The organism is Desulfolithobacter sp., assembly GCF_054025815.1.
Genome location: NZ_JBPMMS010000036.1, coordinates 1 through 56,746, shown reverse-complemented (window position 1 = coordinate 56,746; position 56,746 = coordinate 1). Strand labels below are relative to the sequence as shown.

Below are 56,746 nucleotides of genomic sequence, written 5' to 3'. Positions count from 1 at the left end.
CCTGATGGCAGTCTCCCATTATCTCGAAGCCCTGGATTATCAGCGCAAGGCCAATCAGGCCCTGGCCATCATTTCCGGCAAAAACCCCCATATCCAGAACCTGTCCGTGGGTGGTGTCACCGCGGCGATAAACCCGGACAATGAAGCCACCCTCAATGTGGAGCGTCTTTACTGGGTAAAACAGCTGGTCGAGGAGGTCCGCGGGTTCATTCAGAACGTTTATCTTCCCGATGTCATCGCAGTTGGAGCCCTCTACAAGGATTGGCTCCAGTACGGCGCAGGGGTGACCAATTATCTTGCTGTACCCGACATGGTGCTTGACACCAAAGGAACGAAGTTTGATCTTCCCGGCGGGACGATCATGGGGGGTGACCTGAAAAGCGTTAAATCGATCACAAGTTTCAACGATCCCTATTTCCGCGACAACGTGGTCGAGTGTATTGCCCGTTCCTGGTATGATGGCGACTGGACCAGGCATCCTTATGAGGAGGAAACTGTTCCTAAATACACTGATTTTCAGGACGATGGAAAGTACACCTGGCTCAAGGCTCCGCGCTTTCAGGGAGAACCCATGCAGGTCGGGCCTCTGGCTCAGGTCCTGGTTGGCTATGCCCAGGGGCATGAGCTGACAACAAAATATGTTGATGATGCCCTGTCCAGGGTCAGCTCTCTTGCTGGAGTAAGCGTGGATGTCTCCGTGCTTCACTCCACACCGGGACGTCACCTTGCCCGGGCCGTGCGGGCCGCCATGCTGGCCGACCTGGCGCTCAAGCACTGGCAACTGCTGGTGGATAATATCGGCAGCGGCGACCTTGAAATCTTCAACAAGCCCGTCTTTCCCAAGGGAGAACAGCAGGGCTTCGGTTTCCACGAGGCACCGCGCGGCGCCCTGTCGCATTGGATCGTCATCCGGGACGGCAAGATTAAAAACTATCAGTGCGTGGTGCCCTCCACCTGGAACGCCGGCCCCCGGGACGAGAAGGGCAAGCCTGGGCCTTACGAGGCATCGCTGGTGGGTAACCCCATGGCCGATCCGGAAATGCCCCTTGAGGTCCTGCGTACAGTGCACTCCTTTGATCCCTGTATCGCCTGCGCGGTACACATGCTGGATCCGGAAGGCAGGGAGTTTTGCAAGGTAAAGGCCCTGTGAGGACGGCTGGGGGGAAAGATCTGCAATCTCTGATTTACAGGAGGGAGTTATGCAGTACGAAAGAAAATACACCTGGTCCATCCTGCTGAGGCTTTACCATTGGGCCTTTGCCCTGTCTATACTGGTGCTCAGCGTGACCGGGTTTTATATCCATTATCCGTGGACCAATACCTGGCTTGAAGGCACGACCACTTTTCCGGTTGCCACCATGCGTTATATCCATTTTATTGCGGCGTTCGTTTTTACAGGGGCGGTGCTGGCCCGCCTCTACCTGCTTGTTTTCGGTAACCGGCAGGAGCGATTCTGGGATTTTCTTCCAGTTACTCCAAGAAATATCCGTAATTTCATTGCAACACTCAAGGCCTACAGCTATCTGTCAGACAGCCACGAAGACCGGCTTGGGCATAATGCCCTGGCCGGCAGTGCTTATGGGCTGACTCTCCTGGCAGCTCTGGCAATGGTTCTGACCGGGTTCTATATGCTCTACCCCGAATCTGCCTCCTGGCAGCAGGTCGGACAGTTTTTCGGCCCGCAACAGACGGCCAGGTTTGTCCATTATCTGCTTACATGGTATTTCATGATCTTTGCGCTGATCCATGTTTATCTTTGTGTCTGGAACGATCTTGTATCCAAAGACGGCTTGATCTCCTCTATTTTCAACGGTTACAAGTTCAGGCATTCCAAATAATGACTCTTTTTCCGGAGGCCGCCTTTGCGCGGCCTCCGGCCCTCTTCTTGTTTTATGCAACTTCAGAAAATAGGTATCCTGGGGATCGGCAACCTGCTTCTCCGGGACGAAGGCTTTGGGGTGCACTTTGTCGAGAAGTTCAACCATCTCTACAGGGTACCGAAGAACGTCCAGGTCCTGGACGGTGGCACAGCCGGTATTATGCTGGCCCCCTTTATCGAAAATGTGGATGTGCTTTATGTCGTCGATACGGTCAGTCTTGATGATGAACCGGGCTCCATTCACCGTTTTACCGACCAGGATGTCCGCTCCGGAAATATCCAGACCAGGATGTCACCCCATCAGGTCGGTCTGCTTGAAATTCTTTCGCTCTGTGAATTGCGGGGCAAATCACCTGAACGAGTGGAAATGATAACCGTAGTTCCAGAGGATCTGTCCACGGGTATCGGTCTGTCCCCCAGACTGGAGCCCAGGATAGGCGAGGTCCTGGTTATTATCATCAAGTGTCTCGCCACCCATGGGGTGGTGCTGGAAGAAAAGGAGCCGGGGGCCCGTGCATGAGTTTTCTCTGGCCCAGGGCCTGATGAGTCAGCTCGGTGGGCTGGTCGATGCCCACGGGGCGAAACGGATCCGCACGGTCCGGGTCTCAATCGGTGTTTCCGCCGGCATCGTTGTCGATTCCTTTGTTTTTGGTTTCGATGCCCTCAAGGCTGACTGGGAACCGGCCCGGGATGCTACTCTGGAGATAACCAGGAGCGAGGGAACGGACCTGGTCCTCACCCAGGTGGAGATGGAGTGATAAGCCGGTCGTTTAATTGCTAAACAGCCAAAAGTACAGGAAAGGAAAAATGTGTGATTCATGCGGATGCCATGGCGGCGATGAAACAACGGGCACAGTGGTTGATGTCCATCAAAGCCTGCTTGCGGCAAACCGGGAGCAGGCGGCCCGAAACAGATACCACATCGAGGCCATGGGCGCTGTGGCCATCAACATGATCTCAAGTCCAGGTTCCGGCAAGACCACCCTGCTTGAGCATACCATCATGACGCTGAGGGACCGGCTCCGTATCGGGGTGATCGAAGGAGACATCGAGACCGAACGTGATGCGGACCGGATTCGAAAAAAAGGCGTGCCGGTGGTGCAGCTGACCACAGGAGGAGCCTGTCACCTGGATGCGCCGCTGGTTCACAAAGGACTGCATGCGCTGGAAAAACAGGTGGATTCGGGCGCATTAGACCTGATTTTCATTGAAAACGTGGGCAATCTGGTCTGTCCGGCAACCTTTGACCTGGGTGAACATGAGCGTGTCATTCTTGTCTCGGTGCCGGAAGGCTCGGATAAACCTGCCAAGTATCCGACCACCTTCACAGGGGCTGATGTCTTTGTGATCACCAAGACAGACCTTTTGCCCTATTTTGATTTCTCCGTGGAAGAGGCCCGCCGGGAGGCACTGCGTTTGAAGCCTGGTCTGCAGATCTTTGAGTTGGCGGCGCCGACCGGCCAGGGAATGGCAGAGTGGACAGCCTATCTGGAGAGCCTGGTCGCCGCCAGGCGATAACGACAGGACAGGAGAAAAGAGGCGCGGTTCCTGTAGCTGTGTTCGTCTGTTTGCACATGGACGAAAGGCACAGGAGTTCCGTGACAGGGCAATTATTTGTTCTTGCGCCAGTTGGGGTGGGTAATACCGAACTTGTTGATCTTGTAGTTCAGGGCCCGGGGGCTGATCCCCAGCCGTTTGGCGGCGTTTTTCTGCACCCAGAGATTTTCTTCCAGGGCCTTGATGATCATGTCCTTTTCGTGTACCTCCAGGGGCTCACAGGTGATTGTCCTGCTGAGACTGTTTTTCTGCAGCTCCGGAATCTGTATGGCGTCGGGATGGATAAGATCACTGTCTTCAAGGATTACCGCCCGCTCGATAGTGTTGGCCAGCTGGCGGATATTGCCAGGCCAGCGATAGCTCTTGATCAGGGCCAGGGCGTCGGGGGAAAAACCCTTGATCTTTTTTTTCAGTGACTGACAAGCCTTGTCCAGGAGGATTCTGGCCAGTGGCTCGATGCACTGGGGACGTTCCCGCAGGGAAGGCAGCTGGACCGGCAGGACATTGATCCTGTAATAGAGGTCTTCCCTGAATTTTCCAGCGCTGATCTGTTCGCTGAGGTTTTTGTTGGTGGCGGCGATGACCCGGACATCGACGTTGATGGTTTTGTTGCCTCCCACTCGTTCAAAGGATTTCTCCTCCAGGACACGTAGCAGTTTGCTTTGAATGTCCATGGAGATCTCACCAATTTCGTCGAGGAAGATGGTGCCGCCGTTGGCCTGTTCGAATCGGCCTATCCTCTGCTTGTCTGCCCCGGTGAACGACCCCTTTTCGTGGCCAAACAGTTCGCTTTCAAGGAGTGTCTCGGGAATATTGGCACAGTTTATTTTTATAAAGGGTTTGTGGCGGCGGGGACTGTTGTAATGGATGGAGCCGGAAAGAAAACTCTTTCCTGTACCGGTTTCTCCTGTGATCAGGATGGTGGAGTCTGTGGCGGCGAATTTTTTCAGGCTGGTGATGACCTTTTTGAACGAGGGGCTCTCGGCAATGATTCTGTCAAAATCGTAGACCACGTCCTGCTTGCGCCGCAGGTAATCTATCTCGTTTTGCAGTTCCCGCTGACGGATGGCCCTGGTCGCGGCGAGCTGTACCTTTTCCGGAAAAAAAGGGGGAGCAAGAAAATCGAAGGCTCCTTCCTTGATCGCTTTGACGATCAGGTCGGCACTCTCAAGCTTGCAGGTGACAATGATCGGGGTGTATGTTGCGTCTTCAAGAGTTTCTTGGAGCGGCTTCAAGGTAGCGTCCGTATGGACCCCGTTTCTGGGTTCGATGTTGAGGAAGATAAGGTCGAATTGTTTCTTTTTTCTTTCCTGCTGGAACGATCCCGGCGAGGAATGAAAGGTTATCTCGGCCATGTCCTTCAGGGCGTCGCTTATTGCCTGACGGGCCTCGGGTATGGATTCGTAGGCTAATACCGTGTATTTCGCTTCGGGCATGGGGATGGTGGAGCATTCCTGGTGGCTTTCGAAAATGTTATCTCTGTATCTTTTTTGTAATTATATGGTGTTTGACGACAAAAGCAAAGCCTTGAAAGAGTTTTTTTGTGGAACATGCCGGGGTTAGTAAGCTTTTAAGTGACTTTCCCGCTTGCTCCGAATCTGTATCGGCCTTCCGGCCGATCATCTGTCGGGCCGAGAGATTGTTTTTGAGTCGGAAATAGGATGGAGCCCCATGGAGTCGAGCTTTCCAGGAAACAATGCCGCGGCGTGCGGCAAGGATATTGCCCTGATGCGACTTGCGATTGCCCAGGCCGGAGAAGCTGCGGTCCTGGGCGAAGTTCCGGTGGGCGCGGTACTTGTTGGCAGAGAGGGAAAAGTCCTGGCTGCCGCTGGTAACAACTGTGTCCAGGCTCATGATCCAGCCGGGCACGCGGAAATGCGGGCCCTGCGTCAGGCTGCAGAGAAGGTCGGCAATTACCGGTTACCCGGAACCACAATGGTGGTCACCCTGGAACCGTGTGCCATGTGTGCGGCGGCCCTGGTCCATGCACGGGTGGAGCGGGTGGTTTTTGGCGCCTATGATCCCAAAGCCGGCGCCCTGGTCTCGAAATACAGAATCGGCAGTGACGGATTGCTCAACCATTGTTTCGTTATCACCGGCGGAGTTCTTGGCAAAGAGTGCGGCCTGCTTCTCAAAAATTTTTTCCGTTCTCGTCGATAACGGTATTTTTCTGTTGTCAAAAAAAGGAACACCGGATAAAAGAGGGTCGCAGGAAAGCAGGGTGGAAAAAGAGAGACATTTTTTTTGTATTCTGCTTCAGCATCTCTTAAGCGGAGAGGTGACCGAGTGGCTTAAGGTGCACGCCTGGAACGCGTGTGTACGAAAGTACCGTGAGTTCGAATCTCACCCTCTCCGCCATTGATACTGTGCATCTCGGGTTGCCTTTTGGCTGTCGGGGGATTATAATACATCACACAGGCCATCGACCTGTATTTCATATCAGACCTGGGTGTGATAGCCGGGTCCTGCGCAACAAAGACTCACGAACTCCGTCAGGTCCGGGAGGAAGCAGCGGTAGTGAATCTCTTTGTGTGTTGCAGGGTTGCCCGGCTATCCTTTTTTCAGCTTTCCGGTTTCTGTTTATCCTCGTATGAGGTATCGTATGGCCAGCAGAAAAACAGGATGTTGCCCCACCTTCTCCATCTGAATCAGGTTTCTGAAAGCTGCCAGTGTCCTATCTTGTCCTTGCCAGAAAATCCAGACCACAATGTTTCGCCGAGGTTGTAGGGCAGCGTTCCGTTGTCCGGACACTGCAGAACGCTCTGGCCCAGAATCGAGTAGCCCATGCGCTCATTTTCAGTGGTGTTCGCGGAACCGGTAAAACCACCTTGGCCAGGATCATGGCCAAAGCCCTCAACTGCGAACAGGGTCCTGCACCCGAACCCTGCAACACCTGCCGCTCCTGCCGGGAGATAATGGCCGGATCCTCGGTGGACCTGCATGAAGTGGACGGTGCTTCCAACCGTGGTATTCAGGAAATCCGGGAACTCAAGGAAAACATCCGCTTTATGCCGACGGGTTCCCGCTTCAAGATTATTATTATCGACGAAGTACACATGCTCACCACCGAGGCCTTCAACGCACTGTTGAAAACCCTGGAGGAGCCACCGGAACATGTCTACTTCATGTTCGCCACCACCGAACTGCACAAGGTGCCGGTCACCATTTTATCCCGATGTCAGCGCTACGAGCTGCAGCGGGTCAGTCCCGAAGAGCTGTCTTCCCATTTCAAACGCCTTGCCGATCAGGAAGGGGTCCGGATTGAGCCTCAGGCTCTACGGCTGATTGTCCGGGAATCCGGTGGGTCGGTACGGGACGGGCTTAGTCTGCTGGATCAGGTTTTTTCGTACTGCGGCGAGGAGGTTCGGGATAAAGATGTGGTCGAGATTCTGGGTCTGGTCAGTCATGAGGTCATTGGCGAGCTGGGGCAGGCCCTGCTGGCGGGTGATCTGGCCACGGCCCTGGAACGTCTTGACCAGGTGTACACCTACGGTATGGACGTCAAGCGATTCATCAACGATCTGCTCGACTGGTTTCGGGCCCTGCTCATCTGCCGGGTCAGCAGGGAACCCGACCGCCAGCTCGATCTGCCGGTTGAGGAGCTTGAACAGCTTCGCCGATGTGCGGTCCGGCACAGTGCGGAAACCGTATCTTCCATGTTTGATCTTCTTCTTGACAGCCTTGAAAAAGTGACCTTTTCCGCCCGGCCGCGGCTGGCCCTGGAGATGGCGTTTATTCGGGCGGTACAGGCTCCCGAGGTGGTTTCCGTGGCTACCCTGCTTGAGCGACTTGACCAGGCCCTGCAGGGGATAGAGCTGGAGCCGGTGGCCAGGGAGCATCGGCCGGAGAGACCAACTGTCCCTCCTCCTGTGAGCCAGGTGTCGATTCCATCCAGCATGGATACGGAAGCCACGCTTCCAGATTTGCCCTCTGATACCGCTGTCCGGCAGGGATCTGATCCGGCTCTGCGGGACGAATCTGTTTCTCCACAGCCGGACCGCATGGAGAAAGTCCCGGTTCATGGCCAGCCAGACAAAATGGCAAAGTCCCGCCCCGATCCAGCAGAAGATTCTGTTCTTCCCGTCACAGGGGGGGTGCCGGAAAGTGGCCGTCAGCAGGATCGGCGCAAGGATGTGCGCCGGCACTGGGAAGGTTTCATCGGATATGTCCGGGAACGTAAACAGTGGATGGCCGCAGTGTTGCAACGGGCCGAAGGAGCCCGGTTCGAAGAAGATCGACTGGTGATTCAATACGCCGAATCGGTGGATTGCGCCATGTTGAAAAAAAGGGAAAATCTAACCCTGCTCACCGAGTTCGCCATGGACTTTTTCCAGGATACCTTCCGGGTGGTCTTTCATGTTCCGGAAGGAGACTGTGGCGTGGACGGAGAGAACGGAATCGGTCCCCAGCAGGAACGTCAGGCCCTGGCCAGCGATCCCCTGGTCCTGGCGGCAGTGGAGATTTTCAACGGCCAGGTGGGAGATATCCGGGTGGGTCCCCGGTTCCGCAAGCCGTTGGATTCCAGCGCCAGGGAGGGAGGAGATGCTTCGGTGTAAGGTCTGGGTGTAATGTGGTGCCGGAAAAAAGTTGCAGGGAAAAATATCGTGGAGGATGTGGAAATGGATATCAGTGAACTGATGCAGCAGGCACGGCATTTTCAGGAAAAAATGGCCCAGGTTCAGGAAGAGCTGGCCACCAGGACGGTGACCGGTACCGCTGGCGGCGGCATGGTGACGGTCACGGTCAACGGCAAGGGGGATGTGCTTGGAATGTCCATCGAGCCGGAAGTCATCAACCCTGACGATCCGCAGATGCTGCAGGATCTCATCATTGCAGCTGTCAACGATGGTCTGCGCAAGGCCAAGGAGCTGGGACAGGGCGAAATGAGCAAACTGACCGGTGGCATGCGCATTCCCGGCCTGTTTTGAGCTGTCATGCAGGCTGTACCGCCGGCCCTTGAGAGGCTGATAAACGATTTTCAGAAGCTGCCCGGCATTGGTCACAAGACCGCCACCCGCCTGGCTCTCTATCTGTTGCGACGACCCGCTGCCGAAGCCCGGGGCTTGGCCGAGTCACTGGCCATGCTTCACAGTTCCATCCAGCTCTGTTCCAGATGTTTTGCCTTTTCCGAAACCAATCCCTGTGCCATCTGCGGTGACCCGCGCCGTAACGAAAGGATCGTTTGCGTGGTCGAGGAGCCCGGCGATCTGATGGTTATTGAAAAGACAGGTGTCTTCCGTGGCCTGTACCATATTCTCCATGGTGTTTTGTCACCCATGGATGGTATCGGGCCCGACGAGCTGAAGATCAAGGAACTCCTGGAGCGTGTCCGTCATGGAGGTATTGATGAGATCCTGCTCGCCACCAGCTCAACAGTGCCTGGTGAGGCCACGGCATCCTATCTTATGGAAATCCTGCACCAGGCTCCGGTCAGTGTGACGCGGCTGGCCTGCGGTATTCCCATGGGCATGGATATCAAGTATGCCGATGAGCACACCCTGGCCAGGGCCATCGAGACCCGCCAGCGCATGGGAGAGTGACCCCTCCTTTTTTCATTTTTCGGGTTCTTCATTTTTTTGTTTTCCGGCCCTTCGGATGATTGCGCAGGACAGGGGATATATGGTAGGGTGGGGCCGGCCGCGAGAGCGTATCAGAAGCCGTTTGCAGACACAGAAGGTTATCGACTTTTTTGTTAATGTATCATGTTTTTTGTAAAGGAGAGAGTTGACCATGGAACGTACCTTTGTCATGATTAAACCCGACGCAGTGCAGCGGGGTCTTGTTGGCGAAATTATTCACCGTTTTGAGCGTCGCGGCCTTAAAATCGTGGCCATGAAATTCATGCATGTATCCGAGGAGCTCGCGGCCAGGCACTATGCGGCCCATAAGGAAAAACCTTTTTACCGGGATCTGATCGATTACATCACCTCCGGGCCGGTGGTGGCCATCGTTCTGGAAGGAACCGGAGCTATCGCCACGGCCAGGACCACCATGGGCGCGACCAACCCTTCCCAGGCGGCTCCCGGGACCATCCGCGCTGATTTTTCCCTGGAAATCGGACGCAATATCGTCCACGGTTCCGACGGTGAGGAAAGCGCTGCCGCCGAAATCGGACTCTGGTTCGGTGATGATATTCCTGGTTGGGAGAGAAATACCGATAAATGGATATTTGAATAATTTTTCTGATTTCCCGGGCACAGGATGTGTGAAAGGGACCTGGGGCGGGGGCGTTTTTCCTCCCGCTCCTGGTCCCTTTTTTGGTTGCGGATGAGGATCACTCTCCCGTGGACAGCTTCCTGTATCAGTGGAGAATGTTCAGGGCCTGTTCGATGGTATTGATAAGGTCTTCTTCTGTTACCGGTTTGAGAACGTAGGAACAGGGACCGGTCTTTTTGGCCCGCTCAAGAGTGGCATGATCGGCATAGGCTGTGAGAAAGACAACAGGTACATTCAGGTGAGCCCTGATGATGGTCGCAGCTTCTATGCCGTCCATGTCGCCCGCCAGGTTGATGTCCATCAGGATCAGGTCTGGTTTTTCGGTCTGCGCCCGGGTTACCGCGTCTCTGCCTGTCGCCACCATCGCTACGACCTCGTAGCCGTTACGGGTCGTTATCTCCCCCAGCAGCAAGGCGATAATCCCATCATCTTCAACTATAAGTATTTTTTTTCCTGTCATGGACAGTGGTCCTCGCTCTCTACCCATCCCCGGCCCGATCTTTGGCCTCGATGCGAAGCGTTTGACGATATCAGGTCAGCGGTGTCCGGGGCTTTGTGGACGGTTTGGTTATCGTTTTTTGGGGAAGTTGATCGTGGTCATGGTGCCATTGCCGGTTTGGATATGCATTTGTCCGCCAAGCTGATGGGTGGCCAGGATATGCACGAGTTTCATTCCAAGGCTTTTGCTTTTGGTATGGTTAAGTTCCCTGGGCAGGCCGACCCCGTTGTCGCTGACACACAGGGTGTATTCTTCTTCTGATTCAGTGAAGCTGATCCAGACCGTTGGCCGGACTTCTTTATTGGCCTGGAGATAATCTTCTGGAAAAGCGTATTTCAGTACGTTGGAGATCAGCTCGCTGATGATCATGCCGCAGGGAATGGCTGTATCCACCCGCAGAAAAATTTTCCCGGCAAGGATATTTTTGTTAATCAACGGTGTGTTGCGCGACAGCCTGAACAGGTTGGTGATCAGTCGTTCGGTGTAGGTTTTGATATCGATCTGGTTGAAGTTGTCCGACTGGTAGAGCTGGGTGTGGATCAGGGCCATGGCCATGATACGCTCCCTGATTTCCTGAAAGGCCTGGCGGGCGCTTTGGCTGGAATCTATCATGGATTCCTGCATGGTTATCAGGTGGATGAGAGCCTGGAGGTTGTTTTTTACCCGGTGGTGTATTTCGCTGAGCAGGGTTTCTTTTTCGGCAAGTGAGTCCTGGAGTTGATCCATGGTTTCTTTTTGCCGCTGTTCCAACTCTTTTTCCCGGGTGACGATTCTGCCGCAGCCCACGGTGCCGATCATTTCTCCGTCCTCGTCCCGTATCGGGGCTTTGTAGACATCAAGGAACATGAACTTTCCGCGCACATTGCCAAATTCATCAAAACGTCCGGCCCGGCCGCTGGCCATGACCATGGCATCGGAATCCTGACAGATTTCTCCAAAGGTGTGCCAGTCGGTCCGTTCCGGTCTGGCGGCCCGCTCCCGAAGAGCAAAGAAGATGTCTGTCTTGCCGATGGGTTCCTCCGTATCTTTAGCCTGAAGCAGTTTGTCACAGATGGCCTTGTTGGCAAAAATGAACCGGCGATTCAAGTCCTTGGCCCAGAGCAGGTCAGGCATGTTGTCGGCCATGAGTCGAAACATGGAATAAAATTTCCGGTAGCGTTTTTCACTCTCCTGCAGTTTCAGTTCAGTGTCTTTGAGGACAGTGATGTCGGTCGCGATTTCCAGGCGAACCGTGCGTCCGTCAGGCCATCTGATTTGTTGGTTCCGGCATTGGTACCAGCGGTTGCTTTTGGTGTCGTGGTGTTCGTAGAGGCCGATCTCTTCAGAGTTATCGCTATGGTCGCGCAGCATCTTGCCGGTTGAATTGTCTGGCTGGTCTGCCGGTCGCCAGGGCGGGTTGTCTCCAGATGCTTCCTGCATGATTTTGTACCCGTACCGGTTGAGAAAAACAATTTCTTCGGTCTCCGAATCAGCGGCAAGAACCACGGCGTCCAGTGCATCCATGACGGTATTGAACTTTTTCATTTCTTCGCGTCGCATTCTTTCGGCCTGATGGCGCTCCAGAGCATGCGCCAGAAGCCTGGCTGCGGTTTTCAGGTATCGGGTTTCATTATCCGTCCACTGTCGTGGCTTGACGCATGCGTCAAAACCGATGAATCCGGCAAATTCACTGCTGGTCATGATTGGAATGAGAAGGATGGAGCTGATCTGCTGGGGCTCGAGAATATCACGCTCCGGGCCATGAATGTCGGAAATGTGCTCGCAGACAATATCGCCGGCCGACAGGATCCGGAAGTATCGCGGAGTTGTCTCGGCCAGATCCAGGTTCTGCAGCATTGGATTTTCCAGCTCAGATCTGATCCCTTCCGCACACCATTCGGCTATCTGGCTACAGAGTATTGTGCCATTGGCTGTAACTTTGTTGAGAAAAATGTAGCAGCGGCTGGAGCTGGATGCAGGGCCAATGAGATCGATAACTTCCTGCCAGGGAATTTTTTTTCTCGCCGCAAGGAGTTTTTCCGCAACCTTGTTGATTGCTTCGAGAAAGAAGGATGTTTGCCCGCAATCATTTTGTGGCCGGGATATTTTTTGATTGTCCATGAGTGTGAATAGTTCAGTGCTGTTCTGGTCGTATCCGGTGGTGAGCCTGAGATAGTTCAGGGCGTTGACGCCCTTTTTTCATTGAAGTCAGCGGATCGGCGATTCGGCAAAAAGTCGAGTCTTGCAACTGACAGGGGTGGTCCATAAGGCATTGCGGTAAAACCATGTCCACTGTTGCGTGACATTGTAGATTATCAGGGGTGTCGTTGATTTTCAATGAAAAGGCTTGCGAGGTAGGCAATACAGTGGCAGTCAGCATGCTGTTGCACGTGGCCGAGGCTCTTGATGCTTCAAGGTGGCATGGGCTTGTGAGCAGAGATGTTGTATTGTCGACATTTTTGTAGTGACAATTGTGTCGTATTGTGCTAATTGGGTATAAGTATCAAGTATTATCTTTTGCCAATTCAGCATGGCTTCCGTCTGTTTTTTTACATATCTTTCTTGTATTAAAAGATATTATATGTATGTCGCCAGTGACGAGGTGACGTCTCGGTGCCAGGTTGTCGCAATTTCTTTCTGTGCATAATATGCAATCGTTGCGAAAAGTGCGCTCTATGTTGATTTTGGTTCTTGTGGCAGCTGTGGTCTAAATACTGACCATCGGACCAGGTGTTGATAGGAGGATGAGGTATGGATGCTGCGACCCTTGGCGGTAGTTCCGCGTTGATCCAGGGCCACTCTGCGGAAGCTCTGCATGTGCTCTGCACCTTGATATTTGTCTTTTGCGGTTTGAAGGCCCTGTTCCATAACGAGCTCAAGAAAGTGCTGATCTATTCTTTTGTTGGACTTGTTGTGGACATTCGTTCTCTGCTTACCCTGGACTCTTCCCTGGCCCTGGCCTCCTTTTTCTATCATGTCTTCAACTTCATCCTGGTCACCGGAATGATGCTTCTGGTGGCGTCTCTTTTACGCAGACAGGCCGGCAGTGGTTTTCTGAAGGATATGCGCGGCATTGGCCGCGTTGTTCCGCTGACAGCGATACCGCTTGGAGCCGGGTTGTTCGCAATGATGGGATTGCCGCCGTTTTCCACCTTTTTCAGCAAGGTTCTCATGGTCTATGCCTTTGTTGATTCCGGAAAAATTGTCAGTTCGGTACTGCTGGCAGCCGGAGAGATTCTCTATTTCCTGGTTTTTCTTCGTGTGATCAGGGTGATTTTTTTCGAGAGGTACAGGGAGCGAGGGCATCTGCCGGAGGAGGCGTCCAAAAACGATCTGAAATGGCCGTATGTTCTGCTGGCTCTGTCTGTCGTGGGTGGCTTTCTCCCCCAGGTTGCGGTTCTTCCCTTTTTCTGGCTCGCCGGCGCTCTTGGTTCTCCGGTGTCCGGGAACCCCGTAATGGCTATCAGCTGGAACCTGCCGGTGCTGATTTTGGTTGCAGGTGCCGGGGCTGTCTGGTTTGTCGGGAGGAAGTCAAACAGAATCGCCGGGTTGCTGTCGGCAGGGGTGTGTCTGCTGGCGATGACGGTTATGTGCACCACCGATGCTGGTCCATATGGGACAGGATTTGCCTATCTTGTCCTCTTCATGGGAGCTCTGCAGTTTACCTATTCAGTCAGTTACATGGAGCATTCCCACTCCCAGTTCCGGTTTTATGTTTTTTTCCTGTTGATGGTTTCCGGATTGCTCGGTGTCAGCTTGAGCCAGGATCTTTTCAGCATGTTCTTTTTCTGGGAAATCATGAGTGGATGGATCATGTATCTTGCCCTGGCCCATGAGGGAGACTCGTTTTCTGTCCAGGAGGCCGGCAAGTATTTCACGTTCAACTATTTTGGGGCGGCATTGCTCACCGTCGCAGTGACCATAATGTACAAGGAAATTGGAACGTGGGATTTTGCAGTCATGGCAGGCATGTTTCAGTACACGGAAACTACAGCCGTCGCTGTTGGTCTGCTGACTCTGGGATTTCTCATGAAGGCTGCGCAGCTTCCTTTCCGCATTGACTACCAGATGCATCCCAAACCAGCTCCCACGCCGATCAGCGGATACATATCATCTACGGTTCTTAAGAGCGGGCCGTTCATGATGGTCAAGATTTTCTTCATTGCCGCGGCTGGCGTCACAGTGACCAACTTCCTGTCCCTTGGACTTGTCCAGCATATAAGCGGCTGGATCGGTGCCCTGACCATCGTTCTTGCCGCTTCTTTTGCCATGTTGACCAACAGCATGAAAAGACTGTTGATCTTTCACACGGTCAGTCAGCTTGGTTACGTGGTCGTGGGCTGCTCCCTGATGACCTCGCTCGGGCTGGCCGGGGGATTGCTTCATTTTGTCAATCATATGTTTTTCAAGAATCTTCTCTTTCTCTGTGCAGGTGCGGTGTTTATCGCTACAGGCACGGACAAGATGGACAAGCTGGGGGGGCTGGCCAGGAAGATGCCTGTTACCTTTTTTTGCTTCATGGTCGGGGTGCTGGCGATTTCCGGTGTGCCGATGTTCAGCGGATTTGTGTCAAAGTGGATGATCTATCATGCTGTCATGGACTCCGGCTTCATCGGAATAGCGATACTCTCCCTCTTCGGGTCCGTCCTGACCCTGGCTTCTTTCATCAAGTTCATGCATTCGGCCTATCTGGGACAGATTCAGGACACTGTTCAGGACGCGAAAGAAGCCTCCTGGTTCATGCTTGTGCCCATGATGATTCTTGCGGGTTTAAGTGTCGTGCTCGGTATTTTTCCCGGCCTTGCGCTTGAATTCATCAACCTGATACTCGTCCAGTTCAGTATGGAGCCACTTGTTACAGGCCTGTCCCTGATTGATCATGGCGTAGGCGGGATCAATATGCTGTATGTAGCGATAATGCTGCTTTCAGCCATTGCTGCGGTCTATGCTGTATACCTTTTCACAAAGGTCAAAACGAGGTCGACCCATGTATACGCCTGTGGGGTACAGGATCTCAGCAGTAAGGATTCGCATGTGGCTTCCGTGAACTTCTATGAGGATTCCAAGGCGGTCATAAAGGGTATGGTCAGGTTGTCAAAAAGAATAATCGGAGTGAAGGGCGATTATGTTGAACGTTAGTGATGTATTGGCATTCCTCGTTTTCCCCGGCGGTCTGTTTGCCGTTGTTTTCGGACTGATGCTGCTTGGCCTGGAGCGGATAGCTGTTGCCCGTTTCCAGGGAAGGGTCGGCCCGCCGATCTACCAGAATCTACTCGACGTAGTCAAGCTGAGATTCAAGGAGGTCCTGATCCCGGCCGATGCCACTAACAGGATATTTTTTATCATAGCCCCTCTTTTTGGTCTGGCCGGTATGCTGGCAGCCGTATTTATTCTGCCGATCAGTGGCGTGCATGACGGTGCCGGCCCCAACAGTGATCTCATAGTTCTTTTGTACCTGATGGCCCTGCCGGCTGTATCCCATGTCATGGGGGGCAGCTCCTCCGGCTCTACCTATGCGGCTATTTCGGTGTCCCGCGAGGTCGTGTTGATGTTCGCCTACGAGATTACCTTTATACTTGTGCTTTTCACCGTTGCGTTGCAGGCCGGAGCGGGAGATGGAGCCCAGTTTTCCCTTCAGGGTATTGTCAACTATCAGGTAATGCATGGATCCTTTGTTTCCGATCCCAGGATGATTCCTGCTTTTGTCGCCTTTGTCCTGTTTATGCTGGCAACCCTGGAGGTGCCTCCGTTTCACATCGCTGAAAACGATGCCGATGTTATGAAGGGTTACCTTATGGAATACAGTGGCCTGGCCCTGGCTCTTTTCGAGGTGACCCATGCCCTGAAGCTGCTGGTAATGGTCACGGTGCTTCAGGTTTTCTTTATGCCGGGTATGGCAGGGGAAAGCGCAATTGTAAATATTTTTTGGTTCATGGGGAAAAGTGCCGGTATTGTCGCTGTCATTGCTCTTGTCCACGCCACCATGCCGAGCTTCAGGGTTGACCAGGCTTTCAGGTTTCTCATGATCGTTCCAACAACCCTTGCTCTCTTGAGCCTGGGCCTGGTTCTCTTTGTGTAGGAGTTTGTAATGCTGATAAAATATGCGGTCAAATCACCCTGGCTTTTTCGGATCAATACCGGATCATGCAACGGTTGTGACGTGGAACTGGCCACCACTGCCTTGATACCACGCTATGATGTCGAGCGGCTTGGATGCAAGTATACCGGGTCGCCTAAACATGCAGACATCGTTCTTGTGACTGGCCCTGTCACTGCCAGGTCGGAACCGTACCTGATACGGCTATTGGACGAAATACCGGAGCCGAGAGTGGTGGTTGCGGTGGGTATCTGCCCAATCAGCGGTGGTGTGTTCAGGGACAGTTACTCCATCAGGGGTCCTCTTGATTCGTATGTTGATGTTGATGTGAATGTTTGTGGCTGTCCCGTACGGCCGCAATCAATTCTTGACGGTGTGGCCCAGGCAATCAATATCTGGAAAGAAAAAATAACCCGCTGGCAGGAAGAGGCGTAATTTATGGCTGGATTTTTGAGAATAGCGATCAGGAACTTTTTTAACGGACCGACGACCGATCCCTATCCTTTTGGCGAAACGAGCACGCCGGAGAAGTACAGAGGAATTCTGGCTTATGATCAGAAAGAGTGTATAGGTTGCGGAACCTGCGAGCATGTCTGTCCGGCCGATGCCATCAGGGTCACGCCGCAGAAGGACGGTCAGGGGATCTCGTTTTCCTTCTGGCTTGGCACCTGTACCCATTGCGGCAATTGTGAATATTTTTGTCCAACGTCCGCAGTATACCATACAGATAATTTTCATACAGCTCAGCTCCAGGAGGACAAATACCTGCCTGTAGCAGAGGGCACAGTCCTTTTTGTATCTTGCAGGGAGTGTGGCCGGCAGATGAAACCGCCTGTTGAATCGCTTCTCCAGCGTGCTTTCATCGAAGTCAGTAAAGAGCTCAGGCAGCTGGCATCACTCTGTCCGGAGTGCAGGAAAAAAGAGAATTTCAGGAGGTTGTACTTATGAGTGCGAACAGGGCGGAGCTGGTGTCCACTCTGCTGTCCGAACTGAAGGTGTACGTCAATTCCGGTTTTGAGCAAAAACACACATGCGTCGATACCGGGGCCATTCAGGACCTGTATGTTCAGCTCAACGACAAAGAGGATATCACCTCGGTGGCCGCGATGGTACATAAACATGGTGGCCGGGTAGTGACATTGACACCCTATGTGATCGATGCGGGCTATGAGGTGGCGTATCATTTTGACGTGGATGGTGTGGTTTTGACCGCCACTTTGACCACCGGAGATTCAACAGTTCCATCCATTACTCCGTATCTTAAAAGCGCGGACTGGGCAGAACGGGAAATGAAAGATCTGTTTGACATTAAACTGATCGGTCACCCTGATCCGCAACGGTTGATTCTGGATGAAAGCATAGCTCAGGGGGTATTCAGAGAGTACATGACCCTGTCGGATGCCATGGCGGGCGCTGCGACCAACACCCTTTGGGAAAGGATCAATCAGGCAAAAGAGGAAAGGAATGGGTGATGTGTACAAAGTGCCGGTCGGCCCGGTCCATATAGCGCTGGAGGAACCTGTATATTTCAAGGTTCATCTCCATGGAGAAACCGTTGAAAGTGTGGATATCCTGAGCGGCTTTGTCCACAGAGGCATGGAAGCTCTTGTGCTTCGCCGTAATTTTCTTCAGAACATGATTATCACGGAACGGACCTGCTCTCTCTGTTCCAACAATCACCCTTTCACTTATATCATGGCGGTGGAGAAAATTGCCGGAGTACGCATCCCGCCCAGGGCCGAGTTTTTACGGGTTATAGCCGACGAGGTGAAAAGGGCTGCCTCCCATCTGTTCAATGTAAGCATGCAGGCCCATCTGATCGGTTTTCACTCCCTCATGACTCAGACCATGGAAACAAGAGAGGTCCTGCAGGACATCAAGGAGACCATCTGGGGCAACCGGATGGATCTCAGCGCTAATACCATAGGTGGAGTTAAATATGACCTTGATGGCGAGCAGATCCGCTATCTGACCAGAAAGCTGAACAGTCTGAAAAAACCTCTAAGAGAGCTCTTTGCTATTTTCCGGGATCACAAAATTGTTCGGGCCCGAACAGAGGGGGTCGGAGTTCTGCCCAGGGAGGATGCTTTGCGGCTTGGCGTGGTCGGGCCGACTGCTCGGGGCAGTGGAGTCAATAATGATATTCGGGCAATATACCCATACGCAGCCTATGATAACCTCGAGTGGGATGTGGTGCTGCAGGAAGAGGGAGATGTCAGGGCTCGCACCCTCGTGCGCCTGGAAGAGGTGTTTCAGGCCATCCGTCTGGTGGAGCAATGTCTGCGAAATCTTCCTGATGGGCCGGTGACGACTCCAGGATTGCCGCGCATTCCGGCAGGAGAGGCTGTCGCCAGGTCGGAGGCGCCGCGTGGAGAGTTGTTCTACTACGTCAGGTCCAATGGTTCGAGCAGGCCGGAGAGAATGAGGTGGCGTGTACCCACATACATGCATTTGGAAGCGTTGAAGGTCATGATTCCAGGTAACAAGATCGCGGATGTCGCCTTGATTTTCAACAGTATCGATCCGTGCATATCCTGTACCGAGAGATAGAGGTGGATTGATGGAATTCGCTGTTCACAGGTTTATTCTTTGCGACGCTGACCTTTGCAAGGGATGCAAGATGTGTGAAAAAAAATGTGCGACCAGTCATATGGGCCTGTCTGTCAAGGAGGCAAGGGAGGCTGGTATAGAACTCGTATCCCGGAACAGGGTTGTCAAACTTGATGACAGAAAGGCGGTTTTGCAGTGCATGCACTGCAAGGATTCACCCTGTGTGCGAGCCTGCCCTCTCGGCGTTATTCAGGTCGAGAACGGTATTGTCCGGGTACATGAGGAGGATTGCTCCGGCTGTGGGACCTGCGCCATGGTTTGCCCGGTGGGAGCGATCGACATGCGCGAGGTTGAAGACCAGGTAGAAGGAAAAAGGCGGCTCGTTGCGATCAAGTGCGACCTGTGTTACGGCCAGGAGGAGCAAGCATGTGTTGCCGGTTGCAAGTTTAAGGCCCTTTCTCTTGTAACATGGGAAGAATTCCTTGCCGGGTCTCACCAGGGCGCCTCCTCCCATATCTGCCAAAAGACAGATGAGCGCCATCACGGTTGAGACGGCCTGTTTTTAAAGCATTTTCCCGTTGGGGGCCATGTTGTCCGCCGGAGGTTGGCCTGTTTTGCGGCGGATTTTTTTTCTTTCGCAGTTGGCAGATTTAACGTAATTCTCACAGTATCTTTTTATCCATCCCTGTTTTTCGACTTCAGAGTGGTTTTTGAAACTGGCAAAGAAACCACACCGGTCGAGCAGTTCGCATCTTTTTGCCGTGCCGCCGTATCTGTCAGCCAAAGAGTTCAGTCTGCGGGCAAGATCGAGCAGTTCTCTGGAAGATTCCAGAACTTCCCGGCCCGAAGATGTCATCTTGTCCGATAGCCTGTCGACCCTGCTCATGTCCGAGGCCACCTTGGTCGCGTTTTCCGAGGTCTGGTGTACGCTTTCCGTTGCCTCGTTTATTCCTGCCGCCACCTCATCGATACTGCGGGATATCTCCTGGGTCGTTGCAGATTGCTCTGATACTGCACCGGCGATGGTAGTGACTATTTCGTTGATTTCCGAAATGACTTCGGAAATAGATTTTATTTCTTCGATGGTTGCGCTGGTGACTGATTGAATGGACGTTATTTTCTCCTTGATTTCGCTGGTCGCGGTGCTGGTCTGATTGGCCAGTTCCTTGATTTCGTTGGCAACCACGCCAAAGCCCTTACCTGCGTCGCCGGCCCGGGCGGCCTCGATGGTGGCATTGAGTGCCAGAAGATTTGTCTGCTCCGCGATATCTGTTATAACTTCGGTCACTTTGTTTATGTCTTTGGCTGCGCTGCCAAGCGCATTGACCTTCTCAGTGGTCCTTGCCGCATTGACAACCGCGCCATCCACCACGTTCTTGGCTTTTTCTGTACTTTCAGCTATTTCATTGATGGTTGAGCTCAGCTCTCCGGAGGCTGTGGAGATGGTGTTGACGTTAGCGTTTGTCTGCTCCATTGTTGAGGCCATAATGTTTATCGACTGAACCATGTCTTCGGCCGACTCTGTGACATTGTCCACGGTTGCCGATATTTCGTCACTGTTTTTGTTGATGGTTCTGGATATAATGTTCAGGTCTGAGGCCGAATCGGAGAGACGATTGATACCGGAGTTTATTTCTTCCAGTAAGGATTTGAAGTTTTCAACCATTTTAACAATGGTCCTGCCAAGGACGCCGATGGCGTCATCTGCTTCATAGGTAAACAAGACATTGAAGTTTTTCTGTTCCACTACCCGTTCAGCCTGATGGGCCAGGCTCTGAAGTGGTTGAGTTATGGTTCTTATGAGCAGCCACAGCACGATGATGATTGAGGCAACAGCGATAATCAGCATGTAAACGGCGTTGATCGTCAACTTCCTGTCGATACCCCGGGTTAACTGCTGCCCGGTCAGCTCCACGCCAAGGTGCCAGTCCCATGGTTCAAAATATCGTACACAGGTCACCTTCAAGGTGTTGTCCCTTTCCGACCGGTACCTGATAACCCCATTGCGGGCATTTGTGAACACCTCACCGTCCGGCCCTGCAAAAAGGTTGTCCCTGGAAAAACGACTTGTAACGTCGGCAAGAATCTCTCCCCGCGAATTCCATATGTAGATCTCGGCCTCCTGTTCCTGGGCCGCTTTGATCAGAAAATCGGTCAGGGCGGGAGTCAATATTTTTCTTCCCACGTAAATAACGCTAACAATGTTACCCTGGCTGTCGCGCATGGGCTTGTATGCGGTGAGGTACCAGTCGTTGACCACGTATGCTTTGCCGAAAAATGTCTTTCCTGCCATGACAGCCTGGTACACGGGGCTGTTCGACGGAATATAGGTGCCGGTAGCCCGGTAGCCATTTGTTTTCCGTACATTGGTGGAAACCCGAAGCAGTTTGCCGGGTAAAACCTGAAAAATTGTAGCCGTGCCGCCAACCATGTCTCGAACCTTGTCGACCACCTTATAGTTGTCGTTGATCACCAGGCTGCCAAACTGAAGGGTGGGGATGGACACCTTTTTCGTTTCTTTTGTTATCTGATTTACGATTTTGGTCGTGATCAGCCTGTTCGCGTCAATCCCGGGTGGGCCATAATGTGATATGACTCCTTCCATGACAGCCAGGTCTGTTTTCAGTTTGCTCTGGGTAAGGTCGTTCTGCATCTTCAGGGTCTGGAGGATGGTGGTCGATATCGAATTCAGAGAAACGGTTCCGGTTTCTTCAAGACCCTTACGGGCCTGGATTATACTGATTGTGCTGGAAGCAAGCAGCACCAGGACCATGGAGGATATGCCACCGATAAAGAGTTTGGTGGAAAAATGTATCTTGCTAAACATCTTTTTTCTCTTTGCTGGAAGATGGAGTGGTTTTATTCGAAGTGTCGGGCTGTCGACCAGGTGTTATGGCGGATATGGAGCCTGTTCGAAAAAAACATGGTGCCGGGAGCTTTTGTTCATGAACATGGCCTCTGCTCGGTAGGAGAAAGCGTATAGCCGTTTTTTTGGAGGAAAGGGTTAGGTGATGCACTCATCAGGAAGAGGATAAAAACGGTTATGTTCGTGCCATGAATGAACTAAGCTCCCGGCACCATGTTTTCTTTTTGTGCAGCTATGAACAGTTTGCACAGTTCACGGTTATCTGATACAACAAGGTTTCGCGATGGTCAAGTTAAATTCAAGGGTATAGGGATAGGATTTGGCCATTTCCAGGGAAAACGGAAAGAGATCTGCTTGTTTGTGTTTTTTGAGTATTAAAGATGCACTTTATGAACAAGATGCACATAGAGCTTTTCTGGTCGCCGTGTTGTGTCGTTCCGGAGCAAGGGGTGGTTGGTGCAATGGCCTGGGATTGAGGGGAGTTTCTTGAAGGTCGAGTGTTTATCGTCTTGTGTGTTTTCAGGAGGCGGACGTTATGCTTTGTATGACTATCGACGGAAACCGATTGATCCGTGAGCGCTCTTTTTATGAGGAATTCAGCGAAAAATTTGGTTTTCCTCCGGAATGTTGTTGTGATCGTGAATCCTGGGTCGATTGCATGTCCTGCCTCGACGATGCGGAAATGGGCATGTCCTCTGTCTGCTGTCAGCCAGGCGATGTGGTTATTCTTGAAATAGTGAATGCTGGATTATTGAAACTCCGAAGCCCCGCCCAGTACCTGACCCTGTTGGAATGTGTAGCTACGGTTAACTGTCGTCGTATGGAGAGCGGTGAGTCTCCCCTGCTGATTCTTTCGTTTACAGTCTAACACAGCACAAAATTGAAACTCATCGGGAAGCTCAGTGGTCCTGTGGTGAAAATGTGTACGTCAGAAAGTGAGTTGTTACCAATGGTTGGCAGGAGAAGGATTGCCTGGATGATTGCACTGGCCGGGCTCGGAGCCTTCACGACGCTTGTTCAGGTTGTTTACCTGGTGATAACTGATTCAGTTATATGCGTGAACCAGGGCTGCAGCGTGGTCGAGAGTCTGCTCCGTATTCCTCCTCTCTGGTTCAATGGCGTGGGTGCATTTTATTTTTTCAGTCTCGTGCTTGCCTCCATAGTGGCCGGGATCAGGCCTGGAGCGCAGGTGTTTCTTCGCCTGCTGCTCCTTGGCGGCATTGCGGCAGAGGGGGTGCTTGTCTCGTACCAGGCCTTTGTCGCGCAGACATTTTGTTCTTATTGTCTTTTTATCTGTTTCTTCATCATCGTCATGAACATGCTGGCCGGCTGGAGACAGGCATGTCTTGCGGTGTTGATGTTTGGCACAGAACTCATGATTTTTTCCCTCCTGCAGTTCCATAATCCTGGAGCAGGTAAGAAGATGTTCAATATCGACCACGGCACCTATGCCGTTAAGCGGTGTGCCAGTCCGCAACGGCATTTGTACCTGCTGTTTTCAGGCAATTGTCCCCATTGCCGCAGGGTGCTGGACCTTTTGAGCACCTGTACGCGGTGTGAGGTCCGTTTTAATCCTGTTCAGCATTTAGATAAACAGGTGCTGCCCGATCTGGTCCCTGTGGATTCCTGGGACCCGGATATCAATGTCCTGGCCCTTAAAATATTCGGGATCGAGACTATTCCGGTATTGATCGAGAAAAGGGCCAACGGGATGCGGTTTATCAGGGGGGAAGAAGATATTATCATGTATCTGAAAGAAAATTGCCTTGATCCGCTTCCCTTGGCCGGGGAATCACAGGATGATTTTCTCCTGTTTGATTTTTCCGGCGAAGACGAGTGCCGGGTGGATGTGGATTGTGGTGAGCAATCAGAAGCATCGGTTAATTTTCCTGATAACAGGTAGGCAGGAGGGCCCGGCCCAATGCACGAATACAGTATTGTTCAATCACTGATTGCAACATGCGCCCGGGTGGCACGTGAGCACGGTGCGGAAAAGATCGTCAAAATTCATGTGACAGTCGGTAAACTCTCGGGCATAGAGCCCCATTTTCTTGAGCAGGCCTATCAATTTTTTCGGGAAGGTACAGTTTGCGAGCATGCCGATATGGTCCTGGAGCTTGAAAACATAGTGGCCAGGTGTCAGAGGTGTGATCGTAATTTCCAGGTGGATGGGTATGTTTTTATCTGCCCGGAGTGCAGCAGTGGAGATATGGATATTATCCGTGGCAAAACCCTGCAAATCACTCATGTTGAGTTGACTGGGAAGCGAAGGTTTATTGATGAATAGTAGTATATTGATGAATAGTAGTAATATGCTTGGTCTCTTTCTCCTGTAAGAGACAGGGCCTGTGCCTGCTTGCCCGCTGGCGGAAAAAAACGGGAACCCGAAGGCCCCCGTTTTTTTGTTTCTACTCAGGACAGAGAGGACAGCAATCAATGCCCGGCTTCGCCATGATGGGCTGCTCCGCCTTTGATCAGACCATGGAGCCCTTCCACGTAGTGGGTGAAGATAACGTAGGACTCAACGAATTCCCGGCCAGCTGCCACAGAATCATCCGCATGTTTCCTGGTTACGTTGACCCGCTGAAAACGCTCCCGGATACCATTTGCCATCGCGTTGGTCAGGACCGTGACCAGTTTGTCAACATTGCCGTTCTCCAGGGCTTTGTCAGCCAACGCGACCGCCGGGTCCACTGCTCCTCCTGGTTTCAGTCCCGTGTAGGGTGCTCCTTCCCCTGCGCGGTGGATGCGGACCAGGGTTTCGAAAAAGTAGGTATCTGCAAACTCTTTGACATCCGGTCCCTTGGCGCGCATGGCCAGGGTTTTCTGAAAGGCGGTCCGGATTTCATCTTCCTTGTCCGGTCGGACCCATTTCAGCAGAGGGGTGATATCTTCCCTGTCAAGTGCAATCCGCGCCGTCTTGACTACCGGTCCGTCCACGGTGTCGCAATGGGCCAAAGCGTTTCCCACGGCAACAAGGGGTAAAGATACCAGAACAAACAGTGTGATCAGAATGGTTTTGCGTGGTTTCATGGTTGCTAAGCTCTCCTTGATTCAGTTTGTGTTTAGCGGTTGATACAGCGATATGTTCCCGGCCAGGGTGCCGCCCGCGACCGATACGATGCGGCTATACTGTTGAGTTCGCAGACGAGCCCAGGTTTGTGACAGTTCTTTTTCAATGGCGTTTAAAAAGTCCGATTTACTGCGTTGTAGGGGGGCAATCTGTTCACAGGGCGGGACCGGAGACAAAGGGAATTCGTGTGTTTGGCTGGACCGCAATCTCTGCTGCTTTGGGCTTGCGCTCTTTGAGCTGGTTAAGTACAAACCGACACTCCGGTTAAATCCCGTCAAGCTTGTTGTGAGAGGATTTGGGATAGTTCATGTCACAAAACAGTGCTCCCTGACGAATATATCTATGAATGAAAATATAAAGTTATACACCTCCCTGGACGGTTCAGAGCTCATGGTTCTGTATCAGGAGGGAGATATGGAGGCGTTTAATTGCCTCTATGACAGGTACAAATCCCTGGTGTATGGCTATTTACGCAAAAGACTGGGAAATCGCGCAGAGGTTGATGAAGTCTTTCAGGATGTATTTCTCAGGCTGCACCACTCCCGGTCACGGTACAAAAGTGAATTTCCTTTTGAGCCGTGGTTATATGCGGTGCTGCGGAACAGTTTGATTGATCACTACAGGAAAAAGGAAAAACAATACCATGATGTGTCCCTTGATGAACTGGAGGTGCTCCCGACGGTCCTCCAGGTTGAGGATAAGCATAACCTGGACGGATTGTTACCTGAAAACGTGGACCTCAGTAAAAAGCAGCGCCATGCCATTGAGCTGCGTTATGGTGAAGATTTTTCCTTTGAGGACATTGCAAAAACATTGGGGACCACTTCTTCCAATGCCCGTCAACTTGTGAGCAGGGCTTTGAAAAGGTTGAGAAAAATTATCAAGCCCGGGGATGTGACATGAGAGACAGGAAAGAAGAATATGGCGGCTGGGAAAGGGAATTTCTTGAGTTTGTGGACTCTGACCCTGTCACTCCTCCACCGATTTTGACAGAAAGGCTCAGGGCTGCCATCGGTGATGATCTGCGCCCCGCCCTTTGGAAAATTTTTGCGAAACTTGGCGGGATACAGGCTGTCTGCGCGACCCTTACCTTGTTTTTCTGTCCCCAGTTCGAAATCGGATTTACAAAGCATGACCACCTGGCTGGCCTGGTGCAACACTCGGAAGGGATTGGCTTCATGCTTGTCTGCGGAATGATTTTTTTAAGCGGTGGGGCTGTGATAGCGCCTTTTTTCCTGAGACAGGCTGAGATGAAAGCCATAGAACGGTCAGTGCTTGTGTACTTTCCCATTGCAGCCCTGCTTGCTATCATGGTGTTCTATCTGCTGGGTGCTGATATCAACTGGTCGCTTGCCCTGCCATGGTTTGCTGGAGGAACGCTTGGCAGCGTGATTGGCTATGAACTTGTTGCATACGTACGGTTCCGGAACCACCGTTCTTTACTGCCGTGAGGATAATGGAGCTGTCTGTCTTCCCCGGGTGAGCTCCCTGGCGATCAGGTCCAGGTGTGGGTCTGCAAAACTCAGGCCGTGGGCCCCGGCAGACCTGTTGTCCCGCATGATCAGGGTCAGTCCGTCGAGTTTTGGCAACATGATGAGGTCGGTAACCGCAACGTCATGGAGGCCTGATTGCAAGACCTCAAGTCCTGCCTCGTCTGATGCCGGATCAACAGCGTATCCCGCCTCCTGCACCCTTTTTTCGGGAACGAGCCGCTTTTCCGGTCATCTGCTATGACAAGAGTCCGCTTTTTGTTTTTGCGTATTTTGTGTATTACCCGCCAAAACCCAGCAGCATGCCGGTTTGATAGATGATCACTGCCAGGATAAATGCAAAGACCGTGTTGAACCCCATTGAAAAAAAGGCCCATTTCCAGGAACCTGCCTCCCGGGCAATGGCGACAACTGTGACAAAGCAGGGCGAATAGAACATGATAAAGGCCAGTACGGCCAGAGCGGTTGCCGGGTTCCAGTGCGGGTCGGATATCAGCCGGTCTTTGAGCGATCCTGATGCTTCCGGATCAACTTCACCAAGCGAATAGGCCGTGCCCAGAGTGGAGATGATCACTTCCTTGGCGGCAAAACCGCCCACCAGGGCGATGTTGGTCCGCCAGTCAAAGCCGGCCACCCGGGAAACCGATTCCAACGCCGTGCCTATCCGGCCTGCCAGGGAGTGGCGCAGGGCGGCCTCGGCCTGCTGCTGATCAATGGCCAGCAGGGCACGATCTCTTTCTTCAGCGGGCAGTACCTGGCTGAGTTCCTGGCGTTTCTGGTCAAATCCATTTCGTGTCTCCTCGGGCAGGCCAGGGTAGGTCATCATGGCCCAAAGCAGGATGGAGATGCCGAGGATCACGGTACCGGCCTTTTTGATATATTCCCAGGTTCGCTCCCAGGTGTGGATCATGAGTCCCCGCAGGGTTGGCAGGCGGTACGGCGGCAGTTCCATGACAAAGGGCGTGGAACCGCCTTTGAGCACGGTCATGCGGAGGAATTTTGCCGCAAACAGGGCAACCAGCCAGGCCGCAATCGTGGCCAGGAACATGTATCTGGCCTGGTGTTGGGAAAAGAACGCCCCGATCAGAAGCGTGAGCACCGGCAGTTTGGCACCACAGTTCATGAAGGGCACGGTCAGAAGGGTTGCCAGTCGCTCTTTGGGTGAGCGCAGGGTTCTGGTCGCCAGGACACCGGGAACAGCGCAGCCGCCTGCAATACCGCCGGAGATGATAAATGGCATGACCGAGGAGCCGTGCAGGCCGAAAAAATGAAATATCCGGTCCATCATAAAGGCCACTCTGGCAAGATAACCCGAGTCTTCCAGGACCGCGATACCGAAAAACATGAACATGATGATCGGCACAAAGCCAAGTACGCCGCCGACCCCATCGATGGCTCCGGAGATAATCATGGATTTGAGCGGGCCATCCGGCAGAGTGGTGTCGGCAAAACCACCAAGCCAGCTGAAACCAGCTGCCAGCCAGTCGACAAAGACAGACGAATAGTTGAAGGTAAAAGTGTACAGGCCAAAAAGAACCAGAGCCATGATTATCGGCCCCAGAATTCTATTTGTGACCACCTTGTCTATCCGGTCCGACGTGTAAAGTCGGTCGGTGCGGAACTGGCGGGTGACCACTCCCTGGCGGAGAAGGGATCTGATAAATCCATACCGGTGATCGGCTATGATTGCTTCGGGATAGACGTCCAGGGTCTGCTGGAGATGGGCGGTGACGGTCTGGCTGAGCCGAAGCAGCTCATCGGCCAGGGGCGGGGAGGCCTTGCTGACCTTGTCGAGGATCTGGTCATCGTCTTCAAGGATTTTGATAGTTGTCCAGCGTGGAGGGTAGAGCTCTGTCAGCAGTTTGTTCTCTTCGATGATTCCGGTCATCTGCTTGATGACCGGGTCAAGGTCTGGGCCGTAACGGAGCAGGGCCGGAGACAGAGTGGTCGTGTTGTCCGCTGCAACAGACACAGCTGTGTCCATGAGCTGATCCACCCCCTCTCCGGTACGGGCAATTATTGGCACCACGGGGACACCCAGCAATTTGCTTAACCTGTCCGTGTTGATGCCGATGCCGCGGTTTCGGGCCACATCTATCATGTTCAGGGCCACCACCAGGGGCACACCCAATTCCAGGAACTGCACAGTGAGGTAGAGATTGCGTTCCAGATTCGAGGCATCGACCACGTCGATCACCACGTCGGGCCGCTCTCCGACCAGAAAGTCTCGCGCCACCAGCTCCTCCACTGAGTAAGCGGTGAGCGAGTAGGTTCCCGGCAGATCGATTACGTTGATTTCCCGACCTTTATGTTGAAAGAAGCCTTCTTTCTTTTCCACGGTAACTCCCGGATAGTTGCCCACATGTTGCCGGGCTCCGGTGAGGTGGTTGAACAGGGTCGTTTTGCCGGCGTTCGGGTTACCGGCCAGGGCTATTTTCATGTCAGGCATGGTTATTGTTTTTCACCATTGGTATCTTCAGGATTGGATAACTTGAACTCACAGCTCTCAGGGGATGCCGAACAATTACTGCAGCTCCAGCCGCATCCTGATTTAGTTTTGCCTGTCAGCCTTTTGAACAGGCGAATAACCAGGCTCAGGGCAACAACGGCGACGATGATAAGGACAGCAAGGTTTTGCATGGTTGACCTCCGGACGGGGCCGGGTGTTAGGGGTTCCTAAAACCATCGGCAAAAAAAAAGCTTGAGGTTCTGTAAGATAGACCGGTTTATTGCTGATTGTGTCGTAAAGAGGTTGATTCACCATCTTGTAGCGCGGGCTCATGCAGCATGAAACATTAAACAGGAATTACATGAATATTTTCCGCCAGTGGCAGATCAAGGCAAATAGTTCCTTCGCCGAGCCTGACCATACAGTTGTGACCGTGACCAGGGCAGATCAGTTCCAATTCCGATCCGGGTAGCAATCCCATGGAGGCCATCCTGGCACACAGCTTGCGGTCGCCAGTTATTCGGCACACTCTGACTTTGCCCTGGCAGCAGATTCTGGACAGAGGCTTGGCCATACCTGAATCTGACGATCCGCGATGATCCATCCGGCATTTCATGCCTTTGCCCCTGCGGCACGGGAAAAACAGCATATTCGGGAAACCCTTGCTCATATTGCCTCCAGTAGATATAGCGTTTTAGCTACACCAAACAATGAGTACTGTCAACATATTTTGCAAGGGGTAAGTCTGAGAATTCTTATCAAATTTCAACTTGTTATTTTCATCGGGAGCGTTATTGTCTGTGCATGTTTTTCTGCGGCACATTCTCAAAGCCTCCGCATTGTCCAGAAACGCTTGTCCCGATGAGTACCGATATATCCCAGGCCAACCTCACTTCTGCCCGCCGCCGGGCTGCGATTTCCACTGTTCTTAATCTCTGTCTGGCCGTCGGTAAGGGTGTTGCAGGGGTTGCCTCCGGTTCAACAGCGCTCATCGGGGATGCCATTCATTCCGCCACCGACGTCCTGGCTTCCCTGGCCGCCTGGCTTGGACTCTGGATTGCAAGCCGTGAACATCCCTCCTTTCCCTACGGTCTGTACAAGGCGGAAACAGTTGCTACCCTGGTGACCTCTGTCACCGTTATTGTGGCCGGCTACGAGATTGGCCGTCAGTCCCTGTTCGGCGCCGAACGGCTGCCCGATACCTCCATTGCCCTGCCCGTGGCCTTTCTTTCGCTGGTGGTTGCCCTTGGCTTTGGTATCTATCAGCTGCGGGCCGGACGCCGCTACGATTCTCCGGCCCTGCAGGCCGATGCCCGCGATTATCTGGCCGATGCTCTGTCTACGGCCGTGGTCCTTATCGGCCTGGTTGCCAGCAGGTTCGGCTACCACCAGGTGGACCGCTGGGCGGCAGCAGTGGTGTCACTCTTTGTTTTCCGGGCTGGTGTCTCTTTGCTGATCACTGCTGTAAAGGATCTGCTCGATGCCTCCATTGACCGGGAGACCGAACGGGAGATCATTGCCTTTGTCGAAAACCATCCCCGCATCACCCGCGTGAAAAAATGTTTGAGCCGGACCGCCGGGGGGCGTTTTATCCTCGACATGGACGTGGTCATGCATACTCCGTCCCACAAAATTGCCGACCATGTTGCCGACCGCCTCGAGGATCTGATTCCCGCCCGTTTTCCCCGGGTGGTTATGGCCCGGATTCGGCCCCACTTCCATCCCGATCATGTTCTCCGCCGCATTACTCCGGTAGAGCGGCCGGAAGGAGAGGTCTGCGAGCATTTTACCCGGGCGCCCTGGTTCCTGGTCGAAACGGTTGATACCCGCAGAGGTCAGATATTAAAGAGGGAGTTTGTCGAAAATCCCCATCTCCATGTCAAGCGCAAGAAGGGGTTGCTGGTGGGCAACTGGCTTTTGTCTCTCAAACCGGATGAAATATTTATTCGCCGGCTCCATGACGGTACCGCTGCTCGGTTGCTGCGTGAAGCCGGGGTCGAGATCCGCAGCGATGGAGATAAAGGGGCTTAAGATCCGTTTTTCCCGGGGGATAAAAACTGTACCGCAGCTTGACTATTTTTTTTGGGTGCCATATAAAAAAGTATGATTCATCCATAAGTTACATTTGCATTCCTGTCTCTTGAATTCCATCGAAAAAATTGATTATCCCGAAGTTGTTGTCCGCCAGGGACCATGCTCAAGGTAAGCCTGCCTGGACTTGGGGATAAGAACCTGTTTACCGGGAGAAAAAATAATCATGACTCTTTCTCGTATTCCCTCTGGTGTCTCCGGACTGGATAGAATTCTTCTTGGGGGATTTCTCCCTGCGTCAAGTTACCTTTTGGTTGGCGGACCTGGAGCCGGAAAGACGGTACTCTCTCTCCAGTTTCTGCGTCAATGCCGTCAAAATGGGTGCCGCTGTCTTTTTTTGTCCCTGACCGAGCCGATTTCCACCGTCAGGCGTGATGCTGCCAGTTTTGGCTGGCAGCTCGAGGGAATTCACCTGATGGATTTGACCATGCCGGAAGGGGAACCGGTCACCAATGGAGAATATACGATTTTTTCGCCAGGAGAGGTGGAAGAGGAGTCCATATGGAAAAAGATTTACTCGGCAATTGAGGAATATGAACCTGACCGGCTGGTGATTGATTCGGTGACCAATCTCCGTTACCTTTCGATCGATGAGTATCAGTACAGAAAGCATATCCAGCAGCTTATCAACCATCTTTCCAGGACGCAGTGCCTTTCCCTGCTGCTCTTTGAGCCGGGTCAACTGGAGCGGGAACAATCCATCGCCATGGTTGTGGACGGGATTTTGTGGCTCCACAACGAGATATCAAAGGAGCGTGTGGTTGAAATCAGAACCCTTGAGGTTACCAAGTTCAGGGGCAGCAGCTATCTGTCCGGTCGTCATCCCATACGCATCACCGGTGACGGTGTAGTCGTCTTTCCCCACCGTGTCGAACCGCTCAGGCGTTCCGGTCGTGAGAGCATTCTTCTGCCCACCGGTATTGATGCTCTTGACGATCTGCTCATGGGAGGGTTCCATGTGGGGACCTGTACTCTTCTCACCGGTCCATCCGGGACTGGTAAGTCTTCGCTGGCCACCCATTTTATGGTCCAGGCTGCTGTTCGAGGGATCAAGGGGGTCATGTATTGCTTTGAAGAGGGCATTGAATCTGTTCTTGACCGGTGTCGAGGAATTGGTATTCCTCTAAACGGTTTTTTGGAAGATGGGACTATTGCTCTTTACGAAGTAAATCCGCTGCAACTCTATCCCGATGAGTTTCTGGATAGAATCCGCCACGATGTGGAGATGAACGACCGGCAGGTAATTGTTATCGACAGTCTGCGCGGCTATGAGCTGGCCATGGACGAGTTCGGCAACATGGTTGCCAATGTTCAAAATATTCTCAACTACCTGCGGCGTAAGCGCACCACGTTTTTCCTGCTCAACGAGATGCAGCACATCATGGGAGACCTGCGCATCTCCGAAGACGGGGTCAGCTACCTGGCTGATAATGTTCTTATGCTCAGGTATGCCGAGTATTCCGGAGAGATTATCAAGGTAGTGGCTTGCCTCAAGAAAAGGCATGGTGATTTCCAGAGCGACCTTCGGGAGTTCAAGATTACAGGACAGGGAATCATGGTCGGTGAGAAACTGACCCGCCTGCGGGGCCTGCTCACCGGGGTGCCAAAGGTGGAGGATCTTGGCGCCAAGCCTGACTTATAGCGGAAATCAATGACCGAGCTCAAAGAAACAGTTGCCATATCATTTGTGCGGCCGGCCGACGGGCGTCTTGTGCGCGAGCATCTCGGCTCCTGCGGATATCGGGTTGTTGAACTGGCTGAGTCCTTGTCGCAGGGTCCGGACCTGATCCTGCTTGACGCGCCGTCGGCCACCAGGTTTGGCATATCGTTTTTTCAGCACCTCAAACAGGCAGACCCGGTTTTTCTGCCGGTCATCGTTGCCCTTGATAAACAGGGAAGTGCTGCAAACTGGCTCAATTCCGGCGTAATTGACGACTGCCTGCGGTTGCTCCTTTCCAAGGCTGAATTAATCAGCCGGATCAGGGTCTTTCTCAGGCTGCGCCAGCAAACCGCTGCCTTGGCCGAAAAAAGCGAAGAGATCCGGGCTCTGGTCGAGTCGTCAGAAGACCACATTTTCATGCTCAGCGAAAAAGGAGAGTTTATATCCAGCAACGACAGGACCAGCCACCTTATGTCCTCCTGCGGCGCCAGGCTTGCAGGGTGCTTTCTTGAGGATGTGTACCCGGCAGATATAGCCGGCACTCTTCGCCGGGCAAGCGCAGTCGTTCTTGAGCAAGATCAGGTTCGGACCGTGGAATACAGTCTTCCGGTCGTCAGGGGGCTGCTGTACCGGCATGTCACTCTTTTTCCGGTTCGTCTTGCCGGAGGCAAAAAAAGGATCGGTGGGATCTGCCGTGATGTAACCACTTTGGTCGAAACCGAGCAGGACCGGTTCCTTCTGGCCAAGGTTATGGAATTTGCTGCCGAGAGTGTCATAATCACCGACCGGGATCGAAAGATTATTTTTGTCAATGCAGGGTTTGAGAAGATAAGCGGCTATCTGCGCGAGGATGCCATCGGCAGAACTCCCCGTTTCCTGCGCAGTGGCCGGCATGATGCGTCATTTTATGAGTCTCTTCACAAAACTATTTACAGTGGCAGGACCTGGAAAGGAGACCTTGTCAACCGTAACAGGAATGGAAGCTTCTATGTAGTGGAAGCGACCATTTCTCCGGTTCTGGACGAGGATGGCGAAATTACCCATTTTGTCTCTGTGCGTCGGGACGTGACTGAAGATCGTCAGTTTGAAAAAGTTCGCCAGCGGGTGCAGCGGCTGGAAGCCATTGGGACTCTTGCTGGAGGTATAGCGCATGATTTCAACAATATCCTTACCCCGATCATGGGCTATGCCGAGCTCTGCAAGATTTCTGTTCCTCCGGACAGTCAAATGGCTCAATATCTGGACCAGGTTTTGCTGGCAGCCGGCAGGTCCAGGGACCTTGTGCGTCAGATTCTCTCGTTCAGCCGTAAATCAAAACAGAAAAAGGTCCCCATTGATATCCGGTTTGTGGTCAAGGAGGTCCTGAAATTTATCCGGGCCGTTTTGCCTGCAGATATTCGTATTGAACAGAGGATCAGTACCGGAGACGAGTGTGTGCTGGCCGATCCTACGGAAATTCACCAGGTGATCATGAATCTCTGTACCAACGCTCAGCACGCCATGTCCGCGACTGGAGGGACTTTGTCGGTGAGCATTGAGCCTGAGGAAGTGGAAGAGGGCCTTGCTGTCATCCACCCGGATTTGCGCGCAGGATCTTACCTTGTGGTGCGGGTCAGTGATACAGGCTGTGGTATTCCCGAGGATATCCAGGACAGGATTTTTGAACCCTATTTTACCACCAAAGAGGAAGATCGGGGCACAGGTCTGGGGCTGGCGACTGTTCATGGAATTGTTACCGGTCTTGGCGGAGCAGTTTTGCTGGATAGTGAACCAGGCAAGGGGACCGTGTTCGAGCTGTACTTTCCGGTGGCGGACGCGAGGAGCAGGGACGAGGCTCACAACGGACTGACGCAGATCACCGGCGGTAAGGAACGAATTCTTTTTATTGATGATGAACCTATGATCGCCGAGCTGGGGAAACAGATTCTTGAACCGTTGGGGTACACGGTTCAGTCCACTACCGATCCCGTGGCCGCATTCAAGCAGTTCAGGCAACATCCTGACTTTTTTGATCTTGTCATTACTGATATGACCATGCCCGGTATGAGTGGGGGGCAGCTGACAGCGGAGATACACCGGATTCGTCCGGATATACCGATTATTATCTGCACCGGCAACAGTGATAAAGTCAGTGCGTACAGGGACGGAAAAAACGGTGTGTGCAAGTTGCTGATGAAGCCCATTGGAGTGCAGGAACTGGCCAGGGCGGTGCGGGAGGTCCTGGACGACGGTCAAAAATAGAAAAACGGTGGTCGCAGGTGGTGGTTACCGAGCTTGTTTGAGGTAGCCCCGCATGATCATGGCTTCGTCAAAGCTGACAAAACCCTCCAGGGATTCGATCACCGGTTTGAGGTAGGTCAGGCCATGGGCTTCGAATGCTGCCTTGAGCCGGGCCTGTTTTTCCGCGCTGAGCAGCCGGTCCAGGTTTACCTCTTCACCCTGTTCGAGCCAGGTTTCCAGGTGCCGGGCAATGGTCGATGTCTTGAGACCACGCCTTGCGGCGATCTCTTCCAGGGTCATTCCTTCGGCGGCCAGGCGGCCGCTTTCCTCGACAGTGGTACCGGTTAGCGGTTTTGTTTCTGGCGGCAGGGTATGGGCCGGGCTGGTGGCTGCTTTGTCCACATCTGGATGTTTTTCAAGCCAGGAGCGGATGGCAGAGAGAAAACGTTGACCGTAACGTTCAAGCTTGATTCGTCCGACCCCGTGAATGGCGAGCATTTCCTCCTCCGTGGCAGGCAGGAAGGTGGCCATTTCCCGCAGGCTCCGATCGGAAAAGATCACATATGGCGGGACATCCTCTGCTTCTGCCTGGAGGCGGCGCAATTCACGGACAATGGCGAACAGCTCTGGATTGGGACTCTGTTCCTTGCTCGTTTTTTCCTGGTTCTGCCTGGGGTGGATGAGCTGGGTGTAGGAAAAGGGTTTCCGGCCAAAGAGCACCTCTTCCCCTTCAGGGGTGATCTGCAGCAGTGGGTAGCGGTCGCCGGTGGCCCGGATCAGTTTGTGCTGCAGCATGACGTCGGTGAGCCGGCGCCAAAAGGCTTTGGGCCGGTGGCGGCCCACCCCGTAGGTCTTGAGTCGGTGGTGGCCGAGCTCCCTGATCTTTTTGGTTTGCGCTCCGGTGACAATGTCGATGATATGGGCAACTCCGAATCGCTGGTCCGTACGATATATTGCTGACATCAGCATCTGTGCCTCGGTGGTGGCCTCCAGCTCTTCCACCCCCCGGGTACAGACGTCGCAGCCACCACAGTTGTCCTGCGTGTACTCTTCTCCGAAATAGCTCAGGATCAGGTGGCGGCGGCAGACACTTCCTTCACAATAGGAGACCATCTGTTCCAGTTTCTCCCAGCCCACCTGCCGTTCTTCCTCGTTGGGGATTTGGTTGAGGAAATAACCCAGCCGTCCCATGTCGCTGCGCTGGAAAAACAGTACACAGTAGGCTCTCTCACCGTCACGGCCGGCCCGGCCGGTTTCCTGGTAATAGCTCTCCATGTTCCTGGGCAGGTCCCCGTGGATGACAAACCGGACATTGGACTTGTCGATCCCCATGCCAAAGGCAACCGTAGCGACGATGACCTGCACCTCGTCCCGGTTGAAGGCATCCTGATTCCGCTGGCGGACTCCACTGTCCAGGCCGGCATGGTAGGGCAGGGCACGGATATCATGTTCCTGCAGGTAGGTTGCTGTCCTTTCCACGTCGGTTCGGCTTAGCCGATAGACAATACCAGGTTCCCCGTCCTGCTGCTGGACGACCTGGCGGATCTGGTGCAGGATATTTTCTTTGGGAAAAATTGCGTAGTGGAGATTTGGCCGGTTGAACGAGGCACGGACCACCAGGGGATCATGCAGGTTGAGTCGCCTGATTATGTCGGATTGAACCCGGTGGGTGGCGGTAGCGGTGAACGCTGCCAGAGGCACCGTTGGTAACAAATTGCGCAACTCGCTGAGCTGCAGATAATCGGGGCGGAAATCGTGGCCCCATTCAGAGATGCAGTGCGCTTCGTCCACGGCAATGAAACTGAGTTTCACCTGTTGCAGCAGGCTGGAAAAATCGGCCAGCGCTACTCGTTCGGGAGCCAGGTAAAGCAGGTCGAGCCGGCCACCGGTGAAGTCTTCCAGGACGCCCATTCGTTCCCTGGTGCTGAGGGAAGAGTTGAGATATGCGGCAGGGATGCCAAGGTGACGGGCATGGTCAACCTGGTCCTTCATCAACGAGATAAGCGGAGAAATGACCACACAGGTGCCGTTCAGCAGTGATGCCGGCAGTTGGTAGCACAGAGATTTTCCGCCTCCGGTGGGCATAACCGTAAATACGTCGCGGCCTTTAACCAGAGCCGTAACCACCTCTTCCTGGTTTTCTCTGAATGAGTCAAAACCAAAGGTGTCACGCAATGTTTTGTAAATATGGTCAGAGGAGATGCCGGGCATGGAAAGGGGTTGTGTTTGTCCTGCAATTACCTGGGGCTGTGGGTTTGGGGATAACCAGGAAGTTTTTCCCGGCCCAGTCCTGCTGCAATATGGTTCAACCATACCGGATGGATCTGTTGAGAGGTTCCCGTGCCATGCGGGTTTCCCAAGGCAGGCTGCTGTCTATGTTTTCCGAAGCAGGATGGGCTGGACAGGGCCCAGGTTCAATTTTTTATTTCCACTTCGATAAAATCGGCCTCGTTGTTACGAAGGGTAAGGGTGCCGTCCATCACCCGGAGCGCCACCGGGTCGTTGAGTGGAGCACGTTGCTTGATGGTGATTTCTGTGCCGGGCACCAAACCCATTTCCCGGATACGACGGCCCAACTCTCCGCCGACTTTTACCGCGGTAATGACACCGCTTTGATTGATGGTCATGTTGCGCAGGTTGATTCGAGCCATAGCAGTCTGATCCTGTGTTTTCAAAAATGTTACAGGGGACTCAATCCCGCGGTCGTCAGGCTGTCCTCCTGCCTCCTGCCGTTTTGGCCGTTTGGGAGTATGGACAACTGCAGCAGGATTGAGATAAAAATTGATGTACGAGACAGAAAACAGGCTACGGGGAAGTACCGGAAAAACTGGATCGTGCTCAGCCTGTTGTAGATGATCATATAAAAAGCAGGACGGGGTAAAGTCAATCTTTTTCAGTCTGTCTGCCATCTGTCACCGCAAGTTGGGCGATTGGGCAGATTGAGCTTGACAAACCTGCCAGCAGCTTTAGTATGTATGGTCAAAGCGATTGAATAACAGCGCAAAGTAAAAGTATATGAAACAAGCAATCCTTCTCCTAATCCTGCCTCTACCGGGACTGCACAGACGAACTGTGGCAGAAGGAGAAGCTTTGTCCTGAGGTATCAGGAAGTAAACGGTTCCGCAGCCACGGTTCACTTGAGTGAATCGTGGCTTTTTTTTTGATTTTTCCATGAAGAGGGAAAGACAATGTTTACTGATAAGTTGAAAAAATATCGCCCCTACCCCACCGTCCATCTGCCCGATCGGACGTGGCCGGATAAAATGATTACTCAAGCGCCGGTTTGGTGCAGTGTGGATCTGCGGGACGGCAACCAGGCGCTCGTTCAGCCCATGAACCTGGAAGAAAAGCTGGAGATGTTTCAGCTCCTGGTGGATGTCGGCTTCAAGGAGATTGAGGTCGGTTTTCCGGCTGCTTCACGGATTGAGCATGATTTTACCAGGTTGCTTATTGAGAGGGATATCGTTCCGGAGGATGTGCTCATCCAGACGTTGACCCAGTCACGGGAACCATTGATCCGTAAAACCTTCGAGGCTTTGAAAGGAGCCAGGCAGGCAGTGGTCCATTTGTACAACTCCACCTCGACGTTGCAGCGCCAGGTGGTCTTTGGGATGCAAAAGAAAGAGATCATAGACCTGGCGGTCCGGGGAGCGGAGATCATCCGGGAGGAGGCCTCCAGAACCGATACCGACATCCGCTATGAATATTCCCCCGAGAGTTTTACCGGTACGGAGCTTGAGTTCGCCCTGGAGATCTGCGAGGCGGTCATGGATGTGTGGGAGCCGACTCCGCAGCGGCCGGTGATCCTCAATCTGCCGGCCACGGTTGAGATGTCCACTCCCAATGTTTATGCCGATCAGATCGAGTGGTTTATCCGCCACCTGAAAAACCGCGACTGTGCACTCATCAGTCTCCATGCCCATAATGACCGGGGTACCGCAGTGGCAGCCACCGAATTGGCCCTGATGGCCGGTGGCGACCGGGTTGAGGGTACGCTTTTTGGTAACGGCGAGCGTACCGGCAACGTGGACATTCTGACCATGGCACTCAACATGTTCACCCAGGGAGTGGATCCCAAGCTTGATTTTTCAGATATCAACCGGGTGATAGATGTTTATCAGCGTTGTACCAAACTGCCGGTCCATCCCCGGCATCCCTATGCCGGGGAGCTGGTCTATACCGCTTTCTCGGGATCCCATCAGGATGCCATCAACAAAGGTATGGCAGCGTTCGAGAAGGACAGCTCAGGTATCTGGGCGGTCCCGTACCTGCCCATCGATCCGCAGGATGTGGGCCGGACCTACGAGTCGATCATTCGCATCAACAGCCAATCGGGCAAGGGCGGGGTGGCGTATGTCATGGACAAGGAATTCGGCTTCAAGCTGCCCAAGGACATGCACCCGGAGTTCGGGGCTATAATTCAGGAGATCAGCGACGAGGCCGGCGGAGAGCTGCCGGCTGAGGTCATCTTCCACACTTTTGACCGCGAATACCTGCAGGCCGACTCGTGCTACAAGCTCAGGAGTTTCAATGTTCTCAAACGGCATATCGATCATGACGAGGCTCGCTCGAGTGCCGAGGTGGAGGCGGTGATAGAGGTCCATGGGGAGGAAAAGACATTGCGGGCCGCGGGTAATGGCCCACTGGACGCCTTCTGCCAGGCGCTCAGGAAAGGGCTTGGTCTTAAGTTCACTCTCCAGGCCTATCATGAACATGCCCTGACCCGGGGTTCGTCGGCCAAGGCGGTCAGCTACATTATGGTGACCGATGGAGAGGGTGGAGCGTTCTGGGGTGCCGGGGTGGACACGGATATCATCGTGGCCTCGATCAAGGCGCTTCTCAGTGCCCTGAACCGGGCCTGCAGAAAACACCAGGAGGAAAAGGCATGAAAAAAAAATGGTTGGGGCCAGTGATGGCGGCCGTCGTGGTGTTACTGGCAACCTGGCCGGCGGCTGCGGAAAAGATCGGCGAGGTCTCCACCACATTCAAGCTGGTGGGCGCCAACGACAAGATTGTCATCGAAGCCTTTGATGATCCCGATATACCCGGCGCAACCTGTTATGTCAGCCGGGCCAAGACCGGCGGTATCCGGGGCAGCCTCGGGGTGGCTGAAGACAGATCTGATGCTTCTCTGGCCTGCAGGCAGACCGGCCCTATCATCCTGCCGCCGGAGGTGGCCAGTGGCAGGTCCGATGGGAAACGGGTGTTCAAAAAATCAACCTCGCTGCTGTTTAAAAAGCTACAGGTAGTTCGTTTTTATGATAAAAAACGTAATACCCTGGTCTACCTGACCTATAGTGACAAGCTGATTGACGGCTCGCCGAAAAACTCCATTTCAACGATCGTCGTTTTGCCGTGGCAGAAATAGGTTGATATCGTTGGCTGCGGGATCAGTCTTCCTTGGAGACCACTCCTTCCATGGCGACGCATTCCCGGCAGAAATTCTGGCTGGTCGAGGGGCTCTGGCATTTAGTGCAGTACATTCGTGCGCATCCCTTGCATTTTTTCAGGCCGGTGGTCGTGGTCTTGCCGCAGATTTCACAAATTTCTTTCTTCTGGGTCATGGATCACCTCTTTTGTTTTGATCTGATTCATTGTAGCATAGAGTTTCAGAGAAAATCTACTCAAATGAGGAAGCTGTATCGTGGCAGGAGAGAGGTGGAAATTGGATTATAGGGGCGATTGTTGAAGAGGATACAGAGACGTAAGGTTACGTCTTCGCTCCATGCATCATGGTGATATATTGCAATTTATTGTCGACCCAGACATGTCCGTGCGTATGGACCGTGTTATTGACTTGAACGGCGGACGGATAGTGAAAAAAAAGTTGGTATCCGGTGGCGTGAACTATACGGTGGTGAAATCCTGATGGCGCACTGGATGTTATGGTTTCGAAAAGTGCTCCACTGGATCAGTGTCTGTGTGGACTGGCTCCTTGTTACCGTGGGCCTGTTGCTGGTGTTCAAGGCCCTGTTTGCCATCGATGTAACCGGAGCCAGGTATGTGGTGACAGGGGCAGGCATCGTCATCTGCATCACCGGTATCTGGTTCATCCGGCAAAGATCTGCCAAATAAAGAGGAAAGAGGGGGGCTGCAGGGAGGTGTTGTTGCCAGCCCTTGAGTACTCAGGACAGATTCTGGAGCCAGGCAGGCCGTGGAATCAGGAAATACTTTTGGTCCACGGGGTCAGGATCAACCACCAGCTGCGGTGTTTGCATGCCCTTTTCTTTTCTGAAAAACTGTCGACAGCGATTTGAGCAGCTCTTTTCCTTCAGCGACAGGCTTTTTTTTGTCCTGAGGCTGGCCACCATCGTTGGCAGTTCCGCCTGGCTTCTTTTTGCCCCGGTTTCAGTTGCCGACTCGCAGGGCTACTTCATTGCACTCTTCATCTTCATCATCTACAGCGGTGTCCTCTACGGGCTTATTTTTTGCCGGGCCGATCGCATCCGGCAGATTTATGTTCTCTCCCTTGTTTTTGATCTGATCTTTGTCTACTGCTTGGTCCGGCTTGAGAACCGGGTCGATAACAGTTTCTTTCTCGGTTATTATCTCCTGGTCGTGCTGCATACCCTCTACTTCGGCCGGGTTTTCGGTCTGTTTGTCACTACTCTTGCCGCTGGGCTCTATCTCCTTAATGTCCTGCCCTTTCTTGGTCAAATTCACTGGACCGCTATCGGGGTGCGGATCATTTTTCTCTATCTCATCGGCCTGCCGGCAGGCCTGATTCATGAAAAATTGAAAACAGACAAGGAAAAAATAGAACAGCTTAACGCCCAGCTTTCCGAGACCCTGGAAAACCTGGAACGGATGCAGGCCAAATTGATAGAGAGCGAAAAACTCTCGGCCCTGGGGCGCCTGACCGCCGGTGTCGCCCATGAGATCCGAAATCCTCTCACCGCCCTGGGAGGTTTTTCCAAACGCCTGCTGGCCAGGCTGCCGGAAGGATCGCAGGAGTACCGGTACGCCCGAACCATTATTGCCGAGGTCAATCGGCTCGAGGCCATCCTCCGAGATATCATGATTGTCATCAGCAAGGGCGGTGAACTGAACCGCGCTGATATCAATCAGGTGGTGAGGCATGGGGTCTCCTTTTACCTGGGCTTGTACAGAGGTGAACAAAAACTGGAGGTGAGAGAGCTGTACCGTGACGATCTGCCCCGGGTCTATCTGGAACCCAACCAGGTAGAACAGGCTATCGGCAACCTGATTTCCAATGCTCTGGACTCCATGCCCGAAGGCGGCACTCTGACCATTCGCACTGATATGAAAAAGTCCAGTGAAATCGAATGGGTGGTGGTTTCTATTACCGACACCGGGACCGGAATAAGCAGGGAGCAGACCGCTCTTATCTTTGAGCCTTTTTATTCCACCAAGCGGATCGGAACCGGTACCGGGCTTGGCCTGACCATTGTCCGGCAAATAATGGAGGATCACCGTGGCTTTATAGAGGTACACAGTGCCGAGGGTGGCGGAACTGCAGTGACGCTTTGTTTTCCTTATCAGCCGGAGGAAGAGGACGCCAGGACCCCATGCTGGAAGTGTCTTGGCTGCGGGGTGGAAAAGGACCCCTCGTTTCGCTGTCCGGCCTATCCTTATTTTGGCCGGATATGCTGGGCTGTTGCCGGGACTTTGTGTGCCGGCAAGGTCATGGGAACCTACGCTGAAAAGATACGTGACTGCCGCAAGTGTCCTTTTTTCATGCGGCGCCATAATATTCCCGGCCAGGAAGGGGATATCCCCTCCTGTCTGTCTGCTCCGGAAGGAGAGGGAGGTGGCGGCGTGTCGTAGTTCGGGACCGGAATACCGGTCCCGGTCAGTATGGAATAAAAAAGAGGTCGCAGCCATGGCGGCGGCAACCTCTTGGGTTTCCGGCTGGTTACTGGCGAGAGGGTTTACCAGCTCCGGTCGTCAAGGATCTGGCCCTGGGTGGAGATGACCACCTGGCGGACCGGCACCGAGGCACCTGCATCGTCGTAGGCCTTGCGTACGATCTGCAGCATGGAGGAGCAGCAGGGCACTTCCATGATCAGGATGGTGACTGTATTCAGCTTCCGGGTCCGGAACAGTTCGGTGAAGCGATCCACGTACATCTGCTGGTCATCGAACTTGGGGCAGCCCATCATCACCACTCGTCCCTTGACGAAATCGTCCTGCAGCGCTCCGTAAGACACAGCACAGCAGTCGGCGGCGATCAGCAGATCGCAGTTTTCAAGGAAGGGCGCTGTGGGTGGAATGAGCCGGATCTGGACCGGCCAGTGGGAAAGGGCCGAACCGATCTGGGACTGGGGAACGTTGGCGGCCTGGCATGGGGTGATGGGCTGCATGGTCCTGAGCTGGCTTGAGGGGCAGCCGCCAGTGGCTGCTGCGGGTTGCTCTTTTTGCTTTTTCAGCTCCTCCAGGTATTTTTCCACTGCCTCCTCGTCAAACTCTTCGGCTTCGCGCTCGACGATCCTGAGGGCACCGGTTGGGCATGAGCCCAGGCAGGCCCCGAGTCCGTCGCAGAGGTTCTCGCCCACCAGTCGCGCCTTGCCGTCGATGATCTGCAGTGATCCTTCGGCACAGTCGGGAACACAGTCGCCGCAACCTGTGCAGAGTTCTTCGTCTATTTCAATAATTTTCCGCATTACTTTCATGATCTCACCTTGTTGTTGTAAACAGTCTGTGCGTATGATCCCGGGCAGGATGACCGCGTGTTTTTTTATTTGATATATTTCTTGAGGGCCTTTTCGGCCACAGCCGGTCCGGAGCCGGTCAGGAAGTTTTTCAGGACTTTTGTCAACTGTTCCCTGGTCATCGGTTGGCTGGTATATTTTTCGGCCAGGTTGACGATCAGGTCCGCGTCGTAAAGTACCTTAAAGTTGATGCTCTCTTCGGAACGCGGACTGTGGTGATGACCAATGATATCGCAGACCTCGTCAATGAGCTCGGGATCGGCCTTGAGTTCGCTCAACAGTTCCCGGGCAACCGGTGGTCCCTCCTGGTGCTGATATTTCGGGGCCGAGGAGTTGAATTTACGTTCCGCCTCCCTGATTCCGATGTCATGGAGCAGGGCTGAGGCCATGATTACGGCCATATCCCCGCCTTCATTACGGCCGATTTCCTCGGCATACATGGCCACATCTTCGGCGTGTTTGATACGCCGGGAATCGGTGCCGAAATAGCGACGCATGGCAAGGGCCAGCCGGTCCTTGAACAGGTCTCCCCTGGCAGCGACCAGGTCCGGGGGCAGAGACCCCAGGCACTGCTCGGCGTGAGGGCAGTAGGAGGCGCAGCCAAAATCGATCTTGGGGTTGAGCAGCCGATGGCCGCATCCGCGGCATTTCTGCTGGCTGTCATCCTTGAAAAATTCCACCGTATGTCCGCATTTAGGGCACGATACTTCAAACACATCCTCACCGCTCCAGTAGCGGCTGTCCTGTCCTGGGCATTGCATTATCTTGTTTCCGGATAGTTGATTTCTGGTTCGTATCGGTCCAGGCCGAGCACATTTTTCCTGAGCTCTTCAAGGCCAATCCGTTCCATGAACCGGGCTGTACGTACTCGAGGTCCGGCATGCTTGATGTAAAAGTTAAGAAGGCTTGTCACCAGCTCAAGGACCTGGTCCTCATCAAGGTGCTTGGCAACCAGATCACCAATCCGGGGTCGACCACCACTGTTACCCCCAAAGCTCAGCCGCCACCCCTTCTGTTCCCTGATCAGTCCAATATCACGCATCCATGACTCACAACAGCACATCCGGCATCCCGAAATCCCGACCTTGACCTTGGCCGGCAGGGGAGCGTCCAGTTCCAGGTTCTGAATTTTTTCTTTCAGGGCCAGGGAGTCTCCAACGCCGTATCGGCATCCCCGGATGCCCCGGCAGGCCAAAACCGTGTGAATCAGGTTCTTCGGTCTCCCTGCCGGTTCCGGAATATTGAGTTTCTCGCGGAGGGCCTGGTACTGTTGCGGATCCAGATCCGGAAAAAGAATCCGTTGACCGCCGGTGATCCTGAGTGCAGGAACCTGGTATCTCCGCATAAGCCCGGTGAGCGTCTCCATGTTCTGGAGGGTAAGCATGGCCGGGTTGCATCCGGGGAGCTCGAGGTGTGTCCTGGTCGTGTCAGGGCGGCTGTTGTCAGTCATGAATGGGTCTGTGAGAGAAGGTGCGGCCGGGCAGGAGGATGCCCGGCCGCTGTAAGGAGGAGGTTGTTTCGCGTTTCTCCTATCCGAGAATGGCCTTCAGGTCTTCCTCGGGAGCGTCGGCAACCGGTTTCAGGTCAAAAGTATCCACCAGCACCTGCAGTACTGCCGGGGTGATAAAGGCCGGCAGGGAGGGTCCGAGGCGGATATCCTTGATCCCCAGGAAGAGCAGGGTCAGGAGGATGGCAACTGCTTTCTGCTCGTACCAGGAGATAATCAGCGACAGGGGCAGGTCATTGACATCGCATTCAAATGCATTGGCAAGAGCCACTGCGATCTGGATAGCCGAGTAGGCGTCGTTGCACTGGCCCACGTCGAGCAGCCGGGGAATGCCGCCTATGTCTCCCAGGTCCTTGTCAAAGAAACGGAATTTTCCGCAGGCCAGTGTCAGAACAATGCAGTCGTCGGGAACCTGCTCGACAAATTTTGTGAAGTAGTCGCGACCCGGCTTGGCACCGTCACAGCCACCCACGAGGAAGAAGTGGCGGATGTCCTTGTTCTTGACCGCTTCGATCACCTTGTCGGCAACACCGAGTACCGCATTGCGCGCAAAACCGACCATGACCGAGCCATTGTCCACGTCGTCGGTCCAGCCGTCCATGGCCAGAGCCTTTTCGATGACCGGAGTAAAGTCCTTGTCTTCGATATGGGTACAACCGGGCCAGCCGACCAGGCCGGTGGTGAACACGCGGTCTTTGTACTCATCACGGGGCTTCTGGATGCAGTTCGTGGTAAAGAGTACCGGTCCCGGAAAGTTGGGGAATTCTTTGTGCTGGTTCTGCCAGGCGGTCCCGTAATGACCATAGAAGTGTTCATATTTTTTCAACTCCGGGTAACCGTGACATGGGAGCATTTCACCGTGGGTGTAAATGTCTATCCCTTTACCTTCGGTTTGTTTAAGGAGCAGCTCCAGGTCGTGAAGGTCATGTCCGGAGATCAGGATGCACTTGCCCTTGCGGTGACCAAGAGGAACCGAGGTGGGGATGGGGTGACCATAGGTGCCGGTGTTGGCGGCATCGAGCAGTTCCATGGTCTTGAGGTTGATCTCGCCAGCCTTCATGGCCACGCCCACGCATTGGTCGACGGTGAGACCTTCGGCCAGGAGAGCGGCCAGAGCTTCGTACATGAAACCGGCAACAGCGGGGTCGGTTTTACCGAGGATCGAGGCATGGTCGGCATAGGCGGCGATACCCTTGAGGCCATAGAGCAGGGTCTGTTTCAGGGAACGGATGTTTTCATCGCTGTCCAGACTCGGGATCAGATTGAGCTCTTTGCCCTGTTCCACCATTCCATCCAGGTCCGCGGCCGGAGAGAATGTGGCTGCCGGATGATCGAAGTCGGTTTTGCCGCCGGCGGCCGCTACTTTTTCCTTCATGGCTTCCCGCAACTCGATGGTCTTGTCGAGCAGCTTGACAAAGCGTTCGGGATCAAAATCCACATTAGTCAAGGTGGAGAACACGGCTTCCATGACGAACCGGTCGGTGTTCTCGTCGACAATACCTTTCTGGCGGCCTTCGTTGGCGAAAAGGGCCAGGCCGGTAAGGGCGTGAATAAGCAGGTCCTGCAGATCGGCGACGGTCTCGTCCTTGCCGCAGACACCGATGGTGGTGCAGGCGACTCCCTTGGCGGTCTGTTCACACTGGTTGCAATACATTGTGTATCTCCTTTGTCTGATTTGTGTCGTATTTGACGTTATGTCTGGTTTATGTTTGTATGGTTCCATTATGCATCATCTTGCACAAGGTTCCATTGATCTATGTCAAAAAATTGTTTTTTTTAGAAAAAATTATGACTTCAGGTAAAGTTAAGGACATCATCGGCCAAAGTTTTCTCTTCGACGGTCTGCCCGGGGAGCAGCTTGACCAGCTGGCCGCCATTGCCACAACAAAGGAGTATAAGCGGGGCGAGCCTGTATTTTTTGAAGGAGACGAGGCCAATGGTTTCTACATGGTCCTTGAGGGCAAAGTGAAAATTTTTAAGATGTCCCTGGTCGGCAAAGAACAGATCCTGCACATCTTCGGGCCTGGAGAACCCTTTGGCGAAGTAGCCGTGTTTCATGGTAATCCATTTCCTGCCAACGCCGTTGCCCTGAGCCGGGCCAGGATACTTTTTTTTCCCCGGAAGGGTTTTGTCGACCTGGTCACCGGCAATACATCTCTGGCGCTTAATCTTCTGGCCATGCTTTCTCTGCGGCTGCGGCGGTTCGCCAGCCAGATCGAGAGCCTTTCCCTCAAGGAGGTGCCGGGACGTCTGGCGGCTCACCTGGTCTACCTGTCCGAAGAGCAGGGAGATGGCGACAAGGTTGTTCTGGATATTCCCAAGGGACAGTTGGCCAGCCTGTTGGGCACCATTCCGGAAACTCTGTCGCGTATTTTTGCCAAAATGACCGACGAAGGTCTCATCCAGGTGGATGGAAGGACCATTTATATTCTCGATCTGCCACGGTTGCGCGAAATGTAAGGGGGTTCAGGTAATGCTCTACCCGGGAATCAGGTTCTGTTTAAGGCGGATGAAATTCTGCAGGTGAACAAAAGTATCGGGATTCATTTCTTCGAACTTGATCCCCATGCCATCGGCATCGTGGCGGCATATCACCCCGGTGAACGTGCAGAGTAACCTGCTGACCGGGCCGGTGATGTCGATATCCATCAAACATCTGGTGCCCACCGGCGGCTTTTTCTCCGATAATACATACAGGCCTTTTAGGCTGATATTTCTGGTGTCGACGATGGCCTCGATCTCATCGCCGTCCAGACGGATTCTGAGCCGGCTCTCAAAATGGACCCGGGCGGCCTGGCGCCGTTCCTCTCCCATTATAAGGCCTCTTTGTTTTTTTCACCGGCATCCAGGGCCAGGCGGATGTCCGGCAGAATCTGGTATCTTCCCCTGGCAACGGTTATGGCCGGAACCTGCCTGGTCTCTTCAAAGGCATCATACCCTTCCTTGAGATTGTTCCAGAAGTCGAGCCAGGGTGAACTGCGAAACTTGAACATGTTCCGGGCGGTCATGGCAAAGGGAAACACGTGGACACTGAAAGACTCCTGCCCACCGGCCAGGGCGGTGTGGGCAAGCAGGTAGATCTCTTCCATCCGGTAATTGGTCATGGCAAAGCATCCTCTGGAGGAGCATCCGCCATGGACCATGATATTGCTGCCGGTTCTGTCCAGAGAGGAATCATAACTGTTGGGATAACCGATGTTGAACGAGAGGTGGTACTGAGAGTTGGGGTTCATCTGTTCCGGGGTGACGGTATAAAATCCCTCGGGACTCTGCCAGTCTCCTTCGTGCAGTTTCGGTCCGGGAAAACCGGAATAGGAGCAGACAGGATAGGTTTTGAAAAGGCGAAAGGTACCGTTTTGCTGTAACCAGACCTCCAGGGTGCCGGGGATCTTGAAGATGCGAATGAAAATGGGCTGACCCAGTTGCATGCCCTTCTGGTTCAGTTCGGCAGTCAGTCTGGTTCTGGCCTTGTTCATCAGTTTTCTGGCCCGTTCATTGACCGGTGGGGCGGCCAGAGCCCACCTGAGGGAAAAGAGAATTGTGACAGCAATAATAAGCGTGACGGATGGCAGAAAAACAGACCGGGAAGAGTGTGTTTTGCCCATGACTGATCGAGTATAAGAAGGTTTGAATTCAGATGGGATGAATTGATACAAGACTATTGTATTCATGCAGCAGGAACTTGTCCAGCGATAATCAGGCGCATGGTATTCCAGGCCGGGATGGAGCAGGGGGCCCCTTTTGATGTAATCTTTGGTTTCCTTGCTGGTGAAAGCCTTTTCAACCGTTGCGGCGGGATTGGGGGAGGGAGTGTATCTGCTGTAACAGGCAGGGCAGAAAATCGTTTCTGTTTAGGCATCTGGCTGAATCTGTCTGCTCAGGTAAAGATAGAGCTGCTGGCGGCTTTTTGAATGGCGGCCACTGCAGGATGCTTGATGATCCGCTCCACGGAAATGGCATAGAACTGCTCTCTGACCGCGTCGCTGCGACCCACTACCGTTACATCGTGAAGCTGCACCACCTCTTTCTCGATTACGGAAGGAGCCGCGAAAATTCCGTCTCCGGTCTGGCCGAAGACCTTGAGCAGAGCCTGGTCATCAAATTCACCCACGATTTTCGGATGGATGCCCCGGGCATCGAACCACTGGTCCAGGGAACCGCGGAGAGCGGACATGGGGCAGGGCAGGAGCATGGGCATTCCGTTTAAGGATTGGGGGAAGTTCCGGCGTACCTTGGCGGCCAGTGGTTCAACGGCAAAGAAGCTGACCCCGCATTCTCCGAGCAAATGGCTGTAAGCTTTGACGCTGAGCCCTGATTTGATCGGGGTATCGGTCAGGACGATGTCCAGACCATGGACGGAAAGTTCGGCCAGGAGTTGCTCCTCCTTGCCTTCGTGGCAAATGAGACGGATCTGTTCCGGAAGCTCGAGGGCTGGTGTCAGAAGTTTGCGGACCACCAGCTTGGGAAGGGCATCGATAACACCGACCACCAGTCGCAGGGGGCCCGAGACGACGTGTCCCCGCACTGTATCCATCATTTCCCTGCCAAGGACAAAGATTTCTTCCGCGTAACGGTAGACAACCCTGCCCATCTCTGTCAGTTCCAGGTTGCGGCCGACACGGCGGAAGAGCTTGCCGCCCAGGGCCTCCTCAAGCTTGCTCACCTGAACACTGATGGTCGAGGGAGCCAGGCCGAGTCGTTCACTGGCTCTGCTGACACTTTCTTCCCTGGCCACGGACCAGAAGTAGTAGAGGTGATGGTAGTTAAGCCATTCCATAGAGCACCTTTTGTTTTTTAAAAACAAAGATATCGTCTTTTTTTGTTTGTTGCAAGTATAATTGTGTGGTATTCTGTAAAGTAGGATGTCATGGGAGGTCCTGTATTGTAATAAGATTATTACCTGATAAAGCAGGTAAATCTGGGGAAAATTGTTTGAAGTTCGGTGTGGGTGTGGTCAAAGATTCGGGTATGTCTTTTAGGTAAAGGAAAATAATAGTATATTTCTATTGCGCGTTGCCTAAGTTTTAATCCGTCGCGGGAGGCCAGCTCACCTGCGACGTTGTCACCGGTAGTAATCAGCCTGTCGTCATCTTCAGGCGGGAAATACCTGAGAGGTTATTGTGTTATGGACAGTTCACTGTTGCTTGGCATCACGACATTTGCCTACCTTGTCTCTGCCGTTATCTATATTGCCCTCTTTGTTTTTCGGGTACCGCGACTCGGTCTTGTGGCCACTGCGGCCACTGCTGTCGCCCTGGCCGTCAATACAGGCGGAATTATACTGCGGTGGGTCGAATCCCACCAGATGGGAATAGGGTATGCGCCGCTCTCCAACATGTATGAGTCGCTGGTCTTTTTTTCCTGGTCCATTGCCGTGTTTTACCTGGGACTGGAATACCTGTATAAAAACCGATATCTCGGTGCTTTTGCCATGCCTTTTGCCGCTCTGGCCATGATCCTGGCGGAGCTTAAAAATCCAGCCATTCGGCCATTGGTTCCGGCCCTGCAGAGTAACTGGCTGATCGCCCATGTGGTCACCTGTTTCATTGGGTATGCCGCCTTTGCGGTTGCCTGCGGATTTGGGGTGGTATACCTGTTGAAATACAGGAAGAAAAACAGCGGCGTCTCCAGTCCTCTCCTGGATCAGCTTCCGGATCTTGCCGTTCTTGATGACATCATGCACAAGACGCTGCTGTTCGGTTTTCTCTGGCTCAGCGCCGGCATTATAACCGGGGCCGTGTGGGCTAATTCGGCCTGGGGAACCTACTGGAGCTGGGATCCCAAGGAGACGTGGTCACTTATTACCTGGTTCATCTATGCTGCAGCCCTGCATGCCCGCTTTACCAGGGGTTGGGGTGGCAGGAAAATCTCCTGGTTTTCCATCATCGGTTTCGTCTCGGTAATGTTCACCTATTACGGGGTCAACTATCTGCTTTCCGGTCTGCACAGCTACGGTTAACAAGTTGGAAAATCGTTATGTTTTGTGATTACCGCCAAAATTCAAAAAATAGCTGGACCGGAAGGTGACAGCAGGGTTTTTACGGAGACGGTCAAATAAGTGGCCTCCCACTGGTACTCTCTGGCAAATAGTTTATCCAGGGCAGGGTTATGGTAGCCTTTGCCTGCCATAGCTGAGTTTCGGTGGTAATATCATCTCTTTTTGGCGTTGCCGAGAACGCCGATTTAACCACTGTCGATCCTCGTTTTCCTGTGCCCATCCCGCCGCAGTGGTATGTTTTCCTCGCTTTCCGGCTGACGACCATGCTGGATGGTGTCGCAAAAGTCCGATCTACTGCGTTGAGGCGGGTACGGCCAATGCTCAAGCACTTCATGTATGTCTCCGCTTTGCCGACACCTCTACGCCTCGGAGTCTCACTCCGTTGGCTTACCTGTGTATCGTATTTTCCAAGGTCTCGCTTCGCTCGCTATCTGTGGTTAGATTTTTAAAGTGTGATGGACTTTTTATGAAACCATCATGTAGAATAACCTGAAATACCCTTTACAAGTCCCGCTTTTTGCGGACGCCAGGCGTCCTCTCCGCATCCCATCTGTCCTGACGACAGGAAAACATGGTTCAGGTTATGGAACTTCCTCTGCTCACTGATATTGTCATCATATTCGGGCTCTCGGTCTTTGTTCTGCTGCTCTTTCATTTCCTTCGGCTACCACCGGTGGTCGGCCTTCTGCTGACCGGGACCCTGGCCGGTCCCCACGGTTTTGGTCTGGTCGGTGCCGTCCATGAGGTTGAGGCACTGGCCGAGATCGGGGTTATTCTCCTTCTTTTTACCATCGGAATCGAGTTTTCATTCAAGAAACTCATTGAAATCAAGAAACAGGCTTTGATCGGAGGCTCATTCCAGGTCGGCCTGACCATTCTTGCGGTCTATCTCGTCGTCAGGATGGTCGGCCTGTCCCCGGCCGAGGCTATCTTCTACGGCTTCCTGATTTCGCTCTCCAGTACCGCCATTGTGCTGCGGATGATCCAGGAAAGGGCTGAGGTGGACACTCCCCACGGCCGCACCGACCTGGGAATCCTTCTGTTTCAGGATGTCGTTATTGTACCGATGATTCTGGTAACGCCCCTGCTGGCTGGCAGCCAGCCCGAAGCGGGCAGCGACTCTCTGTTACTGTTTCTCGTCAAGAGTGTCGCCATTTTAGGTCTGATTCTGGTGGCTGCCCGGTATCTCATGCCCTGGCTCCTGCATCAGGTCGCCCGGACCCGCAGTAAGGAGCTTTTTCTTCTCAGTGTAGTGACCATATGCTTCACCATTGCCTGGCTTACCTCCTATGCCGGCCTTTCTCTCGCCCTTGGCGCCTTTATTGCCGGATTGATCATTTCTGAGTCAGAATACAGCCATCAGGCTTTGGGAAACATTCTCCCGTTTCGCAACGTATTCACCAGTTTTTTCTTTATCTCTATCGGTATGCTTCTGGATACCGGTTACCTGCTCAGCCATCCCGTAACCATCCTTCTTGTCTCGGCCGGAGTCCTGCTTCTCAAAACCGTCATCGCTACCGGCGGGGCCATTCTGCTTGGTCTTCCTTTGAGGTCCTCAGTTTTGGCCGGCCTGGCCATATCCCAGGTGGGAGAGTTTTCCTTTATCCTCTCCAAGACCGGCCTGGAGCACGGACTTCTTTCCAGTCACTACCAGCTTTTTCTTTCAGTGGCAGTGTTGACCATGGCCGCCACGCCTTTCATCATTGTTTTGGCACCCCGTCTTGCTGATCAGATTCTCCGGCTGCCGGTGCCGGTACGCCTGAAGACCGGTCTCTGGCCGATGCCCGAGCAGAAACCACTCCCCAAATTGAGCCAGCATATGGTCATTATCGGTTTTGGCCTCAATGGTCGCAACCTGGCCCGGGCGGCGAAGATGATCAATATTCCCTATGTCATCATAGAGATGTCTCCGGATACAGTGAAAAAGGAAAGAAAGAAGGGAGAGCCGATTTTCTACGGCGATGCCATTCATGAGGAGGTGCTCCGTCATGCTGGGGTCGAGGATGCCACCGTGGTGGTGGTCGCCATCAATGATCCTGCTGCCACCCGGGCCATCACCGAAAATGTCCGCAGGGTGACGCGCAAGGCCCATCTCATTGTCAGGACCAGGTATCTCTCGGAAATGCAGCCTCTTTACGAGCTGGGAGCCAACGAGGTTATCCCTGAGGAGTTTGAAACATCGGTGGAGATATTTTCCCGGGTGTTGGCCAAATATCTCATTCCCAGAGACGAGATCGATACCATGGTCACCCAGCTTCGCTCTGATGGCTATGAGATGTTTCGGAGTCTGGCGGAGCAGTCCTCTCTGTTTTCCGGTTCAGACCTGCATCTTCCCGACGTGGAAGTCTCTTCCATGCGCATCGAGGAGGGATCTTCCATGGTGGGGAAATCCCTCGCTGATCTGGATCTGCGTAAAAAGTTCGGCGTGACCGTCCTTGCGGTTCGCCGGGGATCCCAGACTTTTCCCAATCCAGAGGTGGACATGCCTTTGTATGCCGATGATGTCCTTTATCTGATGGGCTCTTCCGAGGATCTGGCCAGGGTCAGCAGTCTTTTCGGACGCAATTATAAAGAGAACGGACATACCAAGACCCCTGTTACCGACTGAGGACCACATCCCAAAAAGTTCTTTTTCGCGGACAGGTTCCTGCGGTCTCCTGAAACCGGTACACCAGATCTGCATTCGTGTGGTTCACCCGAGAGTTGGGGCTGACATTGTGGCATGTGAAGAACGCATAAATGTCGGTCGCATGATGCGAACAGTTATGATATAAAGGATGGTCTGAAAAAATAGATCAACCTGATTTTCTTCTGGCTGGGTGCTCATCGCTGTCGTCCATGGACAATCATATTATTGATATTCTGGAAAATTTTGATGTCGTCCTGGATTCGACGGATTCTAAGGAGCTTTTGCTCGATCTGGCGGTCAGGGAACTTTCCGCTATTTTTTCTCTCAGCAGCGTTCATGTTCTCTTCCCCTGTGATCCACAGGTTCCCTACCTGGTTACCAGGACCTTCATATCCGATTCTCAGGATTCTACCTCTTCCGGGAACGATGACACACTTGTGGTTTCTGAGCCGGTGGCAGCGCTCTTGCGTCAACTGCTGAGTTCTTCCCGAGGCGTGATGTATCTGGAGCCAGGCAGCCAGGCAGGCCCCTACCTGGAGGAGGTATTAGGCTCCAGCACCTTCATGGCTGCCGTTCTGCCGACCAGATATGATCGTCCCCGGGTGCTCTTGCTTGAAAAGAGTCGTCAGAACAATTCGTGGTCCAGCCGGGAAACCCGTTTGCTGCTCTATCTTTCCCGGCGTCTCACCCAGCAATATGACACACGCCTCCTGTTGGAGACCGTGCGCATTGATATAGCCAAGCGCCAGAAGGTGGACGCCAAGCTCGAATTGAGCGAGGAGCGCTTCAGGTCCATTTTTCGTAACTCCAGTATCTCCCTGTGGCTCAGTGATTTCTCCCGTCTGACAAGCCTGTTTTCTGAGTTACGGAAACAGGGTGTCACAGAGCTTGATGACTATTTCCGCCGTAATCCTGATTTTATCGACCAGGCTTTGGCTGCGATCAGGGTCCTCGATGTCAATCAGGCCACTCTGGACCTGTTCGAGGTTGCCAGCATGGAGGAATTTGTCCGTCGCATCCGGAGGATAATAACCAAGTCCACCAGGGAAGCCCTGGGAGCCGCCTTTTCGGCCCTGTTTGCCGGCAGACGACATTTTTCAATCGAGGCCCAGTGTTCCACCCTTTCCGGCCGCAATATCAGTACCATTCTCAATATAGATACCCTGTCCGGGCCTGATTCACACATGGCACTGGTCTCTATAACCGATATTTCCCTGCAAAAGGAGATCGAAAGGCGTTACTTGGAGTCTACACAGCAGTACCGCTCCCTGATGGAGACCGCTCAGGACGCAATCGTGATTGCCGATGCCGAGACCGGGCTGGTCACCGAGGTCAACAGAAAGGCGTCCAAGCTGCTTGGCAGAGAGGTCCGCGACCTTGTTGGCATGCATCTCCATGAGTTCCATCCGCCGGAAGACAATCACCTCTATCATGATCTCTACAGGAGCGGTCGGGGGTTCACCGAAGTTCTCGGCAAACATGAGCTTTTTCTTCAGAGTGCAGATGGAGACCATATTCCGGTGGAAATCAGTGCCAGCACCACAGTCGTGGGCTCGCGGAGAATGATTCAGGTGGTGTACCACGATATCCGCAGACGATTGCTGATGGAGGAGCGCAGACGCCTGTTGGCCACTGCTGTGGAGCAGGCCGCCGAGTCCGTGATTATCACCGATGTGGAAGGCCATATAGAGTATGTCAATCCCGCTTTTGAGCAACAGACCGGCTATACCCTGGAGGAGCTGGCGGGCGAGAACCCCCGCATCCTCAATGCCGGTAAGCAGGAAAAATACTATTACAAGATGATGTGGGACGAGATAAGTTCAGGTTCCACCTGGCAGGGACGATTTATCAACCGGCGTAAAGACGGGACCCTGCTTGAAGAGGAGGCTACAATCACCCCGGTCAAGGACGGCAATGGCCGGATTCATCATTTTGTGGCCGTAAAAAGAGATATTACAGAGCAGGTGGCCCTGGAACACCAGGTGCGGCAGGCACAAAAGATGCAGGCTATTGGCACTCTGGCCGGAGGGATAGCCCATGATTTCAACAATATCCTGACTGCTATCATGGGATTTGCCGAGCTGTCGCTGATGCGGGCGGTGGAAGATCCACTTCTTCGGGCCAATATGGAGGAGATCGTTAAAGGCGCTGATCGTGCAGGGAAATTGATTGAGCAGATACTGACTTTTTCCCGGCAGACTGAAAAAACCGTGTCATCCCTGCAGCTTTCCCTCATTGTTAAAGAGGTGCTTAAGTTGCTCAGGGCCAGCCTGCCCGCCAACATCGAGATCATAACCGATATTGCCTCGTCAGCATATGTCCGGGTCGATCCCACCCAGATGCATCAGGTTATCATGAACCTCTGTACCAATGCCTACCAGGCCATCGACAGGGAACGGGGTACGATCCGGGTAGGCCTGCACAATGTGACCCTCGGACCGCGGGAAGGGGTTAATATCGGAAATTTGAGTCAGGGCGACTATGTTTGTCTTCAGGTGGAGGATAATGGCAACGGCATAGCGCCGGAATTCATGAGCCGGATTTTTGAGCCATATTTTACCACCAAGAAAAAGGATGAAGGAACCGGACTGGGATTGTCTGTGGTCCATGGCATTGTCAACGATCATGGCGGGGCAGTGACCGTGACCTCGACGCCGGGCAAGGGGAGCTGCTTTTCGGTTTATCTGCCGCAGGTGGAGAAAACCGATGTTGATACTCCCAGCCGGATCAATGGGGTACCTGAGGGGGAAGGGCGCGTGCTGCTGGTGGATGATGAACGGCAGGTTGTTGATTACGAGGTACAGGTACTGGAAAAGGCGGGTTACGTTGTAACCAGCTTTACCTCCAGTGTGGAGGCCCTTGAAAAGGTCAGGAAAGACATTCATGCCTTTGATCTCCTGGTGACCGACATGGCCATGCCCGAGATGACAGGCTTGCAGTTGATTAAAGAGGTGCGGGCGCTGCGTCCGGAGATGCCGGTCCTGCTCTGTACAGGATATTCCGAACACGTGACCGCCAAATCATCCAGGGAAATGGGAATTGACGGTTACCTTGCCAAACCCTTCACCGCTGAACAGTTTGGCCAGGAGGTCAAACGGGTCATCGAGGAGGTAGGGGGGAGGGCACTTAAGTCCCTGTGAGCTCCTGTGCCGGTGTTGCCGACAGCCAAGCCAGGTTCTCTAAATGCGAAAAACCCCTGCCAGAGTAATCTGACAGGGGTTTTTTAATAAAAAGATCGGCGGCGACCTACTCTCCCACGCAGTCTCCCACGCAGTACCATCGGCGCTGAGGAGCTTAACTTCCGTGTTCGGAAT

52 protein-coding genes, 1 tRNA gene, 1 rRNA gene and 1 other RNA gene (1 of these 55 cut by a window edge) are annotated in these 56,746 nt (G+C 53.3%); 35 read left to right on the top strand and 20 right to left on the bottom strand.

The features are described 5' to 3' along the window. The 5 genes in view from ACXJJY_RS10885 to hypB are tightly spaced (at most 54 nt apart) and all read left to right on the top strand, a layout consistent with a single transcriptional unit that may run on beyond the window. Nucleotides 1–1,150, top strand: partial view of a nickel-dependent hydrogenase large subunit gene (locus ACXJJY_RS10885; protein ID WP_456387682.1) — the 3' portion only. 551 nt of this gene lie to the left of the window's left edge; 1,150 of the gene's 1,701 nt are visible here — the last part of the coding sequence; its start codon lies off the left edge, out of view; its stop codon occupies nt 1,148–1,150. A gap of 49 nt (nt 1,151–1,199) precedes the next feature. Then, a complete protein-coding gene (gene cybH, locus ACXJJY_RS10880; protein ID WP_456387681.1) occupies nt 1,200–1,838 on the top strand; it encodes a Ni/Fe-hydrogenase, b-type cytochrome subunit in 639 nt (212 codons plus the stop codon). Between the two features lie 54 nt (nt 1,839–1,892). Next, a complete protein-coding gene (locus tag ACXJJY_RS10875) occupies nt 1,893–2,399 on the top strand; it encodes a HyaD/HybD family hydrogenase maturation endopeptidase (protein ID WP_456387680.1) in 507 nt (168 codons plus the stop codon). Continuing rightward, the gene (locus tag ACXJJY_RS10870) at nt 2,392–2,637 is read left to right on the top strand and encodes a hydrogenase/urease maturation nickel metallochaperone HypA (RefSeq protein ID WP_456387679.1); all 246 of its coding nucleotides are present in this window, start codon (nt 2,392–2,394) and stop codon (nt 2,635–2,637) included. Before ACXJJY_RS10875 ends, ACXJJY_RS10870 begins: the two co-directional genes overlap by 8 nt. Before the next feature lie 49 nt (nt 2,638–2,686). Beyond that, entirely contained in the window at nt 2,687–3,397 is a 711-nt protein-coding gene (gene hypB / locus ACXJJY_RS10865; protein ID WP_456387678.1) for a hydrogenase nickel incorporation protein HypB, read from the top strand. A gap of 92 nt (nt 3,398–3,489) precedes the next feature. Here the strand turns inward: hypB and ACXJJY_RS10860 are convergent, their stop codons facing one another. Then, nucleotides 3,490–4,872: a sigma-54 dependent transcriptional regulator gene (locus ACXJJY_RS10860; RefSeq protein ID WP_456387677.1), complete on the bottom strand. Its 1,383-nt coding sequence runs from the start codon at nt 4,870–4,872 to the stop codon at nt 3,490–3,492. 235 nt (nt 4,873–5,107) lie between these two features. Here ACXJJY_RS10860 and ACXJJY_RS10855 point away from each other — a divergent pair, with 235 nt between their 5' ends. The 7 genes from ACXJJY_RS10855 to ndk all read left to right on the top strand — a co-directional run bounded on the left by ACXJJY_RS10855 (nt 5,108) and on the right by ndk (nt 9,613). After that, on the top strand, nt 5,108–5,596 hold the full coding sequence (locus tag ACXJJY_RS10855; protein WP_456387676.1) for a nucleoside deaminase: 489 nt from the start codon (nt 5,108–5,110) through the stop codon (nt 5,594–5,596). A 112-nt stretch (nt 5,597–5,708) separates the two neighbouring features. Beyond that, a tRNA-Ser gene (locus tag ACXJJY_RS10850) sits at nt 5,709–5,794 on the top strand. Nucleotides 5,795–5,892: 98 nt separating this feature from the next. Then, nucleotides 5,893–5,991, top strand: an RNA gene (gene ffs / locus ACXJJY_RS10845) — signal recognition particle sRNA small type. Between the two features lie 114 nt (nt 5,992–6,105). Further along, on the top strand, nt 6,106–7,992 hold the full coding sequence (gene dnaX, locus ACXJJY_RS10840) for a DNA polymerase III subunit gamma/tau (RefSeq protein WP_456387675.1): 1,887 nt from the start codon (nt 6,106–6,108) through the stop codon (nt 7,990–7,992). Between the two features lie 63 nt (nt 7,993–8,055). Then, nucleotides 8,056–8,364 carry a YbaB/EbfC family nucleoid-associated protein gene (locus ACXJJY_RS10835; protein WP_456387674.1) on the top strand — a complete coding sequence of 103 codons (309 nt, stop codon included), beginning with the start codon at nt 8,056–8,058 and terminating at the stop codon, nt 8,362–8,364. Between the two features lie 6 nt (nt 8,365–8,370). Then, nucleotides 8,371–8,976, top strand: a complete 606-nt coding sequence (recR, locus tag ACXJJY_RS10830) for a recombination mediator RecR (RefSeq protein WP_456387673.1) — start codon at nt 8,371–8,373, stop codon at nt 8,974–8,976. A gap of 190 nt (nt 8,977–9,166) precedes the next feature. After that, entirely contained in the window at nt 9,167–9,613 is a 447-nt protein-coding gene (ndk, locus tag ACXJJY_RS10825) for a nucleoside-diphosphate kinase (RefSeq protein ID WP_456387672.1), read from the top strand. A 124-nt stretch (nt 9,614–9,737) separates the two neighbouring features. On the opposite strand, the gene ACXJJY_RS10820 is transcribed toward ndk, so the two are convergent. Continuing rightward, a complete protein-coding gene (locus ACXJJY_RS10820; protein ID WP_456387671.1) occupies nt 9,738–10,112 on the bottom strand; it encodes a response regulator in 375 nt (124 codons plus the stop codon). A gap of 108 nt (nt 10,113–10,220) precedes the next feature. Continuing rightward, nucleotides 10,221–12,251 (bottom strand): histidine kinase dimerization/phosphoacceptor domain -containing protein, encoded by a 2,031-nt coding sequence (locus ACXJJY_RS10815; protein WP_456387670.1) that lies wholly within the window; start codon nt 12,249–12,251, stop codon nt 10,221–10,223. A 630-nt stretch (nt 12,252–12,881) separates the two neighbouring features. Here ACXJJY_RS10815 and ACXJJY_RS10810 point away from each other — a divergent pair. The 7 genes from ACXJJY_RS10810 to ACXJJY_RS10780 all read left to right on the top strand — a co-directional run bounded on the left by ACXJJY_RS10810 (nt 12,882) and on the right by ACXJJY_RS10780 (nt 19,327). Then, nucleotides 12,882–15,269 (top strand): complex I subunit 5 family protein, encoded by a 2,388-nt coding sequence (locus ACXJJY_RS10810; RefSeq protein WP_456387669.1) that lies wholly within the window; start codon nt 12,882–12,884, stop codon nt 15,267–15,269. After that, nucleotides 15,256–16,209 carry a respiratory chain complex I subunit 1 family protein gene (locus tag ACXJJY_RS10805; RefSeq protein ID WP_456387668.1) on the top strand — a complete coding sequence of 318 codons (954 nt, stop codon included), beginning with the start codon at nt 15,256–15,258 and terminating at the stop codon, nt 16,207–16,209. The genes ACXJJY_RS10810 and ACXJJY_RS10805 overlap by 14 nt, the downstream gene beginning before the upstream one ends. A 9-nt stretch (nt 16,210–16,218) precedes the next feature. Next, on the top strand, nt 16,219–16,662 hold the full coding sequence (locus ACXJJY_RS10800; RefSeq protein WP_456387667.1) for an NADH-quinone oxidoreductase subunit B family protein: 444 nt from the start codon (nt 16,219–16,221) through the stop codon (nt 16,660–16,662). Between the two features lie 3 nt (nt 16,663–16,665). Further along, nucleotides 16,666–17,175, top strand: coding sequence for a 4Fe-4S dicluster domain-containing protein (locus tag ACXJJY_RS10795; RefSeq protein WP_456387666.1), 510 nt, complete (start codon nt 16,666–16,668; stop codon nt 17,173–17,175). Then, entirely contained in the window at nt 17,172–17,699 is a 528-nt protein-coding gene (locus ACXJJY_RS10790) for an NADH-quinone oxidoreductase subunit C (protein ID WP_456387665.1), read from the top strand. The genes ACXJJY_RS10795 and ACXJJY_RS10790 overlap by 4 nt, the downstream gene beginning before the upstream one ends. Further along, nucleotides 17,692–18,777 (top strand): hydrogenase large subunit, encoded by a 1,086-nt coding sequence (locus ACXJJY_RS10785; RefSeq protein WP_456387659.1) that lies wholly within the window; start codon nt 17,692–17,694, stop codon nt 18,775–18,777. Before ACXJJY_RS10790 ends, ACXJJY_RS10785 begins: the two co-directional genes overlap by 8 nt. 70 nt (nt 18,778–18,847) lie before the next feature. Further along, nucleotides 18,848–19,327 carry a 4Fe-4S dicluster domain-containing protein gene (locus tag ACXJJY_RS10780; RefSeq protein ID WP_456387657.1) on the top strand — a complete coding sequence of 160 codons (480 nt, stop codon included), beginning with the start codon at nt 18,848–18,850 and terminating at the stop codon, nt 19,325–19,327. Between the two features lie 12 nt (nt 19,328–19,339). Here the strand turns inward: ACXJJY_RS10780 and ACXJJY_RS10775 are convergent, their stop codons facing one another. After that, entirely contained in the window at nt 19,340–21,604 is a 2,265-nt protein-coding gene (locus tag ACXJJY_RS10775) for a methyl-accepting chemotaxis protein (RefSeq protein ID WP_456387655.1), read from the bottom strand. A gap of 574 nt (nt 21,605–22,178) precedes the next feature. Here ACXJJY_RS10775 and ACXJJY_RS10770 point away from each other — a divergent pair. The 3 genes from ACXJJY_RS10770 to hypA all read left to right on the top strand — a co-directional run bounded on the left by ACXJJY_RS10770 (nt 22,179) and on the right by hypA (nt 23,930). Further along, complete coding sequence (locus ACXJJY_RS10770) at nt 22,179–22,511, top strand: barstar family protein (RefSeq protein WP_456387653.1); 333 nt, start codon at nt 22,179–22,181, stop codon at nt 22,509–22,511. A 108-nt stretch (nt 22,512–22,619) separates the two neighbouring features. After that, a complete protein-coding gene (locus ACXJJY_RS10765) occupies nt 22,620–23,546 on the top strand; it encodes a vitamin K epoxide reductase family protein (RefSeq protein ID WP_456387651.1) in 927 nt (308 codons plus the stop codon). An 18-nt stretch (nt 23,547–23,564) separates the two neighbouring features. Further along, the gene (hypA, locus tag ACXJJY_RS10760; protein ID WP_456387649.1) at nt 23,565–23,930 is read left to right on the top strand and encodes a hydrogenase maturation nickel metallochaperone HypA; all 366 of its coding nucleotides are present in this window, start codon (nt 23,565–23,567) and stop codon (nt 23,928–23,930) included. Between the two features lie 146 nt (nt 23,931–24,076). Here hypA and ACXJJY_RS10755 read toward each other — a convergent pair whose 3' ends face one another. Further along, entirely contained in the window at nt 24,077–24,676 is a 600-nt protein-coding gene (locus ACXJJY_RS10755) for a DUF6448 family protein (RefSeq protein ID WP_456387645.1), read from the bottom strand. Nucleotides 24,677–25,058: 382 nt separating this feature from the next. On the opposite strand from ACXJJY_RS10755, the gene ACXJJY_RS10750 reads away from it, so the two are divergent. Next, a complete protein-coding gene (locus ACXJJY_RS10750) occupies nt 25,059–25,619 on the top strand; it encodes an RNA polymerase sigma factor (protein WP_456387634.1) in 561 nt (186 codons plus the stop codon). Further along, the gene (locus ACXJJY_RS10745; protein ID WP_456387632.1) at nt 25,616–26,167 is read left to right on the top strand and encodes a hypothetical protein; all 552 of its coding nucleotides are present in this window, start codon (nt 25,616–25,618) and stop codon (nt 26,165–26,167) included. Before ACXJJY_RS10750 ends, ACXJJY_RS10745 begins: the two co-directional genes overlap by 4 nt. Here ACXJJY_RS10745 and ACXJJY_RS10740 read toward each other — a convergent pair. From ACXJJY_RS10740 to ACXJJY_RS10725, 4 genes are all read right to left on the bottom strand, one after another. Further along, entirely contained in the window at nt 26,156–26,350 is a 195-nt protein-coding gene (locus ACXJJY_RS10740; RefSeq protein ID WP_456387630.1) for a hypothetical protein, read from the bottom strand. The two genes, ACXJJY_RS10745 and ACXJJY_RS10740, sit on opposite strands and share 12 nt — an antisense overlap. A gap of 136 nt (nt 26,351–26,486) precedes the next feature. After that, nucleotides 26,487–28,655, bottom strand: a complete 2,169-nt coding sequence (gene feoB, locus ACXJJY_RS10735) for a ferrous iron transport protein B (protein ID WP_456387628.1) — start codon at nt 28,653–28,655, stop codon at nt 26,487–26,489. Between the two features lie 2 nt (nt 28,656–28,657). After that, entirely contained in the window at nt 28,658–28,846 is a 189-nt protein-coding gene (locus ACXJJY_RS10730) for a FeoB-associated Cys-rich membrane protein (RefSeq protein ID WP_456387626.1), read from the bottom strand. 155 nt (nt 28,847–29,001) lie between these two features. Further along, on the bottom strand, nt 29,002–29,229 hold the full coding sequence (locus tag ACXJJY_RS10725; RefSeq protein ID WP_456387711.1) for a FeoA family protein: 228 nt from the start codon (nt 29,227–29,229) through the stop codon (nt 29,002–29,004). Nucleotides 29,230–29,516: 287 nt separating this feature from the next. Here ACXJJY_RS10725 and ACXJJY_RS10720 point away from each other — a divergent pair, with 287 nt between their 5' ends. From ACXJJY_RS10720 to ACXJJY_RS10710, 3 genes are all read left to right on the top strand, one after another. Beyond that, on the top strand, nt 29,517–30,686 hold the full coding sequence (locus tag ACXJJY_RS10720; RefSeq protein ID WP_456387624.1) for a cation diffusion facilitator family transporter: 1,170 nt from the start codon (nt 29,517–29,519) through the stop codon (nt 30,684–30,686). A 226-nt stretch (nt 30,687–30,912) separates the two neighbouring features. Then, entirely contained in the window at nt 30,913–32,388 is a 1,476-nt protein-coding gene (locus tag ACXJJY_RS10715) for a DUF7125 family protein (protein WP_456387622.1), read from the top strand. Nucleotides 32,389–32,397: 9 nt separating this feature from the next. Further along, nucleotides 32,398–34,647, top strand: coding sequence for a response regulator (locus ACXJJY_RS10710; protein ID WP_456387621.1), 2,250 nt, complete (start codon nt 32,398–32,400; stop codon nt 34,645–34,647). A gap of 24 nt (nt 34,648–34,671) precedes the next feature. Here the strand turns inward: ACXJJY_RS10710 and recQ are convergent, their stop codons facing one another. Together recQ and ACXJJY_RS10700 are read right to left on the bottom strand one after the other, a co-directional pair. Beyond that, the gene (gene recQ / locus ACXJJY_RS10705; RefSeq protein WP_456387619.1) at nt 34,672–36,837 is read right to left on the bottom strand and encodes a DNA helicase RecQ; all 2,166 of its coding nucleotides are present in this window, start codon (nt 36,835–36,837) and stop codon (nt 34,672–34,674) included. 203 nt (nt 36,838–37,040) lie between these two features. Continuing rightward, nucleotides 37,041–37,277, bottom strand: a complete 237-nt coding sequence (locus ACXJJY_RS10700) for a FeoA family protein (protein ID WP_456387709.1) — start codon at nt 37,275–37,277, stop codon at nt 37,041–37,043. 537 nt (nt 37,278–37,814) lie between these two features. Between ACXJJY_RS10700 and leuA the strand changes: the two genes are divergently transcribed. Continuing rightward, the gene (gene leuA / locus ACXJJY_RS10695) at nt 37,815–39,515 is read left to right on the top strand and encodes a 2-isopropylmalate synthase (protein ID WP_456387617.1); all 1,701 of its coding nucleotides are present in this window, start codon (nt 37,815–37,817) and stop codon (nt 39,513–39,515) included. Next, nucleotides 39,512–39,994 carry a CreA family protein gene (locus ACXJJY_RS10690; RefSeq protein WP_456387615.1) on the top strand — a complete coding sequence of 161 codons (483 nt, stop codon included), beginning with the start codon at nt 39,512–39,514 and terminating at the stop codon, nt 39,992–39,994. Before leuA ends, ACXJJY_RS10690 begins: the two co-directional genes overlap by 4 nt. Nucleotides 39,995–40,016: 22 nt before the next feature. Here ACXJJY_RS10690 and ACXJJY_RS10685 read toward each other — a convergent pair whose 3' ends face one another. Continuing rightward, nucleotides 40,017–40,190, bottom strand: coding sequence for a hypothetical protein (locus ACXJJY_RS10685; protein ID WP_456387613.1), 174 nt, complete (start codon nt 40,188–40,190; stop codon nt 40,017–40,019). A 316-nt stretch (nt 40,191–40,506) separates the two neighbouring features. Between ACXJJY_RS10685 and ACXJJY_RS10680 the strand changes: the two genes are divergently transcribed. After that, complete coding sequence (locus ACXJJY_RS10680) at nt 40,507–40,701, top strand: hypothetical protein (RefSeq protein ID WP_456387611.1); 195 nt, start codon at nt 40,507–40,509, stop codon at nt 40,699–40,701. Nucleotides 40,702–40,842: 141 nt separating this feature from the next. Then, nucleotides 40,843–42,414 (top strand): sensor histidine kinase, encoded by a 1,572-nt coding sequence (locus ACXJJY_RS10675; RefSeq protein ID WP_456387609.1) that lies wholly within the window; start codon nt 40,843–40,845, stop codon nt 42,412–42,414. Nucleotides 42,415–42,518: 104 nt separating this feature from the next. Here ACXJJY_RS10675 and ACXJJY_RS10670 read toward each other — a convergent pair whose 3' ends face one another. From ACXJJY_RS10670 to hcp, 4 genes are all read right to left on the bottom strand, one after another. After that, nucleotides 42,519–43,259 (bottom strand): ATP-binding protein, encoded by a 741-nt coding sequence (locus tag ACXJJY_RS10670; protein WP_456387607.1) that lies wholly within the window; start codon nt 43,257–43,259, stop codon nt 42,519–42,521. 65 nt (nt 43,260–43,324) lie between these two features. Next, the gene (locus ACXJJY_RS10665; protein ID WP_456387605.1) at nt 43,325–44,059 is read right to left on the bottom strand and encodes an HD domain-containing protein; all 735 of its coding nucleotides are present in this window, start codon (nt 44,057–44,059) and stop codon (nt 43,325–43,327) included. Continuing rightward, nucleotides 44,059–44,748 carry a nitrite/sulfite reductase domain-containing protein gene (locus ACXJJY_RS10660; protein ID WP_456387603.1) on the bottom strand — a complete coding sequence of 230 codons (690 nt, stop codon included), beginning with the start codon at nt 44,746–44,748 and terminating at the stop codon, nt 44,059–44,061. The genes ACXJJY_RS10665 and ACXJJY_RS10660 overlap by 1 nt, the downstream gene beginning before the upstream one ends. A 79-nt stretch (nt 44,749–44,827) precedes the next feature. After that, complete coding sequence (gene hcp / locus ACXJJY_RS10655) at nt 44,828–46,459, bottom strand: hydroxylamine reductase (protein ID WP_456387601.1); 1,632 nt, start codon at nt 46,457–46,459, stop codon at nt 44,828–44,830. Between the two features lie 134 nt (nt 46,460–46,593). On the opposite strand from hcp, the gene ACXJJY_RS10650 reads away from it, so the two are divergent. Further along, nucleotides 46,594–47,265, top strand: coding sequence for a Crp/Fnr family transcriptional regulator (locus tag ACXJJY_RS10650; RefSeq protein ID WP_456387599.1), 672 nt, complete (start codon nt 46,594–46,596; stop codon nt 47,263–47,265). An 18-nt stretch (nt 47,266–47,283) separates the two neighbouring features. Here ACXJJY_RS10650 and ACXJJY_RS10645 read toward each other — a convergent pair whose 3' ends face one another. From ACXJJY_RS10645 to nhaR, 3 genes are all read right to left on the bottom strand, one after another. Then, a complete protein-coding gene (locus ACXJJY_RS10645; RefSeq protein ID WP_456387597.1) occupies nt 47,284–47,619 on the bottom strand; it encodes a PilZ domain-containing protein in 336 nt (111 codons plus the stop codon). Then, a complete protein-coding gene (locus ACXJJY_RS10640; protein ID WP_456387596.1) occupies nt 47,619–48,410 on the bottom strand; it encodes a L,D-transpeptidase family protein in 792 nt (263 codons plus the stop codon). Before ACXJJY_RS10640 ends, ACXJJY_RS10645 begins: the two co-directional genes overlap by 1 nt. A 272-nt stretch (nt 48,411–48,682) precedes the next feature. Beyond that, entirely contained in the window at nt 48,683–49,582 is a 900-nt protein-coding gene (gene nhaR / locus ACXJJY_RS10635; RefSeq protein ID WP_456387594.1) for a transcriptional activator NhaR, read from the bottom strand. A gap of 348 nt (nt 49,583–49,930) precedes the next feature. On the opposite strand from nhaR, the gene ccsB reads away from it, so the two are divergent. From ccsB to ACXJJY_RS10620, 3 genes are all read left to right on the top strand, one after another. Continuing rightward, nucleotides 49,931–50,764 carry a c-type cytochrome biogenesis protein CcsB gene (gene ccsB / locus ACXJJY_RS10630; RefSeq protein WP_456387592.1) on the top strand — a complete coding sequence of 278 codons (834 nt, stop codon included), beginning with the start codon at nt 49,931–49,933 and terminating at the stop codon, nt 50,762–50,764. A gap of 610 nt (nt 50,765–51,374) precedes the next feature. After that, nucleotides 51,375–53,411 (top strand): monovalent cation:proton antiporter family protein, encoded by a 2,037-nt coding sequence (locus ACXJJY_RS10625; RefSeq protein WP_456387590.1) that lies wholly within the window; start codon nt 51,375–51,377, stop codon nt 53,409–53,411. Nucleotides 53,412–53,641: 230 nt separating this feature from the next. Further along, nucleotides 53,642–56,572 (top strand): hybrid sensor histidine kinase/response regulator, encoded by a 2,931-nt coding sequence (locus tag ACXJJY_RS10620; protein ID WP_456387588.1) that lies wholly within the window; start codon nt 53,642–53,644, stop codon nt 56,570–56,572. 93 nt (nt 56,573–56,665) lie between these two features. Here ACXJJY_RS10620 and rrf read toward each other — a convergent pair. Then, nucleotides 56,666–56,746 (bottom strand): 5S ribosomal RNA (gene rrf, locus ACXJJY_RS10615); the annotation flags it as partial.

Coding starts and splice junctions, on each gene's coding strand:
- cybH (WP_456387681.1), top strand. CDS start 1,200: ATGCAGTACGAAAGAAAATACACCTGGTCCATCCTGCTGAGGCTTTAC.
- ACXJJY_RS10875 (WP_456387680.1), top strand. CDS start 1,893: ATGCAACTTCAGAAAATAGGTATCCTGGGGATCGGCAACCTGCTTCTC.
- hypB (WP_456387678.1), top strand. CDS start 2,687: ATGTGTGATTCATGCGGATGCCATGGCGGCGATGAAACAACGGGCACA.
- ACXJJY_RS10860 (WP_456387677.1), bottom strand. CDS start 4,872: ATGCCCGAAGCGAAATACACGGTATTAGCCTACGAATCCATACCCGAG.
- ACXJJY_RS10855 (WP_456387676.1), top strand. CDS start 5,108: ATGGAGTCGAGCTTTCCAGGAAACAATGCCGCGGCGTGCGGCAAGGAT.
- ACXJJY_RS10835 (WP_456387674.1), top strand. CDS start 8,056: ATGGATATCAGTGAACTGATGCAGCAGGCACGGCATTTTCAGGAAAAA.
- recR (WP_456387673.1), top strand. CDS start 8,371: ATGCAGGCTGTACCGCCGGCCCTTGAGAGGCTGATAAACGATTTTCAG.
- ndk (WP_456387672.1), top strand. CDS start 9,167: ATGGAACGTACCTTTGTCATGATTAAACCCGACGCAGTGCAGCGGGGT.
- ACXJJY_RS10820 (WP_456387671.1), bottom strand. CDS start 10,112: ATGACAGGAAAAAAAATACTTATAGTTGAAGATGATGGGATTATCGCC.
- ACXJJY_RS10815 (WP_456387670.1), bottom strand. CDS start 12,251: ATGGACAATCAAAAAATATCCCGGCCACAAAATGATTGCGGGCAAACA.
- ACXJJY_RS10810 (WP_456387669.1), top strand. CDS start 12,882: ATGGATGCTGCGACCCTTGGCGGTAGTTCCGCGTTGATCCAGGGCCAC.
- ACXJJY_RS10805 (WP_456387668.1), top strand. CDS start 15,256: ATGTTGAACGTTAGTGATGTATTGGCATTCCTCGTTTTCCCCGGCGGT.
- ACXJJY_RS10800 (WP_456387667.1), top strand. CDS start 16,219: ATGCTGATAAAATATGCGGTCAAATCACCCTGGCTTTTTCGGATCAAT.
- ACXJJY_RS10795 (WP_456387666.1), top strand. CDS start 16,666: ATGGCTGGATTTTTGAGAATAGCGATCAGGAACTTTTTTAACGGACCG.
- ACXJJY_RS10790 (WP_456387665.1), top strand. CDS start 17,172: ATGAGTGCGAACAGGGCGGAGCTGGTGTCCACTCTGCTGTCCGAACTG.
- ACXJJY_RS10785 (WP_456387659.1), top strand. CDS start 17,692: ATGGGTGATGTGTACAAAGTGCCGGTCGGCCCGGTCCATATAGCGCTG.
- ACXJJY_RS10780 (WP_456387657.1), top strand. CDS start 18,848: ATGTGTGAAAAAAAATGTGCGACCAGTCATATGGGCCTGTCTGTCAAG.
- ACXJJY_RS10775 (WP_456387655.1), bottom strand. CDS start 21,604: ATGTTTAGCAAGATACATTTTTCCACCAAACTCTTTATCGGTGGCATA.
- ACXJJY_RS10770 (WP_456387653.1), top strand. CDS start 22,179: ATGCTTTGTATGACTATCGACGGAAACCGATTGATCCGTGAGCGCTCT.
- ACXJJY_RS10765 (WP_456387651.1), top strand. CDS start 22,620: ATGATTGCACTGGCCGGGCTCGGAGCCTTCACGACGCTTGTTCAGGTT.
- hypA (WP_456387649.1), top strand. CDS start 23,565: ATGCACGAATACAGTATTGTTCAATCACTGATTGCAACATGCGCCCGG.
- ACXJJY_RS10755 (WP_456387645.1), bottom strand. CDS start 24,676: ATGAAACCACGCAAAACCATTCTGATCACACTGTTTGTTCTGGTATCT.
- ACXJJY_RS10750 (WP_456387634.1), top strand. CDS start 25,059: ATGAATGAAAATATAAAGTTATACACCTCCCTGGACGGTTCAGAGCTC.
- ACXJJY_RS10745 (WP_456387632.1), top strand. CDS start 25,616: ATGAGAGACAGGAAAGAAGAATATGGCGGCTGGGAAAGGGAATTTCTT.
- feoB (WP_456387628.1), bottom strand. CDS start 28,655: ATGCCTGACATGAAAATAGCCCTGGCCGGTAACCCGAACGCCGGCAAA.
- ACXJJY_RS10730 (WP_456387626.1), bottom strand. CDS start 28,846: ATGCAAAACCTTGCTGTCCTTATCATCGTCGCCGTTGTTGCCCTGAGC.
- ACXJJY_RS10725 (WP_456387711.1), bottom strand. CDS start 29,229: ATGGCCAAGCCTCTGTCCAGAATCTGCTGCCAGGGCAAAGTCAGAGTG.
- ACXJJY_RS10720 (WP_456387624.1), top strand. CDS start 29,517: ATGAGTACCGATATATCCCAGGCCAACCTCACTTCTGCCCGCCGCCGG.
- ACXJJY_RS10715 (WP_456387622.1), top strand. CDS start 30,913: ATGACTCTTTCTCGTATTCCCTCTGGTGTCTCCGGACTGGATAGAATT.
- ACXJJY_RS10710 (WP_456387621.1), top strand. CDS start 32,398: ATGACCGAGCTCAAAGAAACAGTTGCCATATCATTTGTGCGGCCGGCC.
- recQ (WP_456387619.1), bottom strand. CDS start 36,837: ATGCCCGGCATCTCCTCTGACCATATTTACAAAACATTGCGTGACACC.
- ACXJJY_RS10700 (WP_456387709.1), bottom strand. CDS start 37,277: ATGGCTCGAATCAACCTGCGCAACATGACCATCAATCAAAGCGGTGTC.
- leuA (WP_456387617.1), top strand. CDS start 37,815: ATGTTTACTGATAAGTTGAAAAAATATCGCCCCTACCCCACCGTCCAT.
- ACXJJY_RS10690 (WP_456387615.1), top strand. CDS start 39,512: ATGAAAAAAAAATGGTTGGGGCCAGTGATGGCGGCCGTCGTGGTGTTA.
- ACXJJY_RS10685 (WP_456387613.1), bottom strand. CDS start 40,190: ATGACCCAGAAGAAAGAAATTTGTGAAATCTGCGGCAAGACCACGACC.
- ACXJJY_RS10680 (WP_456387611.1), top strand. CDS start 40,507: ATGTTATGGTTTCGAAAAGTGCTCCACTGGATCAGTGTCTGTGTGGAC.
- ACXJJY_RS10675 (WP_456387609.1), top strand. CDS start 40,843: ATGCCCTTTTCTTTTCTGAAAAACTGTCGACAGCGATTTGAGCAGCTC.
- ACXJJY_RS10670 (WP_456387607.1), bottom strand. CDS start 43,259: ATGAAAGTAATGCGGAAAATTATTGAAATAGACGAAGAACTCTGCACA.
- ACXJJY_RS10665 (WP_456387605.1), bottom strand. CDS start 44,059: ATGCAATGCCCAGGACAGGACAGCCGCTACTGGAGCGGTGAGGATGTG.
- ACXJJY_RS10660 (WP_456387603.1), bottom strand. CDS start 44,748: ATGACTGACAACAGCCGCCCTGACACGACCAGGACACACCTCGAGCTC.
- hcp (WP_456387601.1), bottom strand. CDS start 46,459: ATGTATTGCAACCAGTGTGAACAGACCGCCAAGGGAGTCGCCTGCACC.
- ACXJJY_RS10650 (WP_456387599.1), top strand. CDS start 46,594: ATGACTTCAGGTAAAGTTAAGGACATCATCGGCCAAAGTTTTCTCTTC.
- ACXJJY_RS10645 (WP_456387597.1), bottom strand. CDS start 47,619: ATGGGAGAGGAACGGCGCCAGGCCGCCCGGGTCCATTTTGAGAGCCGG.
- ACXJJY_RS10640 (WP_456387596.1), bottom strand. CDS start 48,410: ATGGGCAAAACACACTCTTCCCGGTCTGTTTTTCTGCCATCCGTCACG.
- nhaR (WP_456387594.1), bottom strand. CDS start 49,582: ATGGAATGGCTTAACTACCATCACCTCTACTACTTCTGGTCCGTGGCC.
- ccsB (WP_456387592.1), top strand. CDS start 49,931: ATGGACAGTTCACTGTTGCTTGGCATCACGACATTTGCCTACCTTGTC.
- ACXJJY_RS10625 (WP_456387590.1), top strand. CDS start 51,375: ATGGTTCAGGTTATGGAACTTCCTCTGCTCACTGATATTGTCATCATA.
- ACXJJY_RS10620 (WP_456387588.1), top strand. CDS start 53,642: ATGGACAATCATATTATTGATATTCTGGAAAATTTTGATGTCGTCCTG.